General features: G+C 61.2%; 40 protein-coding genes and 1 pseudogene (1 of these 41 running past the window's edge). 16 read left to right on the top strand and 25 right to left on the bottom strand.

Annotated elements, in window-relative coordinates; genetic code table 11:
* From KVQ74_RS12330 to KVQ74_RS12315, 4 genes are all read right to left on the bottom strand, one after another.
* Window positions 1-1,012: the 5' portion of an ABC transporter ATP-binding protein gene (locus KVQ74_RS12330; RefSeq protein ID WP_217831358.1), read on the bottom strand. It extends 821 nt beyond the left edge of the window; 1,012 of the gene's 1,833 nt are visible here — the first part of the coding sequence; the start codon lies at window positions 1,010-1,012; its stop codon lies off the left edge, out of view.
* Window positions 1,013-1,099: 87 nt separating this feature from the next.
* Complete coding sequence (locus tag KVQ74_RS12325) at window positions 1,100-1,663, bottom strand: peptidylprolyl isomerase (protein WP_217831357.1); 564 nt, start codon at window positions 1,661-1,663, stop codon at window positions 1,100-1,102.
* 3 nt (window positions 1,664-1,666) lie between these two features.
* Window positions 1,667-2,470, bottom strand: coding sequence for an alpha/beta fold hydrolase (locus KVQ74_RS12320; RefSeq protein ID WP_217831356.1), 804 nt, complete (start codon window positions 2,468-2,470; stop codon window positions 1,667-1,669).
* Window positions 2,471-2,484: 14 nt separating this feature from the next.
* A complete protein-coding gene (locus KVQ74_RS12315; protein ID WP_217831355.1) occupies window positions 2,485-3,408 on the bottom strand; it encodes a LysR family transcriptional regulator in 924 nt (307 codons plus the stop codon).
* Between the two features lie 49 nt (window positions 3,409-3,457).
* Here KVQ74_RS12315 and KVQ74_RS12310 point away from each other — a divergent pair, with 49 nt between their 5' ends.
* From KVQ74_RS12310 to KVQ74_RS12300, 3 genes are all read left to right on the top strand, one after another.
* Window positions 3,458-3,772 carry a 3-phosphoglycerate kinase gene (locus KVQ74_RS12310; RefSeq protein WP_217831354.1) on the top strand — a complete coding sequence of 105 codons (315 nt, stop codon included), beginning with the start codon at window positions 3,458-3,460 and terminating at the stop codon, window positions 3,770-3,772.
* Window positions 3,773-3,932: 160 nt separating this feature from the next.
* A complete protein-coding gene (locus KVQ74_RS12305; RefSeq protein WP_217831353.1) occupies window positions 3,933-4,532 on the top strand; it encodes an FMN-dependent NADH-azoreductase in 600 nt (199 codons plus the stop codon).
* A gap of 236 nt (window positions 4,533-4,768) precedes the next feature.
* Window positions 4,769-5,635 (top strand): DMT family transporter, encoded by an 867-nt coding sequence (locus KVQ74_RS12300; protein WP_217831352.1) that lies wholly within the window; start codon window positions 4,769-4,771, stop codon window positions 5,633-5,635.
* Between the two features lie 62 nt (window positions 5,636-5,697).
* Here the strand turns inward: KVQ74_RS12300 and KVQ74_RS12295 are convergent, their stop codons facing one another.
* A complete protein-coding gene (locus KVQ74_RS12295) occupies window positions 5,698-6,993 on the bottom strand; it encodes a mechanosensitive ion channel family protein (protein ID WP_217831351.1) in 1,296 nt (431 codons plus the stop codon).
* 191 nt (window positions 6,994-7,184) lie between these two features.
* On the opposite strand from KVQ74_RS12295, the gene KVQ74_RS12290 reads away from it, so the two are divergent.
* On the top strand, window positions 7,185-8,537 hold the full coding sequence (locus KVQ74_RS12290; RefSeq protein WP_217831350.1) for a DEAD/DEAH box helicase: 1,353 nt from the start codon (window positions 7,185-7,187) through the stop codon (window positions 8,535-8,537).
* A 61-nt stretch (window positions 8,538-8,598) separates the two neighbouring features.
* On the opposite strand, the gene KVQ74_RS12285 is transcribed toward KVQ74_RS12290, so the two are convergent.
* The 4 genes from KVQ74_RS12285 to KVQ74_RS12270 all read right to left on the bottom strand — a co-directional run bounded on the left by KVQ74_RS12285 (window position 8,599) and on the right by KVQ74_RS12270 (window position 11,139).
* Entirely contained in the window at window positions 8,599-9,198 is a 600-nt protein-coding gene (locus tag KVQ74_RS12285) for a hypothetical protein (RefSeq protein WP_217831349.1), read from the bottom strand.
* Window positions 9,199-9,210: 12 nt separating this feature from the next.
* Window positions 9,211-9,801 carry a papain-like cysteine protease family protein gene (locus tag KVQ74_RS12280; RefSeq protein ID WP_217831348.1) on the bottom strand — a complete coding sequence of 197 codons (591 nt, stop codon included), beginning with the start codon at window positions 9,799-9,801 and terminating at the stop codon, window positions 9,211-9,213.
* Window positions 9,802-10,016: 215 nt separating this feature from the next.
* A complete protein-coding gene (locus tag KVQ74_RS12275; protein WP_217831347.1) occupies window positions 10,017-10,292 on the bottom strand; it encodes a hypothetical protein in 276 nt (91 codons plus the stop codon).
* A 112-nt stretch (window positions 10,293-10,404) separates the two neighbouring features.
* Complete coding sequence (locus tag KVQ74_RS12270) at window positions 10,405-11,139, bottom strand: DUF899 domain-containing protein (protein WP_217831346.1); 735 nt, start codon at window positions 11,137-11,139, stop codon at window positions 10,405-10,407.
* Between the two features lie 174 nt (window positions 11,140-11,313).
* On the opposite strand from KVQ74_RS12270, the gene KVQ74_RS12265 reads away from it, so the two are divergent.
* Window positions 11,314-11,706 carry a transcriptional regulator gene (locus KVQ74_RS12265; protein ID WP_217831345.1) on the top strand — a complete coding sequence of 131 codons (393 nt, stop codon included), beginning with the start codon at window positions 11,314-11,316 and terminating at the stop codon, window positions 11,704-11,706.
* A gap of 47 nt (window positions 11,707-11,753) precedes the next feature.
* On the opposite strand, the gene KVQ74_RS12260 is transcribed toward KVQ74_RS12265, so the two are convergent.
* From KVQ74_RS12260 to KVQ74_RS12250, 3 genes are all read right to left on the bottom strand, one after another.
* A complete protein-coding gene (locus KVQ74_RS12260) occupies window positions 11,754-12,620 on the bottom strand; it encodes a DUF6279 family lipoprotein (RefSeq protein WP_217831344.1) in 867 nt (288 codons plus the stop codon).
* A 77-nt stretch (window positions 12,621-12,697) separates the two neighbouring features.
* On the bottom strand, window positions 12,698-13,414 hold the full coding sequence (locus KVQ74_RS12255) for a TorF family putative porin (protein ID WP_217831343.1): 717 nt from the start codon (window positions 13,412-13,414) through the stop codon (window positions 12,698-12,700).
* Window positions 13,415-13,619: 205 nt separating this feature from the next.
* Complete coding sequence (locus tag KVQ74_RS12250; RefSeq protein ID WP_217831342.1) at window positions 13,620-13,799, bottom strand: hypothetical protein; 180 nt, start codon at window positions 13,797-13,799, stop codon at window positions 13,620-13,622.
* A 358-nt stretch (window positions 13,800-14,157) separates the two neighbouring features.
* Here KVQ74_RS12250 and KVQ74_RS12245 point away from each other — a divergent pair, with 358 nt between their 5' ends.
* The 3 genes from KVQ74_RS12245 (at window position 14,158) to KVQ74_RS12235 (ending at window position 16,584) form a co-directional block, all read left to right on the top strand.
* Window positions 14,158-14,994: a CvfB family protein gene (locus KVQ74_RS12245; RefSeq protein ID WP_217831341.1), complete on the top strand. Its 837-nt coding sequence runs from the start codon at window positions 14,158-14,160 to the stop codon at window positions 14,992-14,994.
* 44 nt (window positions 14,995-15,038) lie between these two features.
* Window positions 15,039-15,443: a DUF2177 family protein gene (locus KVQ74_RS12240; RefSeq protein ID WP_217831340.1), complete on the top strand. Its 405-nt coding sequence runs from the start codon at window positions 15,039-15,041 to the stop codon at window positions 15,441-15,443.
* Window positions 15,444-15,651: 208 nt separating this feature from the next.
* Window positions 15,652-16,584: a DMT family transporter gene (locus KVQ74_RS12235; protein WP_217831339.1), complete on the top strand. Its 933-nt coding sequence runs from the start codon at window positions 15,652-15,654 to the stop codon at window positions 16,582-16,584.
* Here the strand turns inward: KVQ74_RS12235 and KVQ74_RS12230 are convergent.
* Window positions 16,529-17,710 (bottom strand): MFS transporter, encoded by a 1,182-nt coding sequence (locus tag KVQ74_RS12230; RefSeq protein WP_217831338.1) that lies wholly within the window; start codon window positions 17,708-17,710, stop codon window positions 16,529-16,531. The genes KVQ74_RS12235 and KVQ74_RS12230 overlap by 56 nt on opposite strands.
* A gap of 104 nt (window positions 17,711-17,814) precedes the next feature.
* Here KVQ74_RS12230 and ptrR point away from each other — a divergent pair, with 104 nt between their 5' ends.
* Together ptrR and KVQ74_RS29405 are read left to right on the top strand one after the other, a co-directional pair.
* Complete coding sequence (gene ptrR, locus KVQ74_RS12225) at window positions 17,815-18,708, top strand: putrescine utilization regulator PtrR (RefSeq protein WP_217831337.1); 894 nt, start codon at window positions 17,815-17,817, stop codon at window positions 18,706-18,708.
* 142 nt (window positions 18,709-18,850) lie between these two features.
* Window positions 18,851-18,979, top strand: coding sequence for a PA1414 family protein (locus KVQ74_RS29405; RefSeq protein ID WP_007914492.1), 129 nt, complete (start codon window positions 18,851-18,853; stop codon window positions 18,977-18,979).
* Window positions 18,980-19,087: 108 nt separating this feature from the next.
* On the opposite strand, the gene KVQ74_RS12220 is transcribed toward KVQ74_RS29405, so the two are convergent.
* The 6 genes from KVQ74_RS12220 to speB all read right to left on the bottom strand — a co-directional run bounded on the left by KVQ74_RS12220 (window position 19,088) and on the right by speB (window position 24,608).
* Window positions 19,088-19,336, bottom strand: coding sequence for an acyl carrier protein (locus tag KVQ74_RS12220; RefSeq protein WP_217831336.1), 249 nt, complete (start codon window positions 19,334-19,336; stop codon window positions 19,088-19,090).
* A 44-nt stretch (window positions 19,337-19,380) separates the two neighbouring features.
* The gene (locus KVQ74_RS12215) at window positions 19,381-20,106 is read right to left on the bottom strand and encodes an MBL fold metallo-hydrolase (RefSeq protein WP_217831335.1); all 726 of its coding nucleotides are present in this window, start codon (window positions 20,104-20,106) and stop codon (window positions 19,381-19,383) included.
* 83 nt (window positions 20,107-20,189) lie between these two features.
* Window positions 20,190-21,569: a sodium:solute symporter gene (locus KVQ74_RS12210; protein WP_217831334.1), complete on the bottom strand. Its 1,380-nt coding sequence runs from the start codon at window positions 21,567-21,569 to the stop codon at window positions 20,190-20,192.
* 94 nt (window positions 21,570-21,663) lie between these two features.
* Entirely contained in the window at window positions 21,664-23,169 is a 1,506-nt protein-coding gene (locus KVQ74_RS12205) for a purine-cytosine permease family protein (protein WP_217831333.1), read from the bottom strand.
* Window positions 23,170-23,224: 55 nt separating this feature from the next.
* Window positions 23,225-23,647 (bottom strand): YybH family protein, encoded by a 423-nt coding sequence (locus KVQ74_RS12200; protein ID WP_217831332.1) that lies wholly within the window; start codon window positions 23,645-23,647, stop codon window positions 23,225-23,227.
* A gap of 10 nt (window positions 23,648-23,657) precedes the next feature.
* Entirely contained in the window at window positions 23,658-24,608 is a 951-nt protein-coding gene (gene speB, locus KVQ74_RS12195; protein WP_217831331.1) for an agmatinase, read from the bottom strand.
* A gap of 427 nt (window positions 24,609-25,035) precedes the next feature.
* On the opposite strand from speB, the gene KVQ74_RS12190 reads away from it, so the two are divergent.
* Complete coding sequence (locus tag KVQ74_RS12190; RefSeq protein ID WP_217831330.1) at window positions 25,036-25,932, top strand: LysR family transcriptional regulator; 897 nt, start codon at window positions 25,036-25,038, stop codon at window positions 25,930-25,932.
* Between the two features lie 13 nt (window positions 25,933-25,945).
* Window positions 25,946-26,542 (top strand): tRNA-uridine aminocarboxypropyltransferase, encoded by a 597-nt coding sequence (locus tag KVQ74_RS12185; RefSeq protein WP_217831329.1) that lies wholly within the window; start codon window positions 25,946-25,948, stop codon window positions 26,540-26,542.
* 42 nt (window positions 26,543-26,584) lie between these two features.
* On the opposite strand, the gene KVQ74_RS12180 is transcribed toward KVQ74_RS12185, so the two are convergent.
* The 3 genes from KVQ74_RS12180 to KVQ74_RS12170 form a co-directional block, all read right to left on the bottom strand.
* The gene (locus KVQ74_RS12180; RefSeq protein ID WP_217831328.1) at window positions 26,585-27,946 is read right to left on the bottom strand and encodes an HlyD family type I secretion periplasmic adaptor subunit; all 1,362 of its coding nucleotides are present in this window, start codon (window positions 27,944-27,946) and stop codon (window positions 26,585-26,587) included.
* A gap of 9 nt (window positions 27,947-27,955) precedes the next feature.
* Window positions 27,956-30,115 (bottom strand): type I secretion system permease/ATPase, encoded by a 2,160-nt coding sequence (locus KVQ74_RS12175; protein ID WP_217831327.1) that lies wholly within the window; start codon window positions 30,113-30,115, stop codon window positions 27,956-27,958.
* A gap of 89 nt (window positions 30,116-30,204) precedes the next feature.
* Complete coding sequence (locus KVQ74_RS12170) at window positions 30,205-31,563, bottom strand: TolC family outer membrane protein (protein ID WP_217831326.1); 1,359 nt, start codon at window positions 31,561-31,563, stop codon at window positions 30,205-30,207.
* 534 nt (window positions 31,564-32,097) lie between these two features.
* Between KVQ74_RS12170 and KVQ74_RS12165 the strand changes: the two genes are divergently transcribed.
* Window positions 32,098-42,159, top strand: coding sequence for a retention module-containing protein (locus tag KVQ74_RS12165; protein WP_217831325.1), 10,062 nt, complete (start codon window positions 32,098-32,100; stop codon window positions 42,157-42,159).
* A 222-nt stretch (window positions 42,160-42,381) separates the two neighbouring features.
* Here KVQ74_RS12165 and KVQ74_RS12160 read toward each other — a convergent pair whose 3' ends face one another.
* On the bottom strand, window positions 42,382-42,765 hold the full coding sequence (locus KVQ74_RS12160) for a DUF6124 family protein (RefSeq protein ID WP_217831324.1): 384 nt from the start codon (window positions 42,763-42,765) through the stop codon (window positions 42,382-42,384).
* Window positions 42,766-43,304: 539 nt separating this feature from the next.
* On the opposite strand from KVQ74_RS12160, the gene KVQ74_RS12150 reads away from it, so the two are divergent.
* The 3 genes from KVQ74_RS12150 to KVQ74_RS12140 all read left to right on the top strand — a co-directional run bounded on the left by KVQ74_RS12150 (window position 43,305) and on the right by KVQ74_RS12140 (window position 49,847).
* Window positions 43,305-45,248, top strand: coding sequence for a hypothetical protein (locus tag KVQ74_RS12150; RefSeq protein ID WP_217831322.1), 1,944 nt, complete (start codon window positions 43,305-43,307; stop codon window positions 45,246-45,248).
* A 123-nt stretch (window positions 45,249-45,371) separates the two neighbouring features.
* Complete coding sequence (locus tag KVQ74_RS12145; protein ID WP_217831321.1) at window positions 45,372-47,315, top strand: hypothetical protein; 1,944 nt, start codon at window positions 45,372-45,374, stop codon at window positions 47,313-47,315.
* Window positions 47,316-47,606: 291 nt separating this feature from the next.
* A complete protein-coding gene (locus KVQ74_RS12140) occupies window positions 47,607-49,847 on the top strand; it encodes an autotransporter outer membrane beta-barrel domain-containing protein (protein WP_225929978.1) in 2,241 nt (746 codons plus the stop codon).
* Window positions 49,848-49,926: 79 nt separating this feature from the next.
* Here KVQ74_RS12140 and KVQ74_RS12135 read toward each other — a convergent pair whose 3' ends face one another.
* Both KVQ74_RS12135 and KVQ74_RS12130 read right to left on the bottom strand, forming a co-directional pair.
* Window positions 49,927-54,981, bottom strand: a complete 5,055-nt coding sequence (locus KVQ74_RS12135) for an Ig-like domain-containing protein (RefSeq protein WP_217831319.1) — start codon at window positions 54,979-54,981, stop codon at window positions 49,927-49,929.
* A 198-nt stretch (window positions 54,982-55,179) separates the two neighbouring features.
* Window positions 55,180-57,671, bottom strand: a pseudogene (locus tag KVQ74_RS12130) (hypothetical protein); the annotation flags it as partial.

Raw genomic sequence — 57,671 nt, 5'->3', positions numbered from 1 at the left:
GCAGGCCGTCCTGCACCATGCCGATGTTTTCGAAGATGCCGGTGACCACCCACATGATCCAGCCGGACATGTTGACGATGCGGATCACCAGGCCGGTCGCCAGGGCAATCGCGCCGACGCTGATCAGCGATTGCGTCCACAGCCACAGGGCCAGCCCGGTGGTGCCGACGATCAACAGGCCGTTCATGGTGGTGATCACCACGTCCATGCTGGTGACCACGCGGCCGGCCAGTTGGGCTTTTTCGGTCTGTTCCTGGATCGCCTCGCGGGCGTAGTGCTGCTCGAAGTTGGTGTGGGCGAACAGCTTCAGCGTGGCAATGTTGGTGTAGCCGTCGACGATCCGTCCCATCAGTTTCGAGCGCGCGTCGGAGGCTTCCACCGAACGACTCTTGACCCGTGGCACGAAGTAGTAGAGCGCGCCGATGTAGGCGGCGATCCACGTCAGCAGCGGGATCATCAGGCGCCAGTCGGCCTCGGCGAACAGCACCAGCGAACTGATCGCATAGATCAGCACATGCCACAACGCATCCACGGCCTGCACGGCGGAATCGCGCAGCGAGTTGCCAGTCTGCATGATGCGCTGGGCGATGCGTCCGGCGAAGTCGTTCTGGAAGAAGTTCAGGCTCTGCTTGAGCACGTAGCTGTGGTTCTGCCAGCGAATCAGGCTGGTCATGCTCGGGCTCAGGGTCTGGTGGACGAGCATGTCGTGCAGCGCCAGGAACAACGGCCGCAGCAACAGCGCAACCACCGCCATCCAGGCCAGCTCGACGCCGTGCTCCTTGAAGAAATCAACGTTCGGCGTGCCCTGGGCCAGGTCGATGATGCGGCTCAGGTAACTGAACAGCGCGACTTCGATCAGCGCCCCGAACAGGCCGACGATCAGCAGGGCGAGAAAGCTCGGCCAGACCTGCTTCAGGTAATAGGTATAGAAGGGCAGGACGCGATCGGGCGGGGCTGCCGTCGGCGCGTCGCGGAATATGTCGATCAGTTGTTCAAAACGACGATAGAGCATCAGATAACCGCCCGGTCAGGGGCTCTCCCTTTATCAGTGTGAGCGGCGTGGCGTCAGGCCAACGCCGCTCGATACGCCCTGTACAGCTTAGTCGATGCGCTTGGCCGACTTGATGATCACAGGGTCGACGGGCACGTTTTGCATGCCTTGTTTGGTGGTGGTCTGCGAGTTGACGATGATGTCGACCACGTCCATGCCCTTGGTCACCTTGGCGAACACCGCGTAACCGGCGTCACGGCCCGGATCGAGGAAGGCGTTGTCGGCCACGTTGATGAAGAACTGGCTGGTGGCCGAGTTCGGGTCGGAAGTGCGCGCCATCGACAGGGTGCCACGAACGTTATGCAGGCCGTTGCTGGCTTCGTTCTTGATCGGTGCCTTGGTGTCTTTCTGCTGCATCTGCTGGGTGAAACCGCCGCCCTGGGCCATGAAGCCCGGAATCACGCGGTGGAAAATCGTGTTGTTGTAGAAGCCGCTGTCGACGTACTCAAGGAAGTTCTTGGTACTGATCGGTGCCTTGACCGGGTCCAGTTCGATCTCGATGGTGCCGTTAGTGGTCACCAGCTCTACGTGTGGCGCCTTTTCCGGGGTCGCAGCCATCAGGTTGGCGGCGAACAGCACGGAGCCGGCGGCGAGGGCGATTTTTTTCAGCATGGGTCAGTGATCCTGAGGATGAATATCGGCTGCGGCGAGAAACTCCAGCAGCGTTTGATTGAAGCGTTCGGGTTGATCGAGCGGGGTGGCGTGGCGCGAATCGGCGATCACCACCAGCCGCGCATTCGACATCAGTCTTACATAGGTTTCTTTCAGCGCAACCGGCGTGTAGTCACGGTCGGCGCTGATGACGAGCGTTGGACAGGTGACCCTGGAAAGTCGTTCCTGAACTCCCCAGCCAACGATGGCATCGAAGCTGGCGAGATAAGCACGTTTGTCGTTTTTTGCCCAGCGTTCAGCCATCTTCCTGCGCAGATCGGCCTGTTCCGGTTTAGGGAACAATTTACTGCCCAGCGCCTTGCCGATGGTTTCGAGGCTGAGCAGACGCATCAGGCTCCAGCGTTTGAACCATTGCCAGTAATCGTCGCGGCTGCGCACTTTGACTTCTGGCGCGCTGTTGACGATGGTCAGCGTCCTGAGCAGATTCGGCTGATCGACGGCGAGCTGAAAGCCGATCATGCCGCCCATGGACAAACCCACGTAATGCACCGGCCCGAGGTTCAGGTGATCGAGCAGGGCCTGCAGGTCGGCGCTGAATCCGGCGATGCTGTAGCGCTCGCGGGGCTTGTCCGAGCGCCCGTGACCGCGAATGTCCGGGACAATCACCCGGTACTGCGCGGCCAGCGCCGGGATCTGCATTTCCCAGTCCAGGGTGCTCGAGCCGAGCCCGTGAACCAGCAGCAACGGCGTGCCGTGGCCATATTCCTCGTAGTGCAGGTTGCAACCTTCATGCTCGAAATACGCCATCGGTGAACTCCGTGTCAGGCTTGCTCGGGGGCGGCGAATGGCGCGTCCAGCGGCAGGGTGTCGAAGGTACGCAACAGTTCGATCAGGATCTGGGTCGCCGGGCCCAAAGGTTTGTCCTTGTTCGAATACAGATAGAAACTCGGGTTGCGGCTGCCGCCCTGATCCAACGGTAGCAGCTTGAGCGTGCCTTCCTTCAGTTCCCGCTCGATCAAGTGCCGTGGCAGCCAGGCGAAGCCCAGGCCGTTGCTGACGAACGTCGCGGCAGTGGCGAGGCTGCCGACGGTCCAGCGCTGTTCGGCGCCGAGCCAGCCGACATCCCGTGGCTGCTGGCGGCCGGAGTCGCGGATCACCACCTGCATCTGGGATTCCAGGTCCTGGAAACTCAGTTCGCGATTCAAGCGATGCAGCGAATGTTCAGGGTGAGCGACCGCGACGAACTCGACTTCACTCATTTCCGTGCCGAGATAGCCGGGAATGCTGAAGCCGGTGATCGCCAGATCGGCCACGCCTTCGAGCAGCACTTCTTCGACCCCTGACAGCACTTCCTCGCGCAGACGCACGCGGCAGCCGCGGCTTTGCGGCATGAACGCGGTCAGCGCGCGGACGAGGCGGGCGCTCGGGTAGGCCGCATCCACCACCAGGCGTACTTCGGCTTCCCAGCCCTGCTCCATGTGGTGGGCGAGGTCTTCCAGTTGGCTGGCCTGTTTCACCAGCTGCCGGGAGCGGCGCAGCAGCACACCACCGGCTTCGGTCAGCACCGCTTTGCGGCCGTCGATACGCAGCAACGGCACGCCGAGCTGGTCCTGCATGCGGGCGACGGTGTAGCTCACCGACGATTGCGAACGGTGCAGGGCCTCGGCGGCCTGGGCGAATCCGCCGTGGTCGACCACGGCCTGCAACGTTCGCCATTGATCCAGGGTCACGCGGGGCGCTTTCATCAATAGCTCCTCTTGTCCTAAGCTGGCTGTCCCCCATGGAGACTGCCGAATGAAAAAATTCTGTTGTGTGTTGCTGGCGCTGCTTCCGCTGACGGCGTTCGCCTACCCGATCGATGTGGAAAAAGACCTCAATGGCTTGAAGATCGACTACAACGCCTTCGACACCGATAACGACATCGGCTCCATTCAGGTCAACAACTACGGCGATGTCGATGCGACCTGCAAGGTGGTGTTCACCAACGGGCCGGAAGCACCGCGTACCCGCAACATCGACGTCGCGGCAGGCAAGCACAAGAACGCCACCGCCAAGTTCACCCGCACCATCATCAAGCTGCGTATCAAGCTCAGTTGCACCCCAAAATAGACTGATGCGCCCCGTGGGAGCCTGCTCTCACGGGGTATGGGTTGCATCTAAACGAATTATTCGATGTTTTGCAGCAATTATTTGCGCTTTTTCATCGATATGACTCTGTTTAACCTTCACTCCATCGACTTACAACACTCTCGGATGGAGGCTACACACCATGTCCCGCGTTCTGATCATCGAAAGCAGCGCTCGCCAGCAAGACTCGGTTTCCCGTCAACTGACCCAGACTTTCATCAGCCAGTGGAAAGCTGCACACCCGGCCGATCAGATCACCGTGCGTGACGTCGCCGTGAACCCGGTGCCGCATCTGGACATCAACCTGCTGGGTGGCTGGATGAAGCCCGCCGAACAGCGCAGCGCCAGCGAACAGGCGTCGCTGGATCGCTCCAACGAATTGACTGAAGAATTGCTGGCCGCCGACGTACTGGTGATGGCGGCGCCGATGTACAACTTCGCGATCCCCAGCACCCTCAAGGCCTGGCTCGACCATGTGCTGCGTGCCGGCGTGACCTTCAAGTACACCGAAACCGGCCCGCAAGGCCTGCTCAGCGGCAAGCGCGCTTTCGTCCTGACCGCTCGCGGTGGCGTCTATGCCGGCGGCCCGGCTGACCATCAGGAACCGTACCTGCGTCAGGTGATGGGTTTCATCGGCATCCACGACGTGACCTTCATCCATGCCGAAGGCATGAACCTGGGCGGCGACTTCCAGGAGAAGGGTCTGAACCTGGCCAACGCCCGACTGGCCCAGGTCGCCTGATCCGTTAATCGCCAGATAATCGCTGGATGGTCTAGTGACCTGGCGCAACCCCTTCAAGGCTCTACGCGCATCGAACCTCCCTTTGCACTTGTGCTCCTGAGTGCTGTAGCCCGATTGAACGCTTTAGCGAGATCGGGCTTTTTTTTGCCTGCGATTTATCTGTATCACGCGGACTCGCGCTCCCACAAAGCAGGCAAAACCCGTTATCGTCGCCGCCATTCGAATTCGAGGCGACCATGGGCTATCTACTGTTTGTCACGCTGATCCAGGCGTTTTCCTTCAACCTGATCGGCGAATACCTGGCCGGGCATGTCGACAGCTACTTCGCGGTGCTGGTGCGGGTGGTGCTGGCCGGGCTGGTGTTCATTCCGCTGACCCGCTGGCGCTCGGTGGAACCGGCGTTCATGCGTGGCATGTTGCTGATCGGCGCGTTGCAGTTCGGCGTGACCTACGTCTGCCTGTACCTGAGCTTCCGCGTGCTGACGGTGCCGGAAGTGCTGCTGTTCACCATCCTTACGCCGCTGCACGTGACCCTGATCGAAGACGCGCTGAATCGGCGTTTCAACCCCTGGGCACTGGTGGCTGCGCTGGTGGCCGTGACCGGGGCGGCAATCATCCGCTTCGACCGCATCGCCCCGGATTTCTTCATGGGCTTCCTGCTGCTGCAACTGGCCAACTTCACCTATGCCGCCGGCCAGGTGATGTACAAGCATCTGGTGGCCAGACACCCGAGCGACTTGCCGCATTACCGGCGTTTCGGTTTCTTCTTCCTCGGTGCGCTGGCGGTGGTATTGCCGGCATTCCTGCTGTTCGGCAAAGCCAACTTCATGCCTGAAGCCCCGCTGCAATGGGCCGTGCTGTTGTTCCTCGGGCTGGTTTCGACCGCGCTCGGCATGTACTGGTGGAACAAGGGCGCGTGCCTGGTCAACGGTGGCACCCTGGCGGTGATGAACAACCTGCATGTGCCGGTGGGGCTGCTGATGAACCTGTTGATCTGGAACCTGAATGAGGATCTGGGGCGGTTGGCGCTGGGCGGGAGTGTGATTCTGGCGGCGGTGTGGATCAGCCGTTTAGGGATTCGCCAGCCGCTGGCGGTTCGCTGATCCATGGGCTGCCAGAGTCCCTTGTGGGAGCGAGCAAACCCGCTCCCACAGGTTTTCTGCTGTTACATCAGGTGTTTCTCGGGTTCAGGAATATGCGCCGAACCCAACACCGCCGGCAGCAACCCGGAACGCAAATCCCCGCCACTCGGCTGCTGGTACAGGCTCAACCCAAACTCCGGCAGCACCGCCAGCAGGTAATCGAAGATATCCCCCTGGATCCGCTCGTAGTCGGCCCACACCGTGGTGCGGGTGAAGCAGTAGATTTCCAGCGGGATGCCCTGGGCGGTGGTTTGCATCTGGCGCACCATGCAGGTCATGTTCGGCTGCACCTCGGCGTGGCTCTTCAGATACGCCAGCGCATAGGCGCGGAAGGTGCCGATGTTGGTCATGCGCCGGCGGTTGGCCGACATCGCGACATTGCCCTGGGCTTCGTTCCACGCCTTGAGTTCGGCTTTCTTGCGGGTCATGTAGTCGGTCAGCAGATGGACCTGGGACAGCTTCGCTTCTTCATCGTCGCGAATGAAGCGCACGCCGCTGGCGTCGATGAACAGGCTGCGCTTGATCCGCCGCCCGCCGGATTGCTGCATGCCGCGCCAGTTTCTGAACGACTCGGACATCAGACGCCAGGTCGGGATCGAGACGATGGTCTTGTCGAAGTTCTGCACCTTGACCGTGTGCAGGGTGATGTCCACCACGTCGCCGTCGGCACCGACCTGGGGCATTTCGATCCAGTCGCCGACCCGCAGCATGTCGTTGCTGGTCAACTGCACGCTGGCGACGAACGACAGCAGGGTGTCCTTGTAGACCAACAGGATCACCGCCGACATCGCACCCAGACCCGACAGCAGCAACAGCGGCGAGCGGTCGATCAACGTGGCGACGATGATGATCGCGCCGAACACATACAGCACCATTTTCGCCAGTTGCACGTAGCCCTTGATCGAGCGGGTGCGCGCGTGTTCGGTGCGCGCGTAGATGTCGAGCATGGCGTTGAGCAGGGCGCTGACCGAGAGCATCAGGAACAGAATGGTGAATGCCAGCGCGACGTTGCCGAGAAACACCGTCGCGGTCTTGCTCAGCTCCGGCACCAGATGCAGGCCGAACTGGATCACCAGCGACGGGGTGATCTGCGCCAGGCGCTGAAACACTTTGTTATGGCGAAAGTCGTTGATCCAGTGCAGCGCCGGCTGGCGGCCGAGGATGCGGCTGACGTGAAGGATCAGGTAGCGCGCCACTCGTCCGAGTACCAGCGCGATCACCAGAAGCAGGATCAGCGCCAGGCCGGCTTGCAGTAACGGGTGCTGTTCGAGGGCACCCCAGAGGTCTTGGGCGTTGAGCCAGAGCTGTTTGATATCCATGGGAGAAACGATTCTTCTGTAAGGCGCGATGGGCGATTAGAGCATTTAAGACGCTGCGTATTACCGTTGAAGACAAATCGGGCAACAAAAAAGCCACGGATTGCCACCGTTTGAATAAAGAAACTCGGCCTGAGCGCTCGAAACCGGTAACCTATGCAGCTGATTTTTTGCATATCTTCGAGGTAGCACCCGTGTTTTCCCAATTCGCCCTGCACGAACGCCTGCTCAAAGCCGTGGCCGAGCTGAAATTTGTCGAGCCAACGCCTGTGCAAGCAGCGGCCATTCCGCTGGCGCTCCAGGGGCGTGACCTGCGGGTGACGGCGCAAACCGGTAGCGGCAAGACCGCCGCGTTTGTTCTGCCGATCCTCAACCGGCTGATCGGCCCGGCCAAGATCCGCGTCAGCATCAAGACCCTGATCCTGCTGCCGACTCGCGAGCTGGCTCAGCAGACCCTGAAGGAAGTCGAGCGCTTTTCGCAGTTCACCTTCATCAAGTCCGGCCTGATCACCGGCGGTGAAGACTTCAAGGTCCAGGCCGCGATGCTGCGCAAGGTGCCGGACATCCTGATCGGCACCCCCGGGCGGATGATCGAGCAACTCAACGCCGGCAACCTCGACCTCAAGGAAGTCGAAGTGCTGGTGCTCGACGAAGCCGACCGCATGCTCGACATGGGTTTTGCCGAAGACGTGCAACGTCTGGTCGATGAGTGCCCGAACCGTCAGCAGACCATGCTGTTCTCCGCCACCACCGGCGGTGCCGGCCTGCGCGAGATGGTCGCCAAAGTGCTGAACAACCCTGAGCACTTGCAGCTCAACGCGGTCAGCCAACTGAACGAAACCACCCGTCAGCAGATCATCACCGCCGACCACAACCAGCACAAAGAACAGATTGTGAACTGGCTGCTGGCCAACGAGACCTACCAGAAGGCCATCATCTTCACCAATACCCGGGTCATGGCCGACCGCATTTACGGTCGCCTGGTGGCTCAGGAATACAAGGCGTTCGTGCTGCACGGCGAGAAAGACCAGAAGGATCGTAAACTGGCGATCGACCGTCTGAAGCAGGGCGGGGTGAAGATCCTCGTGGCGACCGATGTCGCGGCCCGTGGCCTGGACGTCGACGGTCTGGATCTGGTGATCAACTTCGACATGCCACGCAGCGGCGACGAATACGTTCACCGCATCGGCCGTACCGGTCGTGCCGGCGCCGAAGGCCTGGCGATCTCGTTGATCTGCCACGGCGACTGGAACCTGATGTCGAGCATCGAGCGCTACCTCAAGCAGAGCTTCGAGCGCCGCACAATCAAGGAAGTCAAAGGCACCTACGGTGGACCGAAAAAGGTCAAGGCTTCGGGTAAAGCCGTTGGCGTGAAGAAGAAAAAGACCGACGGCAAGGGCGACAAGAAAGGCGACAAGAAAAAAGTCGCCGCCAAGACGCCGAACAAGCGCAAGAGCACCAACCGCCCGAAGGCTGACTCCCTGGTGAGCAGTGACGGCATGGCGCCGCTCAAGCGCCGCAAGCCGGCAGAGCCTGCGGCTGAATAAGCTGTTTCAGGCGCCCATGAAAAACCCGGACAGTGTCCGGGTTTTTTTATCGCCGGGATTTTCAGCTCCCCAACAGCCCGGTGGTGTCCGCCGCGAAGCGTTGCCGGGTCTGATCCGCCGCTGGTTTTAGCTGCGCGAGCAGGGCGGCCTCACTGTACAGCTGGGTGGTCGCCAGCTCGTTGGGTGTCGGCTCGATCGGGATCAGCACATCTTCACTGTCGGCGTGGAGCCAGATCGCGACGACGTGCAGCGCCGGCACAAACAGCACCCGCAACTCGACGGTTTTGCCTTGCAGTTGTGGCGACTGCTCCGCCAGTTTCAGCGCATCCACTGTCGCGGCGGCCATGTTGCCGTGGTTCAGCGACGAGAACTCGACCTGGCCATGCACATCGGCCAGTTGCGCATCGGCGATAGTCACCCCATCGGCAAACACCAGATAGTGCCAGTCGCCGACCTTGGCGGCCTGCAGCCCCTTGCCCTGGCTCACGTCTTCCAGGCTGAGCGAGTAACCGCGATAGGCCTCGCTGAGGCTGATCTTGCCGGGTGCGGCGCTGGCGAACTGGCGGTTGATGCCAAAACCCCGGGTTTGCAGCGCGGCTTGCAGGGCCGGACGCAAGGTCTGTACGCCGTTGGAAGGCGCCTTTGGATAAGTCAGTTGCATGATGTCGCCCTCCTAGTTTTTCTGGGTGAAGTAAGTGGTAGTCCAGGTGCCGCCGCCGTTGTAGGAACCGGGGAACGAGTTCAGCGCGCGGGTCGAGTAGCCGTAAATCGAATCCGCGACCAGCACGTAATTGCCGTTGGTGCCGTAGATCGCCAGGAAATGCGCACCGCCACCGTACCAGGCACAACGCAGACAGACCGGACGGCCCATGTTGATCTGGTTCTGGATGGCCGACATCGACAGCGAACCCTGACCCATGCCGTTGTAGCTGCGGGTGATTCGCAACGCCTGATCCAGATAACCGTAGACGTTGCACGGCCCCGGCTGGTTGCAGCAGTTGCGATCCAGCGCCGAACTGGCGACACCGCACTGGGTCCAGGACCCGGTGCCGAAATAATTGCCGACCGAAGCGGAAACCGCCGCCCAGCACCAGTTGCTCTGGGTTTGTCGCTGCATGCTGAAGTTGAGGCTTGCTGTGGCCTGGACGGGGGCCGCCGCCACGGCGTGGTTTTCGACTTCAACCAGTTGCGGGTCGAGCAGATGACCGGTCAGGCACCTTGGCAGGGTATTGCCGGTGAACGGGGTTGTATCAGTGGTTAACATTTTCAATCCTCCATGAGTGAAACAAGCGTCCAGCTTGTGGGTTACTTCCTATTGCAGAGCCGTCGATCTGTAGGATGTTTCCGTTATCGGGCTCAATCTAACCCTAGTCATGGATATGCGTTTGTGCAAATAAATAAATGCATTTATGCATTTTCAAAGGCAAAAAAACGCGACCTTCGAGAGCGCACGAGGGTCGCGATTTCCTGATTCCGGTGTTAACCCTCGGCTTTCTTTTCGGCCGTGCCCAACTCTTTCAGCCGTTGGTCAATCAACTGGCATTTGTCCGGCAGATCGGCGCTCGCGGTGCCCAGGTCCATCTTCTGCAACTCATCGTTGATTTCCTTGGCCTTGGCCGGATTCTGTTCCGTGAGTTTCGCGACTTCCTTGGCCAGTTGCTCACGTTTGGCGGTGGCTTCTTCCGGCGTGCAGGCCCATACGGGCAGGGCGCAGGCGAGGGTGGCGGCGAGGGTCAGCTTGAGCAAGGTTTTCATGGGATGGGCCTCAGTTCCGGTTAAGGCGGGTTAACCGGTTGAGGGTTCGAGCAGGTGAAAAGTTCAGCGCGTCATTGTGAGGGCGGGCGAGCCTGCCCCCACGGACGCTCGATCACTCGCCATGGCAGCAACTGGATTTCGTCTGCCCCTCATACCGATCATGATGCCGCACCCACTCCATGATCTCGTCCTCATTACGACCCTTGGGCGTGAGGTCGAGGTAGTTGTAGGCGCCGACCAGCATGTCCAATCCACGGGCATAGGTTGAATAGGTATGGAAAATTTCGCCCGCCTCATTGCGATAAAACACGCTCAGCCCCGGCATTTCTTCCTCGGCGCTGTCGGTCTTTTCATAGTTGTAGGTAGCCTTGCCGGCCTCGGCGTCTTCAGCCCGGGCGCAGACGCCAAAGTCGTAGTTGAAATCGGAACCGTCTGACGACACCCAGTCGAATTTCCAGCCCATCCGCCGTTTGAACGCCTGGAATTCGGTGAATGGTGCGTGGGAAACCGCCACTACCGCGATGTCGTGATGAGCCAGGTGCAGGTTGGCGCCGTCGATGTGGTCGGCGAGAAAGGAGCAGCCCTGGCAGCCTTCCTCCCAGTCCTTGGCGAACATGAAGTGGTAAACGACCAGTTGGCTGTGTTGGCCGAACAGGTCGGCCAGTTTCAGTTCGCCGTGCGGCCCGTGGAAGCGATAGTCCTTGTCGACTTTCACCCACGGCAGGGCGCGACGTTTGGCGCTGAGGCGATCACGTTCGCGGGTGAAGGCTTTTTCGTCGGCCAGGTGTTGTTGGCGGGCGGCGAGCCATTCTTCGCGCGATACCACCGGATGATTCTGAATCTTCATGATGATTTCTCCTGCGGGGTTGAAACCGTCTTCCCAGACTAGTCGTTCAACCGCCGGGGAAATCGACAGACCGCCGGTCGGTTGCAGCGCGCAATGCGGCTGAACGGCTGGGAACCGGCCGGGTCACAACCTATGAACGCGCCATTAACCCTGCGCACCGGAGGTTGAATCAGGATGACGACTTACAACTGGGATTTGATTGAACGCCTGCTGCACGAAGCGCAGAACAGCGCCGGCCACAGCTTCACGCCCCGGCCCTACGCCGAACAGCACGCCGCGGAAAAAGCGGCGGCGGGCGAGTCCGTTGGCAATCTGGATCATCTGAAAACGCTGGCTTGCGAGTACGAAAAATTACTGCTGCTGCGCGGCTACATCGAGCCAAGGCCGGAAGATGAAGGCGGCACCGGCGAGAACTTCATTCTGACCCCGCGTGGTGCGAGCCTGCTGAGCCTGATCGACAGCAGCATTCCCGGCAATGACCATCCCCGGCAGGTGCTGGACGAGCAGGAAGACGCGCTGGATGAATTGACTTTCGATGAGGTGGCATCCAAGGCGCAGATTGCCTGATGCCCGGATTAACGCTTGTGGGAGCGGGCTCGCTCCCACAATGAAGATCACTTCTGCGCAGCCTTCAGACACTTCAAATCATTGAAGTCCTTGCGCACCCCGTCGATCTTCTTCAATAACCGTTGGCGCTGTTCCGGTGTGCTTTGTGCGACCAGATCAACGAACAGCGAACGCGCCTGGGCTTCGGTGTTGGCGTAGGCCTTGCGGTAATCCGCTGTCCATAAACTCTCGCGATCAACCAGAAGCGTCTCGATCCGTTGTGGGAATTCGGCACTTTTGCGTTGCGCCACTGCTGCGCTGAACTGCTTCTGCCAATGCGCGCGGTTGGCGATCCATTGGGTGTTCTGATCTCCCAGGGCTGTCGACCAGGCCATCACCCGTTGCTCTTGCGAAACGCTCAACGGCCCCAGCCAGTCGTTCAGGCGTTTATCCATGCGTGCGCCACGCTCGGCCACTTGTTCGGACAACGGCGGTTTCAGGTATTCCTGCTGGCGTTTGCGCAGATCCTTGGCAAAGGCGTCGTTCATTTCTGCGACTTGCTTGTCATCCAGCCCTTGCAGTAACTCGATGGCCGACGGGGTGATTTCCCGGGCGGTTTCGGCAATGGCCTGTTTGGCTTCGACGGTGCGCGCCTGAAGGGCTGCGTCAGTCACCTGATTGTTCTGGACCATGGTTTGCAGGCGATCCAGCCAGTCGAGATAGCCCGGCAACTGCGTGGTGCAGTGCCAGCTCAGGTGTTCCTTGAGACGTTCGTTGAACCAGCCTTTCTGCTCGCCGTTCATGTCCAGGTAGTCGCTGAGCGTCCAGGGAATGATCACGTCGAGGTTGCGATAGGCCAGGCCGACGCGACTGCAGGCGCCGAGGGCGAGGGTGAACATCAGCAGGGTGGCAATCTGTTTGAACCAGCGAGACATGGGCGAATCCTTGCGAAAGCCTGGCTTCGGGATCTGATTCTCATGTGAACGCAGGATGAACCCGGCAGTTCAGCCAATCAATAGAACGCGCGTTCGGCCTTGAGGGTGACGAGGCCGTCGCACTGGCTGTTGTGCCCGGAATAGGCCGAGCAGTCGCTGCCGCTCAGGTTCGAGTTGCTGTAGATCAGATCGAGGTCGATGCCCATGAACGGCCGGGACAATTTCACTGACCAATCGTTGAAGCTGCTGACGTAACCGCCGTCCACCGCAGCCGGCGTATTCAACTGGTGGGTGGTGTATTTCATGCTGATCCCGATGCCGAACGGCTGGTTGCCGCCGAGGTCGGCGAACAGCGTGCTGTTCTGTTTGTCCGGGTCATTGCTCAGGGCGATACCGAAACGGCTGCCGAGCAGGGTCAGGCCACCGAACAGTTCCTGGCTGTCGGGGGTGTCCACGCGGGGATAGCTGTACTGGATCATCCCGACTTCGTAGCCGAGGGTTTGGTCGAAAGGCTGTTTAAAGCCGACGTAGGAATCGATTTCGAGGTTCTTGCCTGGGGTGATGCCCATGCTTGGCGCCCATTGGCCGACATACAGTCCGCTGTCGTGACTCAGGTCGAGGCCGCCATGAAACGAGCCGACCGCCGAAGGTTTGACTAACCCCTGGGCCATGCTGCGGCTGGGTGTGGTGCCGAGCTTGAGGTCGAAGTCGCCGAGTTCGCGCTGGAAAATCTGCGCGTGTGCCGTCGGGTAGACCAGCAGGCCAACGAGCAATAAACGGGAGGGTTTGAACATGCGTCACTCCATGAGCAGCGAGGGCTGGCGGGCGGGCCGGCTGAAACGCTTGATCCAGACGCGTGCAAGGATACCGGCGAATGATCGGCATCGGAGGCCGTTCGTCGATTTTCAACGGATTGATTAAACACGGATGGGACGGGGAGGGTGCCGATCCAGACGCTTCGAAGCTCAAAGCGTCTTTGGACGGGAGTGTTGCGAGGTGTTACTTCTTGCCCAGGCTGATCTGCCGGGATGGCGCGAAAGTCTGGCCACTGACGCCCTTGGCAATCTGCTGGATCTCGCCGCCGGACTTGAGGAACGCGGCGATCTGATCGTTGATCGATTCGCTGGTTTCAACGGCTGGAGCTGGCTTTGCTTTCTGGGTGGATGCTTTTACACGCATGGCGGCCAATAACCTTTGGAAAAGTAATTCGGCCAGGCATTGTACAGGAATGACTCGGTAATTGCTTGGCGGATGTCCGCCGCAATAACCCGGTGCTTTGCTGGATGATGTTCGATCAATTATTCGAAATGTCCCGCTAAGCTGCTGTTTTAAATAAGAACATCGGCCTGATTTGCGCTTGATTGCGCTGCGTGCAAAGCGGCGGCGGGCGCGGTGATGGTCTGACGAATGGTGAGCGCGCTGCGCCGGGCCAGGAAAAATCAGGGCGTTGCGCCGATTTTCCCGAACGGGGCTTCGGCCGGCGAACCTCGTGGGCAAAAACGGGTAGAATGCCGCCCACGCAATGAGGGTATTGGAAATGGCTTTAGTCGGGCGTTACAACAGTTTGCAAGTGGTTAAACACACTAACTTCGGTTTATATCTGGATGGCGGTGCCGACGGCGAAATTCTTTTGCCCAACCGTTATATCCCTAAAGATATTCCCAGCGAAGATGAAGACTGGCTCAACGTTTTTGTTTATCTGGACAGCGATGACAAACTTATCGCGACGACCGAAAAGCCGAAAGTTCAGGTCGGTGAGTTTGCCAGTCTGAAAGTTGTTGAAGTCAACAGCATCGGTATCTTCCTCGACTGGGGGCTGCCGAAAGACCTGTTACTGCCGTTTTCCGAAGAAAAACGCCAGTTGAAGGCCGGCGATTATTGCGTGGTGCATGTTTACCTCGACAAACACACCCGCCGCATCACCGCCACTTCGCGCCTGGATCGCTACCTCGACAAGACCCCGGCCAGCTACAGCCAGGGGCAGGAAGTCGATCTGTTGGTGGCCGAAGCCACCGACATGGGTTTCAAGGCGATCATCAACAACAAGCACTGGGGTTTGATCCACAAGAACGAGATCTTCAAGTTCATGCGTTCGGGCATGCGCGAGAAAGGTTTCATCAAGGAAGTTCGCGGCGACGGCAAGATCAGCCTGAGCCTGCAACCGGTCGGCCAGGAAGCGGCGAGCAGTCTGAACTCGAAGATTCTCGCCAAGTTGCGCGAAAGCAACGGCACGCTGGCCGTCAGCGACAAGAGCGATCCTGCGTTGATCAGCAGCCTGTTCGGTGTCAGCAAGGGCAACTTCAAGAAGGCCATCGGCGCGCTGTACAAGAACGGCCAGATTGTCATTCACGCTGATCGCATTGAACTGACCTGAGTCCGCCGTTGCCCATCGTGCATGGGCACACTGAGGTCGGGCCAATGAAAAAAGCGTTGATTGCCTATGTCGCCACGCTGGTGACATTTTTGATCCTCGATGGTCTCTGGCTCGGCGTATTGATGGCGCCTACCTATCGCGAGCTGCTCGGTTCGCTGATGCTCGAAAAACCGCTGCTGGTTCCGGCAGCGGTTTTTTATTGCCTGTACGTCTTCGGTTGCGCGGTGTTTGTGGTGATGCCGGCACCGACCTGGCAGCACGCTGCGCGGATGGGGGCGCTTTTGGGGTTGGTGGCGTACGGCACCTATGACCTGACCAATTGGGCGACATTGCACGGCTGGTCATTTCAGGTGTCGCTGATGGATTGGGCGTGGGGAACCCTGGCCACGGTGGTGGCGTGTACGGTGGGTTTTCTTGCGGCCAGTCGGGTTGCCAAGGGTGATCGGTAGTTCGGGCGCCCTGTGCTCATGATGGATGGCGTAACCGTCCATCATTCCTCCTTGGCGCAGGAGAACTATTCGAGGTCTTTTTCCAGACGGTTTTTTCTGTCCGACTGGTTGATAATTCACGGCGTGACTATTCGCCCCGGACAACGATCCGGGGCTTTGCTTTTATCTTTTGGAAAACTGCCATGTTGTTTGTGTTCGAGGTGTTGCGGTGAGCGCTGACCGGCGCAATGCCGACGGGTTTGCCTTGCAGGTGATGATCGGCCTGTGCCTGATCTGGGGCGTGCAGCAGGTGATGATCAAGTGGGCGGCAACCGACATTGCGCCGGTGATGCAGGCGGCGGGGCGGTCGGGGATTTCCGCGTTGCTTGTAGGATTGCTCATCTGCTGGAAGGGCGGCTGGGATCAGGTCGGCGCCACCTGGCGCGGTGGCCTGCTGGCCGGTGCGCTGTTCGGTCTGGAGTTCTTCTTCATCTCGGAAGGCTTGCAACTGACCACGGCGGCGCATATGTCGGTGTTCCTCTACACCGCGCCGATTTTCACTGCGCTGGGGGTGCATTTTCTGTTGCCGAGCGAGCGCCTGCGGCCGGTGCAATGGCTGGGGATCATCCTCGCGTTCATCGGGATCGCCATCGCCTTCGCCGGTGGCGTTTCCTGGGACAACCTCGACCGCCGCATGCTGCTGGGCGACGCCCTCGGCGTCCTCGCGGGCGCCAGTTGGGGCGCGACCACCGTGGTGGTGCGAGCCTCGCGGCTGTCGGAGGCACCGGTGACCCTGACCCTGTTCTATCAACTGATCGTCGGCTTCCTCGGCCTGTTGCTGATTGCGCTGCTCAGCGGCCAGGTCACCCATGTCAGCCTGACCAGCGTGGCGGTGGCCAGCGTGCTGTTCCAGGGGCTGGTGGTGTCGTTCTTCAGCTACCTGACGTGGTTCTGGCTGCTGCGCCGTTACCTGGCCGCCAACCTCGCGGTGTTTTCGTTCATGACGCCGATGTTCGGCGTCACGTTCGGCGTGGTGCTGCTCGGTGAAGACCTGAGCATGAACTTCATCATCGGTGCTGTGCTGGTGTTGCTCGGCATCACCTTTGTCAGCGCGGAACAGTGGGTGCGTCGACGCTTGCGCAAAGCGCTCGGCCAGCCGTAAGCGGTTTCCACGCCAGGCCACCGGCAATCAGCAGGCCGCTGCCAGCGATCACCAGCGCCGGTTGCAAGCCACCGCTGAAGTGACTGCTCAGCGCTGCCAGCAGTGGGCCGCTGAGCTGGCCGACCGCGAAGCACGCGGTCAGCAGCCCGGCGTTGCGCTGGGTGGCGTGGGGCGCCAACTCCCGCGAGCGCTGCATCACCAGTTGCATGCAGGCCAGGAACGGCGTGCCGCACAGCATCACGCCCAATGCCAGACCGAGGCCGCTGCCGAGCAAGCAGGCAAACACGCCCGCCGCTTGCAGCCACAACGTCGCCATCAGCCAGTGACGGGTGGTATCCGGATCGTGCCGGCGCAGACTCACCAGCAGCACACCGATCGCGGCACCCAGGCCAAAGCACGGCCAGAACAGATCGGCCTGCCATTGCCCGTGAAACTGTGCGTTGGCCATCTGCGACAGGAACGTGGCGGGGATGATGTAGCCCACGCCGTACAGTGCATACACCACCGCCAGACGCGGAATCCCGCGATTCGACGGGCTCACGGCCGCAGCGGCAAGCGGTGCAGTGGCCACCGGTTGCGGCAGGATCCGCACGATCCCCAGCAACATCACCAGCGCCACGGCGGCGTAGATCAGCCATAGGGTCGCAGACGTCTGCTGCAACAGATGTGAGACCAGCGCCAGCAACCCCGTGAGAAAAATCCCCAGTCCCGGCCCGGCAAACACCAAGGCACCCAAACGTGGACGACCCGCCGCCGCAGCCAGCGGCTGGCTCAGCGCGGTAATCATCACCAGCACCCAGGCGCTCGCCACCCCGGTGCCGAAACGCAGCAACAAGTGCGACCAGAACCCGCTGGCCCAGAACGACCCCAGCGTCAGCAGCACGCACAGCCATAAACCGCCATGCAGGCGTCGTTGCACTTGCTCGGGTCGACGGGAAAACATCGCGTCCACCGCGCCGAGCAGGTAGCCCAGGTAGTTGGCCGCTGCAATCAGACCGGCGGCGGTCAGGTCGATCTGCCCCTCACTGAGCAGGTGCGGCAGTTGTGGGGTGAGGGCGAAACGCCCGATGCCCATGGCCATCATCAGGGCAATGAAGCTGGCGGATAAGCGAATCAGCGGGGACATGGTCTGCATTCCGTTCGGGGAGCGATGACCGTCAGGCTAAGACAGATTGACTTTCCTTAAAATTGAATAATAGTGAGTAACTTGTTCTGTTATGGAGAATGGTGGTGGAATTCAGCCAACTGCGGATCTTCCAGGCCGTGGCCGAGGAGGGCTCGATCACCCGCGCCGCCGAACGCCTGCATCGGGTGCCGTCGAACCTGTCGACCCGGCTTAAACAGCTTGAGGAGCAATTGGGCGTCGAACTGTTCGTCCGTGAACGTCAGCGTTTGCAGTTGTCGCCTGCGGGAAAAGTCCTGCTGGACTACACCGGCAAGCTGTTCGCCCTGCGCGATCAGGCCAGCGCGGCGGTGATGGGCGGGCAACCGGCCGGGGATTTCGTGCTCGGCACGTTGTACAGCACCGCTGCGATCCATTTGCCGGCATTGCTGGCGCGTTATCACAAGCGTTATCCGGCGGTGAACCTGCAAGTGCAGTCCGGGCCGAGCGGCGAGTTGCTCGAAGGTTTGCTCACCGGACGGCTCGATGCAGCGCTGGTCGACGGCCCGCCGCAACTGGCCGGTATCGACGGTGTACCGTTGTGCAACGAACGGCTGGTGCTGATCAGCGAAGCCGATCATCCGCCGATTCTCAGTGCCAGGGATGTCGAGGGACGAGCGGTGTTCACCTTCCGTCATGGTTGCGCGTACCGTGCGCGCCTCGAGTCGTGGTTTGCCCACTATCAGGCGGCGATGGGCCGGGCGATGGAAATCGAGTCGTATCAGGGCATGCTCGCCTGTGTGATTGCCGGCAGCGGCGTGGCGCTGATGTCCGAATCGATGCTCGCCAGCCTGCCGGGGCGCGAAAGCGTGGCGGTACACCCGTTGGCCGAGCCGTTCGCGAGTGCGACAACATGGCTCATGTGGCGCCGGGGCATGGTCGGCGCCAACCTCAATGCGTGGATCGAGCAGCAACAGGCGCTCTATCCCGTGGCTGGCGAAGAGGTGCGGGAAACAGCTTGAACGATCGGTCAGGGATTTGGATCAATTCAGTAACAGATCATTGCGGATTTCGCCGAGCAATGCGTAGGACTTCGGACTATTATCAGTGCGAAGCGACCTCAGAATTCCGGCCGCTCAGCACCACCCTGAAGGGGGCATGACGATGAAAGAGAAAATTCAAAACTGGCTGCACGATCTGGGTGTTGCCCTCGGCTTGATCGAACCGCCTCTGCAACCAGTACCGATTCGCACGGATGACGAACAACGTCGCCGTCAGCAGCGTCGGCGCTGATGCCCCGGGCTCATGGCCCGGACGATTTGAAGACCAAGAGATCGCAGCCTTCGGTGGCTCCTGCATGAAATGATGCGGGAGCCGCCGAAGGCTGCGATCTTTTGCTTTTCAATGGCGGCCGATTTCCAGCAGAAAGCGGCTCAAGTCATTGGCGGTCCGGGCGCTCTTGAGCATGCGATCCTCTTCGGCGGTGAAGGCCGTCAGTCCGAATTCATCTTCCAGATGAAAGATCAGATCTTCGATATCCGCTTTCTCCAGTCCCAATTGCGCCAGGCTGGTGCTGTCATCGAACTCACGGCCGTCCAGCAGACGCTGGATGAACCGGTGTACGGCGGCACGCACGGCAGCTCTTCTCATGGCGGATCTTCGGGAGGGTGGGCCTGATTGGAGTACAGCAGGCCTCAACGATGTCGGCGCAACCACTCGTCAATCATCGTCCGTAAATGCTCACCGGAAAAACTGCCGAAATGCCCGCCATGCACGGTGCGGACCGGCAGCGCCTGCAAGCGTCGAAGGCTGGCGGCGTAGTCATCCAGGTTGGAGTGGTAGGCGTCTTCGATCAACGGCCCGTCGTAGATGATGTCGCCGCTGAACAGGGTTTCGCTGGCCGCCTCGTACAGGCTGATCCCGCCCGGCGAGTGTCCGGGCGTGTGCAGCACTTGCAGCGTGCGATTGCCCAGGTCCAGCACATCGCCATCCTCGATGAAACCGCTGGCCGGCGCGGCCTTGACCCGATATTCGGCGTAGCACAGCGGGCAGTCCGGGTGGGCTTCGAACATGTCGTCGCCGACGAAGGCGCGGCTCAGGTCGTTCTCGCCATCGGGCGCGGCGAGGATGTCGGCCTCGGCCGGATGCACCAGGCGTTCGGCGAATTCGTGATGGCCGGCGATATGGTCGAAATGGCAATGACTGGCCACCGCCACCAACGGCCGCTCGGTCAGCCACGGCAGTTGCTCGCGCAGGCTGACCAGCCCGGAGCCGCTGTCGAGCAGCAAGTCCTTGTCGCGACCCTGAACGTGCCACAGGTTGCAGCGGTAGAACGGGCGGATGTACGGCTCGTGAATCAGGCGGATGCCGTCGCTCAGGGTCTGCACCTCGAACCACTGGTCGCGGGAAACGATCTTCATGAATCATTTTCTCCAGACGAAAAAAACGGGTGTGGCAACCGACGCCACACCCGTCGAAGAAAGCATCAAGTCGTTACGTTAGCTTAGATCGCGCTCGCCACCGAAGCCGGGCGGCGGGAGAACAGGCTGACCACCACGAAACTCACCAGGCCCACGGCCAGGCTGTAGTAGATCGGGGTGTTGGCGTCCAGGCCGTCCTTGACCATGAACAGCAGCGCCGTGGCGAAGCCCAGGCCCATGCTGGCGATGGCGCCGGCGGTGGTCGCGCGTTTCCAGAAAATCGCACCGATCAGCGGGATCAGCATGCCGCCCACCAACAGGTTGTACGCCAGGGTCAGGGCGCTGATCACGTCGTTCACCACCAGGGCGATACCCAGCACGACGAAACCGGTCAGCAGGGTGAACAGGCGGTTGATGCCCAGGCTCGATGGTTTGCCGCCACGCAGTTTCGGCAGCAGGTCTTCGGTCAGGGTAGTGGCCGCCGCGAGCAGGCCGGCACTGGCGGTGGACATCATGGCCGCCAGCGCAGCGGCGATCACCAGGCCGCGAATGCCGTCCGGCAGCGACAGTTTGACGATGGCGGCGAAGGCGTTGTTGACGTTGTCCAGATCCGGGATCAGGACGTGGGCCGCCATGCCGATCAGGGCGCAGGCCAGGCCGTAGAGGATGCAGTAGATACCGGCGAAGCTGCCGGCGTACTGGGCGACTTTTTCGTTCTTGACGGTGAACACCCGTTGCCAGATGTCCTGACCGATCAGGATGCCGAAGAAGTAGATCATGAAGTAGGTGATGATCGTGTCCCAGCCGATGGTGGTGAAGTTGAACGCCGCCGCCGGCAGCTTCAGCACCAGTTCGTCCCAGCCGCCGACGCGGTACAGGCAGATCGGCAACAGGATGAACATCAGGCCGACGGTCTTGATGATGAACTGGACGATGTCGGTCAGGGTCAGCGACCACATGCCGCCGATGGCCGAATACACCACCACCACGCCACCGCCAAGCAATACCGAGATCCAGAACGGCAGGCCGAACAACACTTGCAGCACGGTGCCGATGGCCAGGATCGAGGTCACGCCGATCATCAGCGCGTAGGCCAGCATGATCGCCGCGCTCGCCGAGCGAGCCATCGGGTTGTAGCGTTTTTCCAGCACCTGGGTGACGGTGTAGATCTTCAGTTTCAGCAGCGGTTTGGCGAGGAACAGGTTCAGCGCGACGATGCCGCAACCCAGCGCGGCGCACAGCCAGAAACCGGAGATGCCATGCACGTAGCCCAGGCGGACGGTGCCGACGGTGGACGCGCCACCCAGGACGGTCGCGGCCATGGTGCCCATGTACAGGCTCGGGCCGAGGTTGCGACCGGCGACCAGAAAGTCCTCGTTGGTCTTGGCCTTGCGCATGCCGAAATAGCCGAGCAAGAGCATGCCGGCGGCGTAGATGAGGACGACGAATAAATCCAAAGCCATGATGGCGTGTCTCCGATTGTCTTTTTTATGGTGAGGCCGAATTCGAATCTCCCTGTGGGAGCGGGCAGTCCCGCTCCCACAGGGTGGAGCTGCGTCAGGCGGCCTGACGCAGTTCAGGTTTTGCTGCGGCTTCGCGGCGCGAGTCTTTCGGGCCGTAGACCGCCGCCGGTTCCGGGAACAGGCTGAGCAGCATCACGTACACCAGCGAGGCCAGGCCGAGGGTCACCAGCAGGCTGATGTCGATCCCGCCGGCCAGTTCGCCCAGCGGCCCGACAAACTGCCCCGGCAGGTTGACGAAGCACAGGCCGACCGCCGCGCTCGGGATCCATGCGCCCAGACCGCGCCAGTTCCAGCCGTGGTTGAACCAGTAGCGTCCGCCCTGTTCGCCACGGGTGAACACTTGCAGGTCATCGGGGCAGTAGAAGCCGCGACGTACCACCAGGCCGATAATCATGATCACCATCCATGGGGTGGTGCAGGTGATGATGAGCACGGCGAAGGTCGACACGCTCTGCACCAGGTTCGCCGCAAAGCGTCCGATGAAGATGAAGGCAATCGACAGCACGCCGATCAGCAGCGTCGCCTTGACCCGCGACAGCACCCGTGGGAACACGCTGGACATGTCCAGGCCGGTGCCATACAGCGAGGTGGTGCCGGTGGACATGCCGCCGATCACCGCAATCAGGCACACCGGCAGGAAGAACCAGCTCGGCGATACCGCCAGCAGGCCGCCGACGTAGTTGTTGGCGGCGATGTAGTCCGGCGCCTGGATCGCGACGATGGTGGCGGTGGTCAGGCCGAACAGGAACGGGATGAACGTGGCGATCTGCGACAGCACCACCGCCGCCATGATGCGCTGCTTGGAGGTGTCACGCGGGATGTAGCGCGACCAGTCGCCGAGGAACGCCCCGAAGGAAATCGGGTTGCTCATGGCCACCAGCGCCGCACCGATGAACGCCGCCCAGAAGCCCGGCTGACCGAGGCTGACGGTGCCGGCGTAATGCACGTCGAAGGGGCCGGCGAAGGCGAAGATGCCCAGCAGGAACAGCAGGCTGGCGCTCCACACCGCGATCTTGTTCACCCACAGCAGGAAGCGGAAGCCGTAGATGCACACGGTCAGCACCAGCACCGCGAACAGACCGTAGGCCAGGCCCAGGGTCAGATCGGTTTCCGGCAGCCCTACCAGACGTTTCGCACCACCGATCAGCGCATCTCCCGAACTCCACACCGAGAGCGAGAAGAAGGCGATGGCGGTCAGCAGCGACAGGAACGAACCGACGATTCGCCCGTGGACGCCGAAGTGCGCACCGGACGACACGGCATTGTTGGTGCCGTTGAGCGGGCCGAACAGGCCCATCGGCGCGAGGATCAGCGAACCCAGCAGCACGCCCAGCACGATCGCCGCAGCGCCCGCCTGAAACGACAGGCCGAACAGCACCGGGAAACTGCCGAGCACGGCGGTGGCAAAGGTATTGGAACCACCGAAGATCATCCGGAACAAGTCCGTCGGGCCTGCGGTGCGTTCGTGATCCGGGATCTGTTCGACCCCGTGGGTTTCAATCTGCGTAAGGCTTTGGTCGTTGTTGTTGTTGTTATTCATGATCTGCTCCGATCATAAAGGCGCGCTCATCGTGCGTGAGCGTCACCTGTTTTGGCTAAGGGGGTGGCAGCCCTTCCGGCATTGCGGACAAATGTTCGTGGCAGGCCAGCCAATGGCCTTGTTGTTCTAGGCTCGACGCTTGTTTCTTGAAAACAATCGTCTCGCGCTCCTGGCTGAAGTGTTGCTCCCCTTGCATGCGCAGCTCGGTGGCCACGTCATGGATGAAGATCGCCACGTCACCCTGCAGGCTGACGAAAGCGTTGCTCGAGGTGCAGGACAGCACCTCGAAGCCATCCTCGGCGCGCCAGCTGTCCCACAACGCCTGATAGGCATCGCGCGACAGCAACGGCTGTTCGAGGGTGTAGAACACGAAGCTCGCATCGGCGCTGAACGCGCCGAAGTAGGCTTCGCGATCATTGCGGGCGAAGGCTGACACCAGATCGGCGGCGGCTTTCAGAACCTGATCACGTTCGTTCATGACCCGACCCTCAGCGGTGGACCACGCCTGGCAGTACGCAGAGCATTTCGTACAGCAGGTTGGCGGCCAGCAGCGAGGTGTTACCGCTGGTGTCATAAGCGGGCGAGACTTCTACCAGATCGCAGCCGATCAGGTCGAGGCCCTGGCAGCCACGCACGATTTCAATCGCCTGAATGGTCGTCAGACCACCGATTTCCGGGGTGCCGGTGCCTGGCGCCCAGGCCGGGTCAATGCCGTCGATGTCGAAGCTCAGGTACACCGGGCCGCCGCCGACTTTCTCGCGGACTTCGGCCATCAGCGGTTCCAGCGACTTGTGCCAGCACTCTTCGGCCTGCACCACGCGGAAGCCCTGATCGCGGCTCCAGTTGAAGTCGTCAGCGGTGTAACCCTGGGCGCGCAGACCAATCTGCACCACGCGGTCGCAGTCCAGAAGACCTTCTTCGACGGCGCGACGGAAGGTCGTGCCGTGGGCGATTTTCTCGCCGAACATGTGATCGTTCACATCAGCGTGGGCGTCGATGTGCACCAGACCGACCTTGCCGTGCTTCTTGTGGATGGCACGCAGGATCGGCAGGGTGATGGTGTGGTCGCCACCCAGGGTCATCGGGATCACGTTGTGCTCGAGGATGTTGTCGTAGGCTTCTTCGATGATGCGCACGGCGTCGAGCAGGTTGAAGGTGTTGATCGCCACGTCACCGATGTCGGCGACCGACAGCGAGTCGAACGGCGCAGCACCGGTGGCCATGTTGTACGGGCGGATCATCACCGATTCGGTGCGGATGTCGCGCGGCCCGAAGCGGGTGCCGGGGCGCAGCGAAGTGCCGATGTCCAGCGGCACGCCAACAAAGGCAGCATCCAGGCCGGCAGCGGTCGGTACGTGGGGGAGTCGGAGCATGGTGGCGATGCCGCCGAAGCGCGGCATTTCGTTGCCGCCCAGTGGTTGGTGAAGAATCTTGTCCACGGGTAAGGCCTCATCGTCTTTGTTTTATTTATGTCGGCGCGCCGTTCACGGGAGGTCGGGCACCGCTGTGGGGCCGATTCTGCGAAATGTAGTGAGGCGGAAGAATCGCTACGGACAAAAACTTAGTTCAGATTTTTCTAAACTAATGGCGAGGCGCGGGATAGACTTCGCGCTTCTCAGGATGTTCGTTCGGCGGGAGATTGCTGCCCTCACCCCGGCCCTCTCCCGGAGGGAGGGGGCGCTGATCTCCATGGCTTTCAAATTCGGCGCTCGACACTGGATTGCCTCGAAACCAGCCTGAGTTCGACTCGATGTCTCAGGTCGACGTAGATCCTGAGAACGTCTCGGTCGGCTCCCTCTCCCCCCGGGAGAGGGCTGGGGTGAGGGGGCTTATCAAGCGACACATCTCTACAGCCGGGAGTCACCCATGGCCAACGCTTTACCCGACCTGAAACTTTTGCGCATCTTCGTCAGCGTCGTGCGCCATCAGGGTTTCGCCAACGCGCAACAGGAACTCAACCTGTCGACCTCGGCGATCAGCACCTACATGAGCCAGCTCGAAGCCGCGCTCGGTCTGGTGCTGTGCCATCGCGGGCGGGGCGGGTTCAGCCTGACCAGCAAGGGCGAGCTGTTCCATCAGGAAACCCTGCGCCTGCTGGCCGAACTCGAAGGTTTCGAGCAGTACGCCGCCGCCCTCAAGGGGGAACTGCGCGGCACGCTCAACCTGGGGGTGATCGACTCCACCGTCAGCGACAAGGCCCTGCCGTTCGCCGAAGCCATCGGCGCCTACAGCCAGGAACACCCGGCGGTGCATTTGCACCTGTCGGTGATGAGCCCTTACGAACTGCAACTCGGCGTGCAGGACAACCGCCTGGACCTGGCCATCGGCGCGTTTTCCACGCGCATGAGCGGGCTGGTCTACATGCCGCTGTATCGCGAACAGCACTGGTTGTATTGCAGCAACCGTCATCCGCTGTTCAACGAGCGGCGGATCCCCGAGCAGGTCATCACCCAGCAGCGCATGGTCGGGCGGGGTTACTGGAGCCAGGCGGAGCTGGCCCGGCACGGTTTCAAGCACAGCGCCGCGACCGTGGAAAGCATGGAGGCGCAACTGATTCTGGTGCTGTCCGGCGCCTACATCGGCTACCTGCCCGAACACTACGCCCAGGCCTGGGCCGACAAGGGCGACTTGCGCGTGCTGCTGCCGGCGACCTTCGGTTATCAGGCACCGTTTTCGATGATCATGCGCCGTGGCCGCAGCCGCGAGCCGTTGATCCAGACCTTCCGCGATTTGCTCAAGGCCCAGCTCAACCAGGCTGGATAAAGGAACCGCACGCATGTCCAGACCCCAATGCCCTCGCTGCCAGCGCCCGCAAAGCCATTGCCTGTGCGAGCTGATTCCGAGCCTCGACAGCCGCACCCGGGTGTTGCTGTTGCAGCACCCGAGCGAGGTCAATCACGCGCTCAACACCGCGCGTCTGGCGGCGCTCGGTTTGAACAATGCCGAACTGATTGTCGGGGAGGTGTTCGAGGATCTGCCGGCGCTGTTGAATCGCCCCGGCTATCAGGCGCGGCTGTTGTTTCCCGCCGACGACGCGCAGCCGCTGCAGGCTTACACCGCCAGCGAGGAACCGCTGCTGCTGGTTGTCCCCGACGGCACCTGGCGCAAGGCGCGCAAGATGCTGCACCTCAACCCGCTGCTCGCGGCCTTGCCACGGGTGACGCTGGCACAGGGCGGGGTTTCCCGTTATCGGCTGCGCAAGGCGCCGGGGCCGGGGGCGTTGTCGACCATCGAGGCGATTGTGCAGGCGTTGCAGACGCTGGAGGCGCCGGCATCGTTCGAGCCGCTGCTCAAGCCCTTCGAGGCGTTGATCGAGGGGCAGATCGCGGCGATGGGGGAGGAGACTTTTCAGAAGAATCATGGCGACCGATGAGCGTTGCCCGGCCGGCCGCTTCGCGGACAAGCCCGAAGCAGCCTAGCGCTCGCGCATCGCCTCGGTCCGCGCCTTCAGCACCGGTTTGAGCAAGTAATCCAGCACACTTTTCTCGCCCGTGATGATGTCCACGGTCGCCACCATCCCCGGAATGATCAGCAGCGGTTTCACATCGCCGCCCAAGTGGTTTTTATCGGTGCGCACCTGGATCAGGTAGAAACTGTTGCCCTTGTCGTCGGTGATGGTGTCGGCGCCAATCAGTTCGAGTTTGGCGCTGAGGCCGCCGTAGATCGTGTAGTCGTAGGCGCTGAACTTGACCATCGCCCGCTGCCCCGGATGGAGGAACGCCACGTCCTGCGGACGCACCTTGGCTTCGATCAGCAGGTTGTCTTCCAGCGGTACGATTTCCACCATGTCGCTGCCCGGCTGCACCACGCCGCCGATGGTGTTGACCTTCAATTGCTTGATCACCCCATGCACCGGCGAGGTCACGGTGGTGCGGCTGACCCGGTCGTCGATGGCAATGCTCGAGGCGGTGATTTTCGACAGGTCGGTGCGTTTCTCATTCAGCTCCTTGGCCGCCTCGGAGCGGAAGGTCTGTTCCGATTCATCGATCTTGCTCTTGATCTCGTTGATCGCCGATTCGGCCCGGGGAATCGCCAGGGTCGTGGCGTTCAGCGAACCACGGATTTCCACCGCGCTGCGCTTGAGCCGCAGGATCTCCACCGGCGACACTGCACCGGTCTTGATCAGCGGTTCGGACATGTTCATTTCCTGTTGCAGCAGCGCCAGGCTGGAACTGTATTGGCCCTGCTTGGAGCGAAACTCCGCCAGCTCCTGCGTCTTCTGCCGCAGTTGTTCGCTGAGGGTGCGCTGCTCGCTGGCGAGCCGCCGCTGGCGCTGGTCGTACAGCGCCCGTTCGTCTTCGGCCACTTGCGGCGCCTTGCCGGTGACTTCGTCCGAGAGCTTCATCGGCCGGCCTTCGGATTCCGCCGACAGGCGTTCGACCTGGGCCATCAACGCATAACGATCGGCCTCGCTCTCGCCCTTGTTCGACAGAAACCGCGTGTCATCCAGGCGCAGCAGGGTGTCGCCCTTGTTCACCATTTGCCCTTCACGCACGAAAATCTCGGTGACGATCCCGCCCTCGAGGTTCTGGATCACCTGGACCTTGCTCGACGGAATCGCCTTGCCTTCGCCCATGGTCACTTCCTGGAGCACGGCGAACTTGGCCCAGACCAGCGCGCTGATCAGCAGCGCCGCCGCCAGCCACACGGTAATCCGCGACCAGCGCGGCGAGTCCTGTAGCGAGGCGCCGGCGGTTTCCGGCATGAATTCGGCTTCGGCGCTTTTGCCGAAACTGTCGAAGTAGCTGCGGGGTTTGCTCTCGGATGCAGCAGACATGGGCAACTCCTAGACCGCCGCCGAGCCGACCCGGCCCTTGCGCAGTGCATCGATGACCGCTTCTTTCGGACCGTCGGCGACGATCCGGCCGTTGTCCAGCACCAGCAACCGATCCACCAGGCTCAGCATCGAGGTGCGGTGGGTGACCAGCAGCAGTGTCTTGCCCTGCACCCAGCCGTGCAGCTTCTGGCGCAGGGCGTCTTCGCTGCTGTTGTCCATGGCGCTGGTGGGCTCGTCGAGCAGCATGATCGGTGGATCGAGCAGCAGCGCCCGCGCCAGCAACACCGCTTGGCGCTGGCCTCCGGAGAGCAGTTGCCCACGCTCGCCCACCGGCCGGTCGAAGCCTTGCGGGTGCTGGCGGGCCAGTTCGGTGACGCCAGTCAATTCGGCCACTTCGAGCATCCGCGCGTCGCTGACGTAGCGTGCGCCGAGGGTCAGGTTGTCGCGCAGGCTGCCGGCCAGCAGCGGCAGGTCGTGGGCGACGTAGCCGATCTGCTGGCGCAGGTCGGCGACATCCAGTTGCCGCAGGTCGAGATTATCGAGCAGCAGCTGGCCTTCCTCCGGTTCGTAGAAGCCCATCACCAGCCGCGCCAGGGTGCTTTTGCCTGAGCCGCTGCGACCGATGATGCCGATCCGTTCGCCGGGTTTGACGCTGAAACTGACGTTGCTCAGGGCCGGGGCGTTCTGGCCGTTGTAGTGGAAGGTCACGGCGCTGGCGTCCAGCGCGCCTTGCAACTGGGTGCGTTCGAGCGGGCGCTGTTTGCCGTCACGCTCCTGGGGCAGGGCCATCAGCGCGTCGGTGCTTTTCATGGTCAGTTGCGCTTGCTGGTAACGGGTAATCAGCCCGGCGATCTGCCCCAGCGGCGCGAGCACGCGGCTGCCGAGCATGTAGCTGGCGACCAGCGCGCCGACGCTGAGATTGCCGGCTATGATGCTGTAGACCCCGGCGACAATCGTCGCCATCCCCGAAAACTGCTGAATGAACAGCGTGCCGTTGGTCGCCAGCGCCGAGAGATTGCGCGCGTGGCTGTCGAGGCGGGTGAGGGCGCCGTGGGTGCTTTCCCATTTGTGCTGGCGCTCGCTTTCGGCGCTGCACGCCTTGAGGGTTTCCAGGCCGCCGAGGGTTTCGATCAGCAGCGCCTGACGCTCGGCGCCGAGGCTCAGGCTTTTCTGCACGGTGTCGCGCAGGCGTACCTGAATGATCATCGCGAAGACGATGGTGATGGGAAACGCCAGCAGCGGAATCACCACCAGCCAGCCGCCGAGCAGGCCGATCACCGCCAGCATCAATACCACGAACGGCAGGTCGATCAGGCTGGTCAGGGTCACCGCCGTGAGGAATTCGCGCAGGCCCTGGAAGTCATGGATGCTCTGGGCGAACCCGCCGATGGTCGCCGGCCGCGCCTTCATGGCCATGCCGGTGATGCGCTCGAACAAGGTTGCGGAGAGGATCACGTCGGTCTTCTTGCCGGCGGTGTCCAGCAAGTGCGCGCGCACCACCCGCAGCACCAGTTCGAAACCGGTGCCGATCAACAGCCCGATCGCCAGTACCCACAGGGTCGAGGTGGCCTGGTTGGGCACCACGCGGTCGTAGGTCTGCATGACGAACAGCGGCACCATCAGGCCCAGCAGGTTGATCAGGAAGCTGGCGAGGATCGCGTCGCTGTACAACCATTTCGACAACTTCAGGGTGTCGCGGAACCACGCCTTGACCCGAGGCACCAGCGGCGAGCGCAGGTCTTCCAGTTCGTGGCGCGGCCGGGCGAACAGGGCCTGACCGCTGTAGTGTTCGCTGAGTTCTTCGCGGCTGACCCATTGTTCGCCGCCATCGGCTTCGCTGGGCAGGATCAGCGCCTTGCCATCGTCGGTGAAGCGACGCAGCACGGCCGTGCGGCCGTCATTGAGCAGCAGCAAAATCGGCAGATTGAGCGATGAGATGTCTTTCAGGTCGCGGCGCAACAGCCGTGCCTGCAACCCGGCCCGGGCCGCTGCGCGGGGCAGCAGGTCGAGGCTCAGGCGTTGTTTGTTCAGCGGCAGGCCGGCACTCAGGCTGGCGCGGCTGACGATGGCGCCGTGGAGTTTGCAGAGGATCAACAGACCGTCGAGTAATGGGTCATCGAAGCTCAACCGTTGATCGATCCCGGTATTGCCGGGCTCCATGCTGGTCATATTGATCGCTCCCGCTACACGATGGCACTGGCTGCACATAAACCTGTGCAGGCGCGGCCGCCATCTGCGGCGGCGCCTGCGGGGCTACTTCATTTCAACTCAGGCAAACGGGCTTCGCTCTTGACCTCGGAGGCGGCAATCGCATCGGCCGGCAGCACCACCCGCTGCTTGCTCAGCAGTTGCCCCATATTCGACAGCACGCGGTACATCGAGAACTCCTCGGTGTAGCGCACTTCGACGTAGCGGCGGTTGGCGTTGTACAGCTCGTTTTCACTGTCGAGCAGGTCGAGCAGGGTGCGTTGGCCGAGACCGAACTGATCCTGATAGGCCGCGCGCACGCGCTTGGTGGTCTCGGCGTATTCACGGGCGGTCGGGGTCTGCTTCTTGGCGTTTTCCATGGCGTTCCAGGCCAGGCGGATGTTCTCGTTGAGCTGACGCAACGCGTTGTTGCGGATGTCCATCGCCTGATTGATCTGGTGCGCGTCGGACGCCAGGCGCGCCTTGTCGCTGCCGCCACGGAACAGGTTGTAGTTCATCACCACGCCGACCCGCCATTCGTTGTCATGGCCTTCGTCGCCCTGCACATTGTTGTTGGCGCCGACCGCCGCTTCGGCATCGAAGCGTGGGTAGAACGGCGACTTGGCGACTTCGTACTGGCTCTCGGCCGACTGCACGTCGGCCTGGGCGGATTTCAGGTACGGGTTGTTGTCGACCATGCTCTGCTGGGCTTCGCGCAGATCCGGGGGAAGCTCACCGCGCGTCGAGGCCGGGGCTTCCAGCTCGTCGGGCATGCGTCCGACCACGCTGTAGAAGTTGGCCTCGGCATCGGCCAGGTCGACTTCGGCGGTGTCGAGGTTGTTCTGCGCCAGTGCCTTACGGGCTACCGACTGGTCGGAGTCGGCGGTGCTGCCCACGCCGCGTTCGGTACGCAGGCCGATCTGGTCGTTGACCCGCAAGTGCGCCTGCAGGTTGTTGGTGGCCAGGGTCACCAGTTCGCGGCGCTTGAGCACTTCGAGGTAGACCTCGATGGTGCGCAGCGCCAGATCCTGAGCGGTGCCTTGCGCGTAATACGCGCGCGAATTGGAGACGCCCTTGGTGCGTTCGACCTCGTTGGCGGTGTTGAAACCGTCGAACAGCATCTGCCGCAGACGCAGCTCGGACTGGGTGTAGTTGAGGATCGAGGTGTGGTGATTGCCCACGGCCCGGGTGGTGGTGTTGTCGCTGTAGCCGCGCCCGTAGGCGGCGTTCAGATCGACCGACGGATAGAAGCCGCCCTTGGCGACTTTCACCTGCTCATCGGCCGACAGTTTGGCGTCCACGCGCGAGGCCAGTTCCGGGTGGGTCGCGATCGTGTTCTGAATGGCTTCGGTGAGATTCATGGCCTGGGCTTGGGAAGTGCAAGCCATGGCCAGCAAAACCGCACTGCAGAGGGGGGTTAAAACGCGCATGGGTGCATCTCCCTGAGTCCTGATGGTGTATCGCTGTCGCCAATTTATTGACGATATTTTTAGTAGAAAGCGTTTCATGCCTGTAACAACAGAGCTAAGAACATCCTGAAGCGTAGCTAAGAAAAAATTTTCATATGGGTTATGCCAAAAAAAACTTATGCGCTTCGCCAAATCCAGCACATTGTTCCACTCGAAAGCCTTTGTTTTATGCGCGCCAGGGAGTGCAGAAAGGCTTGAGGAAAGTTCCACTCACTTTGCGACATACGGGCGAAGTACTGCTAAAGGGGAGGGACGCGTAACGGCTCAGGAGCGACATTTTTTTGTCACTCGGGTGATTCACCACCGTTACGTAGCGCTAGTGGGCATGCGGCATCGATCAGGGATCACAAGTGCTTGTCGGCACTCGGGTTTCCGGCGTGGCGCCACCTGCGAAACGAACTGTCGAGGTGCGAGAGCGTCGCCCCGACAACCCGCTTGAGCCATGGGCTGCTTCGCAAACCAGCGCCGACGGTGGTCGGCAGCGGAGGAATGCACATGGCAACGCTCATCGGGATCGTCACTAAAGTCATTGGTCAGGTTTTTTCCCAGGGGGCTGATGGCAATCGGCGTGCCCTGGTCGAAGGCGATCGCTTGTTTGCCGGCGATCAGTTGATCACCGGCGCGGAAGGCGCCGTCGCCGTTCATCTGCAAAATGGCCAGGAGCTGACCCTCGGCCGTGGCAGCAGCCTGACCATGACCGGCCAGTTGCTGGCCAATCACGCGCCGCATGTCGACTCCCCGGAAGCGCTGACCCCGACCGACGCCCAACTGACCGACGTCGAGCAAATCCAGAAAGCCATTGCCGCCGGCGATGACCCGAGCAAATCCGCCGAAGCCACCGCCGCCGGGCCGGATGCACCCTCCGATCCGAATGGCGGCAAGGGCGGCGGCCACAGTTTTGTCTTGCTGGAAGAAGTCGGCGGGCGCGTCGATCCGGTCATCGGTTTCCCCACCGCCGGGTTCGGCGGCATTCCCGAGTTTCCCGAAGAACGGCACAACGCGGTGGTCGACAACGGTGACAACACGCCGATTGCACCACCGGTCAACAACCCGGTCACGATCACCGGCCTGGACGTACAGGGCGGTGAACTGACGGTCAACGAAGCCAACCTGCCGGACGGCTCCGCCGCCAACAGCGCTGCGCTGACCCAGACTGGCACCTTTACCGTCAATGCCCCGGACGGCCTCACCAGCCTGAGCATCGGCGGCATCAACGTCATCGTCGGCGGCGTGCCCATCGGCTTCCCGCAGTCGATCACCACGCAATTGGGCAACACCCTGACCATCACCGGTTATAACCCGGCCACCGGCGTACTCAATTACAGCTACACCCTCAACGGCAGCGAAACCCACGCGGCGGGTGATGGCGCCAATAACCTCAGCGAACACTTCACCGTGATCGCCAACGACAGCAACGGCGACACCGCCACCGGCACGCTGGACGTCAACATCACCGACGACGTGCCCAAAGCCATCGATGACAGCAACCCGAACACCGCGTCGCAAACCCTGCTGACCCTGACCGGCAGCGTGCTGCCGAACGACATCCAGGGCGCCGACCGCATCCCCGTCGGCCCCAATAGCGGCCCGGTGGTCGGCGGTACGTTTACCGGCACCTACGGGACGCTGGTGCTCAACCCCAACGGCACTTACACCTACACGCTCAATACCAGCGACGCCGACTTCAAGGCACTGCACGGTGGTGGCAGCGGCACCGAGACGTTCACCTACACCTTGCGGGATGCCGACGGTGATACCAGCACCGCGAATCTGGTGCTGCAAATCCACAACAACGATGACCCGGTGGTTATCAGCGGGTTGAATGCCGAAGGCGGGGAGCTGACGGTTTTCGAGAAGAATCTGGGCGACGGTAGTGCGCCGGATGCGGCTGCGCTGACTCAAAGCGGTACGTTCACCATCACTGCATTGGACGGCGTCACCACGCTGACCATCGGCGGTATCGCCGTGGTCACCAACGGCGTCGCGGCAGGCTTCCCGCAATCGGTCACCACACCGCTCGGCAGTACGCTGACGATTACCGGGTTCAACGCCGCTACCGGTGTCGTGAGTTACAGCTACACCCTGGTCGATAACGAAGCGCATCCGACTGCCAATGGCGCGAATACTTTGAGCGAGCAGTTCGGGGTCACCGTGGTCGATGACAACGGCACCACCGCCAACGGCACCCTCGATGTGAACATCGTCGATGACCTGCCAAAAGGTGTGGACGACAGCAATGCTGGCACCGCGTCGGAAACCAATCTGACCTTGACCGGCAATGTCCTGACCAACGATGTGCAGGGGGCCGACCGCGTACCAACCGGCGAAAATGCCGGGCCGATTACCGCCGGTACTTTCACCGGGACCTACGGCACTCTGGTGCTGAATGCCAACGGCACCTACACCTACACGCTGAATACCAGTGATGCGGGCTTCAAAGCCCTGCACGGCGGCGGCAATGGCACTGAAACCTTCACCTACACCATCACTGACTCGGACGGCGATACCAGCACCGCCAACCTCGTGCTGCAAATCCATAACAACGACGATCCAGTGGTCATCAGCGGCCTCGACGTCAACGGTGGTGAACTCACCGTCTACGAGAAAAACCTGAGTGACGGCAGCAGCCCTGACGCCCCGGCGCTGACCCAGAGCGGCACCTTTACCATCACCGCGCTGGACGGCGTCACCACGCTGACCATTGGTGGCATCGCCGTAGTCACCAATGGCGTCGCGGCAGGTTTCCCGCAATCGGTCACCACACCGCTCGGCAGTACGCTGACCATTACTGGGTTCAATGCTGCCACCGGCGTCGTGAGCTACAGCTACACCCTGGTCGATAACGAAGCCCACCCAACCGCCAACGGCGCCAACACCCTGAGCGAGCAGTTTGGGGTCACTGTGGTGGACGACAACGGCACCACCGCCAACGGCACCCTCGATGTGAACATCGTCGACGACCTGCCAAAAGGTGTGGACGACAGCAACGCTGGCACCGCGTCGGAAACCAATCTGACCTTGACCGGCAATGTCCTGACCAACGATGTCCAGGGTGCCGACCGCGTACCAACCGGTGAAAATGCCGGGCCGATCACTGCCGGCACGTTCACCGGGACTTACGGCACGCTGGTACTGAACGCCAACGGCACCTACACCTACACCCTCAACACCAACGACGCCGATTTCAAAGCCCTGCACGGCGGCGGCAATGGCACGGAAACCTTCACCTACACCATCACTGACTCGGACGGGGACACCAGCACTGCGAATCTGGTGCTGCAAATCCATAACAACGACGATCCAGTGGTCATCAGCGGCCTCGACGTGAATGGCGGTGAACTCACTGTCTACGAGAAAAACCTGAGCGACGGCAGCAGCCCCGACGCACCGGCGCTGACCCAGAGCGGCACCTTCACCATCACCGCGCTGGACGGCGTCACCACGCTGACCATTGGCGGTATCGCCGTAGTCACCAACGGCGTGGCCGCAGGCTTCCCACAATCGGTCACCACACCGCTCGGCAGCACCCTGACCATTACCGGGTTCAATGCTGCAACAGGCGTCGTGAGCTACGAGCAGTTCGGGGTCACCGTGGTCGATGACAACGGCACCACCGCCAACGGCACCCTCGATGTGAACATCGTCGACGACCTGCCAAAAGGCGTGGATGACAGCAACGCCAGCACCGCGTCGGAAACCAATCTGACCTTGACCGGCAACGTGCTGACCAACGACGTGCAGGGCGCTGACCGCGTACCCACCGGCCCGATCACCGCCGGTACTTTCACCGGGACTTACGGCACGCTGGTACTGAACGCCAACGGCACTTATACCTATACCCTCAACACCAACGACGCCGATTTCAAAGCCCTGCACGGCGGCGGCAATGGCACAGAAACCTTCACCTACACCATCACTGATTCGGACGGCGATACCAGCACCGCCAACCTCGTGCTGCAAATCCATAACAACGACGATCCAGTGGTCATCAGCGGCCTCGACGTCAACGGCGGCGAACTCACCGTCTACGAGAAAAACCTCAGCGACGGCAGCAGCCCTGACGCCCCAGCGCTGACCCAAAGCGGCACGTTCACCATCACCGCGCTGGACGGTGTAACGACCCTGACCATCGGCGGCATCGCCGTAGTCACCAACGGCGTGGCCGCAGGCTTCCCGCAATCGGTCACCACGCCGCTCGGCAGTACGCTGACGATTACCGGGTTCAACGCTGCAACTGGTGTCGTGAGTTACAGCTACACCCTGGTCGATAACGAAGCACATCCGACTGCCAATGGCGCGAATACTTTGAGCGAGCAGTTTGGGGTCACCGTGGTCGATGACAACGGCACCACCGCCAATGGCACGCTCGATGTCAACATCGTCGACGACCTGCCAAAAGGCGTGGATGACAGCAACGCCAGCACCGCGTCGGAAACCAATCTGACCTTGACCGGCAACGTGCTGACCAACGATGTGCAAGGTGCTGACCGCGTACCCACCGGCCCGATCACCGCCGGTACTTTCACCGGGACTTACGGCACTCTGGTGCTGAACGCCAATGGCACTTACACCTACACGCTGAACACCAACGACGCCGATTTCAAAGCCCTGCACGGCGGCGGCAATGGTACTGAAACCTTCACCTACACCATCACTGACTCGGACGGCGATACCAGCACCGCCAACCTCGTCCTGCAAATCCATAACAACGACGATCCAGTGGTCATCAGCGGCCTCGACGTCAACGGCGGTGAACTCACCGTCTACGAGAAAAACCTGAGCGACGGCAGCAGCCCTGACGCCCCGGCGCTGACCCAAAGCGGCACGTTCACCATCACCGCGCTGGACGGCGTCACCACGCTGACCATCGGCGGCATCGCCGTAGTCACTAACGGCGTGGCCGCAGGCTTCCCACAATCGGTCACCACACCGCTCGGCAGCACCCTGACCATTACCGGGTTCAATGCTGCAACAGGCGTCGTGAGCTACAGCTACACCCTGGTCGATAACGAAGCCCACCCAACCGCCAACGGCGCCAACACCCTGAGCGAGCAGTTCGGGGTCACCGTGGTCGACGACAACGGCACCACGGCCAATGGCACCCTCGACGTGAACATCGTCGACGACCTGCCAAAAGGCGTCGACGACAGCAACGCCAGCACCGCGTCGGAATCCAATCTGACCCTGACCGGCAACGTCCTGACCAACGATGTCCAGGGCGCCGACCGCGTTCCAACCGGCCCAAGCGCCGGCCCGATCACCGCTGGCACTTTCACCGGGACCTACGGCACTTTGGTGCTGAACGCCAATGGCACTTACACCTACACGCTGAACACCAACGATGCGGACTTCAAAGCCCTGCACGGCGGCGGCAATGGCACGGAAACCTTCATCTACACCATCACTGACTCGGACGGCGATACCAGCACCGCCAACCTCGTCCTGCAAATCCACAACAACGACGACCCGGTCTACCTCAATGGCCTCGACGTCAATGGCGGCGAACTCACCGTCTACGAGAAAAACCTCAGCGACGGCAGCAGCCCCGACGCTCCGGCGCTGACCCAGAGCGGCACCTTCACCGTGACCGCGCTGGACGGTCTGCAAACCCTGACCGTCGGCGGCATTGCGGTGATCACCAACGGCGTGGCCGCAGGTTTCCCACAATCGGTCACCACGCCGCTGGGCAGCACGCTGACCATCACCGGCTACAACCCGGCGACCGGCGTGGTCAGCTACAGCTACACCCTGGTGGATAACGAAACCCATCCGAACGCCAACGGCGCCAACAGCATCACCGAGAACTTCAACGTCGTCGCCACGGACACCGATGGCAGCACCGCCAGCGGCCAGATCAACGTCAACATCGTTGATGACCTGCCCACCGCGCACCCTGACGCGACGTCGGTGGTGGAGGGCGGCACCGTTAGCGGCAATGTGCTGGACAACGACATCGGCGGCGCCGACGGCCCGGCCGCTGGCGGTGCGGTGGTCGGCGTGCGCGCCGGTTCCGACACCTCGACCTCGGCCATTGGCGGCCTCAATACCAACATCAATGGCACCTACGGCTACCTGACCCTGGACGCCACCGGCAACGCGGTCTATCACAGCAATCCCAACGTGGTGAACGGGCCGGGCGCGGTGGACGTGTTCACCTACACCGTGCGCGATTCCGATGGCGATGAAAGCACCACCACCATCACCATCGACGTCTCCAACAGTTGTCTGGTCGCCAGCAGCGACAACGACGTCACGGTCTACGAAAAAGCCCTCGACCTGAACAAGGATGGCCAGGACCTTGCCGCCGGCACGGTCACCGGCAGCGACCCGACCAGCACTGGCGAAACCGCGTCCGGCACGCTGGTGGGTGCGGTCACCGGCGCGGTCGGCGCGATCACTTATGCGCTGGTCGGCAGCGCCACCGGCAACTACGGGCAGATCCAGCTCAACGCCAACGGCACCTACACCTACACCCTGACATCGCCGGCCAGCACCACACCGCATGCCAACGACGGGGCCAATACCCTGACGGAGACCTTCACCTACCAGGCCACCGACTCGCTGGGCAACGTGGTCAACAGCACCATCGTGGTCAACATTGTCGATGACGTGCCGAAGGCTGTGAATGACAGCAACGTCAACACCGCTTCGGAAACCCAATTGACCCTCAGCGGCAACGTGCTGACCAACGACGTGCAAGGCGCCGACGTGGTCGCGACCGGCCCGAACAGCGGCCCGATCACCCCCGGCACTTTCGTCGGGACTTACGGCACCCTGGTGCTGAACGCCAACGGCACGTACACCTACACGCTGAATACCAACGATGCCGATTTCAAAGCCCTGCACGGCGGTGGCAATGGCACCGAAACCTTCACCTACACCCTCACCGATGCCGATGGCGACACCAGCACCGCCAATCTGGTGCTGAACGTTCACAACAACGACGATCCGGTGGTGCTCAACGGCCTCGATGTTGCTGGCGGTGAGTTGACCGTCTATGAGAAAAACCTCAGCGACGGCACCAGCCCCAATGTGCCGGCGCTGACCCAGAGCGGCACCTTCACCGTGACCGCTCTCGATGGCCTGCAAACCCTCACCGTCGGCGGTATCGCGATCGTCACCAACGGCGTGGCCGCAGGCTTCCCGCAATCGGTGGTCTCACCGCTGGGCAGCACCTTCACCGTCACCGGCTACAATCCGGCGACCGGTGTCGTCAGCTACAGCTACACCCTGGTGGATAACGAAAATCACCCGACCGGCAACGGCGCCAACAGCCTCACCGAGAACTTCAACGTGGTGGCGACCGACACCGATGGCAGCACCGCCAGCGGCCAGATCAACGTCAACATCATCGACGACCTGCCGACCGCCAAGGCGGACACCGGCTCGGTGGTGGAGGGCGGCACGGTCAACATCAGCGTGCTGGGCAATGACATCAGCGGTGCCGACGGCGCGGCCACGGTGGTCGGCGTGCGCGCCGGCAGCAATACCGCGACGTCGGCCAGTGGCGGCCTCAACAGCAACATCAACGGCACCTACGGTTACCTGACCCTGGACGCGGCAGGCAACGCCGTCTACCACAGCAACCCGAACTCGGTGAGCCCGCCGGGCGCCACCGATACCTTCACCTACACCATCCGCGACACCGACGGCGATGAAAGCACCACGACCATCACCATCAACGTCGCCGATAGCAAACTGGTGGCTTCGGTCGATCAGGACGTGACGGTTTACGAAAAAGCCCTCGATCTGACCAAGGATGGCCAGGACCTGGCCGCCGGTACGGTCACCGGCAGCGATCCGGGCAACACCGGGGAAACCGCGACCGGTACCCTGGTCGGTTCGGTCACCGGCGGCAGCGGGGCGATCACTTACACCCTGGTGGGCAGCGCCACCGGCACTTACGGGCAGATCCAGCTCAACGCCGACGGCACCTACACCTACACCCTGACTTCGGCGCCGAAAACCCTGCCGAACGCCAACGACGGGGCGAACACCCTGAGCGAAAGCTTCACCTACAAAGCCACCGATGCGCTGGGCAACAGCACCACCAGCACTATCGTGGTCAACATCGTCGATGACGTGCCCAAGGCTGTGGCGTCGGATCGTTCGGTGGCGGCGGTGGAGATCGATTCCAACGTCCTCATCGTCCTCGACATCTCCGGCAGCATGGCCGACGCCTCCGGCGTGCCGGGCCTGTCGCGGCTGGACCTGGCGAAACAGGCCATCAGCGCCTTGCTCGACAAGTACGACGATCTGGGCGACGTGAAGGTGCAACTGGTGACCTTCAGCAGCAACGCCACCGACCGCACCACGGTGTGGGTCGATGTGGCGACCGCCAAGACCCTGCTCGCCGGCCTCAGCGCCGGGGGCGGCACCAACTACGACGCCGCCGTGGCAACCATGCAGACTGCGTTCAACACCTCGGGCAAACTCACCGGGGCGCAGAACGTCGGCTACTTCTTCTCCGACGGCAAACCCAACGAGGGCGACATCGGTAGCGCCGACGAAGCCGCGCTGAAAAACTTCCTCGATGCCAACAACATCAAGAACTACGCGATCGGCCTCGGCAACGGCGTGAGCAATGCCAACCTCGATCCGCTGGCCTACGACGGCATCAGCCACACCGACACCAACGCGGTGGTGGTCACCGACCTCAACCAGCTCAACTCGGTGCTGTCCGGCACGGTGATGGGCGCGCCGGTCACCGGTTCGTTGCTGGGCGAGGGCGGCACGTTCGGCGCCGATGGCGGGTTTATCAAGTCCATCGTGGTTGACGGCACTACCTACACCTACGATCCGAAGGCCAACGGTGGGCAGGGCGGGCTGACGTTCAGCGGCGGCACCAACCACGGCACCTTCAACACCGTGAACAACACCCTGAGCATCGCTACCAACAACAGCGGCACCCTGGTGATCAACCTCGATACCGGTGACTACAACTACACCTCGCAGAAAACCACGACGGTGGTCATCACCGAAAACATCGGCTTCACCGTGAGCGACAACGACGGCGACCTCGCCAGCTCCACCCTGACCGTGAAAGTGATCCCCAACGCGCCTCCGGTGGCGGTGGACGACCACATCATCACCAACGTGCTGTCGGGCAACATCGTGGTGCCGGGCGAGCTGCTGCTGGCCAACGACACCGACCCCAACGGTGACACCCTCAACGCCACGCCGACGTCCTTCAACACCGGCTGGGTCTCGAAAGCGGCGGACTTCACGGGCACCGGCGCGATCAGCTTCACCGGCACCAATGCCAACACCGCCGCCAACCAGAACCTGGCCAACGTGCGCAACTCGTTTGCTGCCAACGCCGCGACCATGACCGCTGTGCTGGTGGTCAGCGGTTACCTCGGCGCGGTCACCAACACCAATGCCAACGATGAGGACCGCATCACCGTCAACCTGCGCCAGGGCGAGACTCTCAACCTGGATCACAATCTGGCGGCCGGGCACATCACCATGGAGTACTCGATCAACGGCGGCGCGTACACCGCGCTGGCGGACGGGCAAACCCTCACGGCGTCGGCCGACGGGGTCTACCAGATCCACATCACCAACATCACCAACACCACGGGCAGCAACACCAACGCGGCGGAAAACTACCAGTTGACCATGACCCTCAACTACGCCGGCGCTCACGACATCACCCCGGACTACCACGGCACCTACACCGCCAACGACAACCATGGCGGCAGCGACAGCGCCAACGTGACCATCAGCTATCAGGACGGCCACACCCTCACCGGCACCTCGGGGGATGACTTGCTGGTGGCCGGTACGGGCGACAACATCCTCAACGGTGGCGACGGCAATGACGTGCTCACCGCCGGCTCAGGCAACAACGAGCTGCACGGCGGCGCCGGCAACGATCTGCTCTTCAGCGGGCCGGGCAATGACCTGCTCGATGGCGGCACCGGCATCGACACCGCCAGCTACGCCCACGCCACCGCCGGGGTCACGGTGAACCTGAGCCTGCCCGGTGCGCAAAACACCATCGGCGCCGGGACGGACACCTTGACCGGCATCGAAAACCTCGTCGGCTCGAACTTCAACGACACCCTGACCGGCGACAACAATAACAACGTGATCAATGGAGGCCTGGGCAACGACATCCTCAATGGCGGTGGCGGGGACGACTTGCTGATCGGCGGTATGGGCAACAACACCCTGACCGGCGGGCCGGGGGCCGACACCTTCCAGTGGCTCAAGGGCAACAGCGGCCACGACGTCATCACCGACTTCACCCCCGGCACCGACAAGCTTGACCTGTCGCAACTGCTGCAAGGTGAAAACGGCACGGCGGCGTCGCTGGACGACTACCTGCACTTCACCGTCACCGGCAGCGGCGCGTCACTGGTCACCAGCATCGACGTCAGCGCCATGGCCGGTGGCTCGACCAACCAGACCATCGACCTGGCCGGCGTCAACCTCGCCAGTCACTACGGCGTCACCCCGGGGGCGGGTGGTGTGATTGCCGGTGGGGCCGACACGGCGACCATCATCAATGGCATGTTGAATGACCATTCGCTGAAGGTGGACACGGTCTGAGTCAGGGCTGAAACGACAAAACCCGCCGCTCCCGGTTACCGGGGGCGGCGGGTTTTTCATGGCTGGCGGCTGGATTTTTGGTGGCTGACAAGTTGCCTTCGCGAGCCAGCCCGCTCCCACATTGGACCGCGTTGCCTCCAGGGGGGGGGCAGGCATTTCCAGTGTGGGAGTGGGCTTGCCCACGAAGGCGTACTTTCAGTCACCGACGAATCAGGCTACCTGCTACAGCCGCTTGTCCGCCTCGATCTCCAGATTATCCAGCGCCCGATTCACCGCCAGTTCGCCGATCATCACCAGTTGGGCAATGCCCAGCAGGGTGGTGCGATGGGGCGCGGGCAGCAGGTTGGCGAAGTCGTGGGCGATGTGCTTGGCCGAGGCCAGGGTTTCGCTCGCGTTGGCCAGCAGTTCTTCACTGTCGACGTCCGGGGCGATGGCGTACATCGGGCCGGATTTGCGTTTGGGGCCGGGATTGCCGGGCGGGCAGAGGTAATGATCGAGGGCACGCTCGGCGGCGTCGTGGAGTTTTCGCGAATCGGCGGATTCGTAGGGGGAGGTCGATTCGGTTTCCAGATTTTCTTCGGGTGGGTTGGGTGTTGGTTTGATCATGGCAATCTCCGTGATGGATTGAGGCCGCCACGACTCATCGCTAAACAAGTAAAGGTGGCGGCTGTACGCAGGTTAGCGATCCGGGTCACAGAAACCCCGGGTAGACCCGAAGGTCTCCCACGCACAGCCACCATGACGCAAATGCAGACAGACAAATCTGCAATCGAGAAGGGTGTTGCTTCGGCGTAAGGACGGATCGCTAAACCCGACCGCTGATTCGTCAGCGACCCGGAAACGATAAAACCCGACCTCAAGGCGCACAAGCCGGCGGATTCTGGCGCAGCCGTAGGCAACGACGCAAGGATGTGTAGCCTTCGAGAGTGTCTGCGGATGTTGTTTCAACATGGCCGTTTAATCGCTGTCCGGCTCTGTAAGTCCATCGACCGAAAACCGCCTGATTCCCGACGAGCGGTAGCAATACCTGTAATTTCTGACAGTAGGCAGGTTCGCCATCCGCGCGCTAAATGGAACCAACCGTTCAGGCCGTCCAGTGAGACGGCCTCGACACCCGGTATCTGCATTTTCAGGGACTATGCGAGATGTCAGCGTCCAAACCGCCAGTCGATCAGACAGCAGCAGTAGCCCCGTCGGCCGATCTTGAAGCGCCCAAGGTTCCGGCGGTGCTGGACCCTGACGACCCGGAAGGCCTGTTGCCCATCCGGGCGCTGGGCCAGGATCTGGAAGTGACGTACATGGGCTGGGAGTTCACCCTTCCTCCAGGCCGTACAGATCGGGTCGAGTTGGGCTTCACGCCATTTGGCTCGACGTTCGTTTCGGTCGATCAGCGCGATTATCCGTCCGGGGTTACGGTGCCACTGCCGCAATCGCTCTACGTCCCGCGCACGCTCCTGAACCAGGGCCTTTATCAGGTTTCGATCCGGGTTTCGCCCAGCCTGCAAAACCCCACGGAGTCCCCCAGAACGCTGATTACCATCGACACCACGATGCCCAATTTTGGCCAGCAGCCCAAAGCGGTGATCTTTCCCGCCGAACTCAATGGCGTGATCACCGAGGCTTACCTGAGCCAGCATGGCCAAGTCGTTGTCGATGTGCCGTTTTATACCGACGCGGTGGCCCGTGACCGGGCGGTGTATTTCTGGACGGACAAGAACCCGCCACCCAGCGGCGAAACCGAGATCCGCGAGCAGGAGTTCAGTCAACAGGACATCATCGATCAACGCCTGCAGATCACCGTGTACGCCGACGAGATCCGCGCCTGGTCATCGGGTGCGCGCTACATGTATTACCGGCTCAGGGACCGCGCCGGCAATACCGGGCCAGTCTCGGAACTGGCAACCATCCGGGTCGATCTGACGCCGGCACCGGGCGCGTTTCTGCCACCCAGGGTGGATCTGGATCGGGGGCTGCTCGATCGCCAACAGGCGCGTGACGGTTTGATCGTCGAGATCGATCCCTACGATTTTCCGGACGCCGCGCAAAGTGTCGCGGTCAATTGGGACGGCACGGAGCTGGCGGAGATCGCGGTCGATCCGGCTAATTTTCCGCAAAAGGTCACGGTGCCATGGACGGCCATGCATGCGAACGGCGACGGGCCTCTGCGCGCCACCGTGGACTATCGGATTCGTCTCGCGGATGGGAGCTACTCGCCCAGGGCACCGTCGATTTCTGTCGCGGTCGATCTGACCCTTGCCGGTCAGGATCACCCGCTGGCACCGGCGTTGTTGAACGCGACCCTGGCCACGGTGGAGGTGCGCGGTCAGGTTTCCGATCAGGCAAACCGCTTGCTCGGTGTCGATTACGGGCTGCCGGCCAGGGTTCTGCTGACACTGTTCGACGTTCCCGACGCCTATGAACGGATCGATCTGTTCTGGGGGGCATTCACCACACCGGTCGCCGAGTACCACGTTCAGCCGACCGATGTCGCCGGTCAGCCTCTGGTGCTGGAAGTGCCGTGGCAGTACATCGAACCGGATCTGCAAAACCCCCGGCTGCCGGTCTGGTACACCACCACCAACGGGGTGAACGAGCAGTTGTCGCGGGTGACGGATGTCGAGGTGTCCATGGTGGTCTTCAACGACCTCAAGGAACCGACATTTCCCCATGCCGGCAGGGAAGGCGTGCTGCATTGCTGTTCCGTGCCAAGGTTATGGGAAGGGGTCACGGTCCATGTCCGGCCCGATCCACGGTTCGCGGTCAGGGACAGCATCACCCTGCACTGGCAGGGCTGTTACGGGCAAAACGGTTCCAACCCTATCCCCGGTGTCTACAAGGCGTTTTTCAAAGAGCTTGAAGCGGTGGATGTGGTCGAGGGCTTCGACATCGTCGTCGACGACTTTGAAGCGCTGATTGCGCCCATGGTCAATAACGGCTCGGCGCTGGTGCGCTACGAACTGGCGAAACAGAACGGCAGCGTCGGACGTTCACGACCGGACTTCGTGATCATTAACCGAACCATGCCCAGCGGAGAAGTTTGTTCGCCAACCAATGAAGTTGATTGTCCGGATCCTGTTTGGGGCGAATGAGTTGTAAGTTGTAGGTTTAAAGAGATTGGCGATATTCAGGGTCGCAATGGTATTGCGGTTTTGGGTAGTTGCTTGGGTCGTGGAAAGTAATTTCAAGTAACTAATTAGTTTCGGAGAAGAAAAATGTCTGAATTCAAAAGAGTGATCGATAATGATCCAGGACGCGCCGCCGCAAAGGCCGCCCGACTTGCAAAGTTCCAAAGGGTGTCCACTTCCCCGCAACTCCAGAATCTTTTACCCGACGTTGTCGGGGATGAGCCCAACATGTTGCCAAAGGCTTTTCAGGGCGTGGATAACAACGTCCTGATTGAAGAGGTTCTGGAGTTGTCTCCGCCTGTACCCGCAGGGCGGGAGATTTATCTGCAACTTTTATGGGACGGTGTGCCTGCCGGGGATGAGATCAGTGCAATCACACCTGTGGACACTACCCAGACACTGGTATTGAAAGGCGCTGATACGAGCGGGGAGGGGCGTCATTCTCTGAGTTACAGGCTCATCTATGCCGGCAACCCTACGAATTACGATCAGCCCGTTTCCATTTTTATCGACAAGGAAGCCCCCAACAAGAATGTGGCAGGTGCCGAGATAGAGCTGCCAACGGAATACGCGGATGGGCGTATCACCAAAGAGCGACTGGATGCCGATCCCGATATCGTGTTGACCATTCCCCGGCACAGTGATCGAAGAGTGGATGATGTCATTGAGGTCTATTACGGGAAAAGTGTGCCGGGCAGACTGATCGGAACCTACACGGCGCTGGACAATTCAAACTCACCCATGACGGTGACCTTGACCAAGGCTCAGGTCGAGGCCGGCGGCGAAGGCGAGCAGATTCTGTATTACAAGATGATCGATCGGACAGGTAACGAGGGGCCGGTTTCGCACGAGTTGGGTGTCGTTGTCGAACTGACTGCCGCCCCCGCCAACCTGAAAGATCTGAAAGTGGATGAAGCGCCTGATCCTGACCGGCTGATTGATATCAAGGACGCCATTCCGGACGTGCTGGCGCAGGTCGACGCCTATGACAATATCAACCCTTCGGATCGAATCCAGTTGACCTGGGATGGCATCGTCCAGCCGGAAAAACGAGCATCCGATGGCGCGCCGTGGCTTTTTGATATCCCGTTTGCCGATGTGAAACGCAATGGCCTGGGACCCCGAGCGGTTACCGTGAGTTACCTGGTGAGGCGCGGTAATCAGGAGTACCCGGGACCGACATTTGCCCCTGTCAATGTCGACCTCCGGCGCGCTGGCCCGGGACCGGATGATCCCGATGATCCGGAAACCGGCAACCCGAAACTGGCACCGGTGACCACTCAGGCCAAGAACACCACTGATCCCAACAAGTTCGAGTTGGTGGACGTCAATGAGGACGGTACGGCAGCCACCACGGTTTCGGATGACCGTGCTACGGGGGATGTCTACCAGTTGTACTGGAACAAAGTGCTGGTGCCGGGCGGCATATACACGGTTACCGGTAACGAAGCGGACGGGGATCCGATTGAATTCACAATTCCCTGGGCCTTGATTCGCGACCAGGGCAATAACGCTGCGCTTCCGGTCCACTACGAAATCACCAACCCTGGCCTGCCGCCAGGGAACTCCAATAACTCCCTGCGTCAGCCGGTCGATGTTCACGTTATTGCGGTCACCCTACCGGAAGTGAAAGTCAACTTTGTGCAGACTATCGGGGGCACCGAGTACTTGAATTGCTCGTCCCTGAGAAATATTTCCAACGTTGGTTGGGCAGCCGTGGTCGGTGTCAAAGGCGGGGCGCCTCTGGAAGATGCCATGACCCTGAAATTCAAGTGGACCGGTAATGCTTTTGACGATACAGGCCCTGTACCAGTGCCGGATTATGAGTTCACCAAAACATTGAGCGGTGGCGAACATCTCAATGGCACGACGGTTTATTTGCCACACGACGCAGCATTGAAACCTATCCGGGATGGTAACGGAACAATCAGTTATGAAGTGACTGTCGGCGGACGTGATGAAACTTCAAATGCACATACGGTCGAGGTAGTTGTCCGCGATGGGCAAGGCAATGATTGTCCGCTGCCATGATGAGTGAATAAGCCGAAATGAAAAAAGGAAGATGTTTATCTTCCTTTTTTCTATCGATTCCGATTGTGTATTCAGCCCTTTGGAAATGTAGGACCTTCGTTGAGGTGGTGTCTGGCTGACATTTAATGAGGACTTTTCTCGTCGGCGTTAGGACTTGTCCTACATAGATAAGTGAAGTGGAGCAATAGACTGCGCGCCTCGCCTTGAGGGGCAATTAATTTACGGTCTTATGGAGTTACTGTCATGAAGCGTTGTTTGCCTGTCGTATCTATGGCGTATCCCGCACGAATGATGAACCTTGTGCTTTTTTTTCCCATCTTTCTTTTGAGCCCGCTGGCTCAGGCGTTGACCACGGTGAATCCGGGGCAGACCCTGAACATCGATGCTTCCACTTCTCCTGATAATTACCTGGTCAATGGCGGAGTTCTGAATACCAATGCCGCGCAGACGTTCGAAGTGTTCGTTCAATCGGGCGCTACGCTCAATGCTGTCGGCGGTACGTTTGCCGGCCGCAACGGTAACAGCGGCATCAACGCAATCAACGGCGATATCACCGTGGACGGCGCAACAGTGACCGGCAGTGGCGCGGCGCTTTCGGTGGTCCGTCAGGGACCGACGACCACCGGTTCCACGGCTGTTGTCGGCAACAGTACGATCACTGGCGGTACGTCCGGTGCGTTGATCACCGGGTTGAGTTCGCTGGTGCTCAACGGTGGCACTGTCACTGGCACTCAGGCCAGCAGCACCGGTATCCAGTTTTTTGGCGGCGATGTGCGTGCCAATGGCACCACCATCAGCGGCGGTGAAAACGGTGCGCGGATTGCGGCTGATGGAGCGGGCCTCGGCGACACTCGCCTGAGCCTGAATGGCGCGACCCTGCAAGGCCGGGCCGGGTCGGCCATTCTGATCGAGGACGCCGTGGAGGCGAGCATCGAGGTACTCAACAACTCGACTCTGCTCGCCGGCAACAACCTCCTGCTCGACGTGCAAGGGGCCTCCACCGCTGCCATGACCGTCAACAACAGCACCCTGCAAGGCAACATCAACATCGCCGGCAACAGCACCGGCAATCTCACCTTCGATCAGGGCCGGATGACCGGTGATGTGCTGGTCGAAGACGGGTCGACCGCCAACGTGACCCTGAACAACGGTTCGCAGTTCACCGGTCGTCTCGACAAGGTCAATGGTGTCACCGTCAACAGCGGTTCGCTCTGGACCCTCACCGCCAGTGACAGCGTGGGCACCCTGGCCATGAACGGCGGGACGGTGCGCTTCGGGGCGCAGAACGCGCCGGACACTTTCTACCAGTTGAACGTCGGTACGCTGGCGGGTTCGCACGACGGTTCCAGCACGCTGGAGATGAAGGGCAATTTCGCCACGGGCCAGCATGACTTTCTCAATGTCACGGGTGTGGCTTCCGGGCAATTCGGTTTGCTGGTGGCGGCATCGGGGCTGGATGCGGTGAATCCGCAGGAGCTGACGCTGGTCCACACCGCCGCCGGGGATGCGCAGTTTGCCTTGCGCGGCGGCCGCGTCGATCTCGGTGCCTGGTCCTACGACCTGGCCCAGCGCGCCGACGGAACGGGCGGTACTGACTGGTATCTCGATCCGACCACTAAAACCATCAGTCCGGGTGCCAGCGCGGTACTTGCCCTCGCTGGCACACCGATCACCGTGATCATGGGCGAAGACGCTTCGTGGCGCAGTCGCATGGGCGAGTTGCGTTTCAACGGTGGGCTGGCGGGAGCGTGGATCCGTACCTTTGGCAACCAGTACAACGTCGCCGCCGGTTCCGGTACGGCGTATCAGCAGAATCAGCGAGGGTTTTCCCTCGGGGCCGATACCCGCGTGGGTGAGAGCAACGTGCTGGTGGGGCTGATGGGTGGTTTCAGCGAGTCCGACCTGAACCTCGATCACGGCACTTCCGGTACGGTCAAGAGCTACTCCTTCGGGCCGTACGTGACCTGGGTGGAACCGGACAGCGGCTACTACGCCGACGGCGTGCTGAAGTTCAACCGCTTTCGCAATGAAGCCAAGGTCAGCCTGAGCGACGGCACCCGCACCAAGGGCGACTACGACAACTGGGGCGTCAGTGCGTCGGCGGAGTTCGGCCGGCACGTCAAACTGGACAATGACTATTACGTCGAGCCGTTTGCCAAGGTGCTGCTCGCGCAGATCCAGGGCAAGCGCTTCAGCCTCGACAACGATATGCAGGCCGATGGCGATCGTGCCCGTTCGCTGCTGGGCAAGGTCGGGGCCACGCTCGGACGCAACTTCGAGCTGGGAGATGGCGCTATCGCCCAGCCGTATCTGCGAGCCGCCCTGGCCCACGAGTTCGCCAACAACAACGAGGTGAAGGTCAACAACAACACCTTCAACAACGACCTGTCGGGCAGTCGCATGGAGTTGGGCGCCGGTGTGGCGGTGGCCATGTCCGAGAAGTGGCAGGTGCATGTCGACCTCGACTACAGCAACGGCGAGCACATCGAGCAGCCGTGGGGCGGCAACGTCGGTCTGCGCTACGCCTTCTGATCATTGCCGAACCGGAAATTGAAAAGCGCCTCGCGGATGCGAGGCGCTTTTTTTTTGCCTGGAGGTCAGGGTTGTTGCTTCATTTGACTCCGATTCCACTGGCGCTGACCAACTCTCCCAACAGCCGCTCTTGCCCTGTAACCAGGTTTCTCACGTAGTACCGGCCGAACGATGCGTGATTGTATGACCAATAATCGTCATTACCCATGGGCCAGTTGTTGGGATAAAAACTCTGTATCTCTCGTAACTGCTCCAGTGAGGGTACATGGGCGCCAATGTTGGCGGCGTCGCGCATGATGATCCCCAAGACACTTCGACCGAGCGGGTAGCAGTGGATGACGCCTCTCACCGTCACGGTATAGCTCTTGCTCTGACCGGCACTGTCCCTGACGGTAATGGTCGCACTGCCGTTCCCCCGGACGGTGACCAGCCCCGCCGCATTCACCACCGCTATCTTGTCGTCGCTGCTGGTGTAGGTGTAGCCCGGCACCCCTGCGCTGGCCTGGCGCTGGATCGAGGTTCCCGGACCAAACACCGGAAGGGCGTGGGGATGGACGGGCAGCAGATAGATTTTGCCGTTCAGGTCTACGGGGCTGGTGTCGAAGTTCAACGGCGGCGTCGGTGCGTTGACGGTAAAACTTCGGGTATTGGAGTTCTGCCCGGTCGTGAGGGCTTTCGCCAGGACATTGTGAGCGCCAACGGCCACTCCCAGGGTGGTTGTCCAGGCGCCGGTGTTCGAAGCGGTGACGGTATGTTTCGCCGCGTTGTTGTCGTAGATCTGCACCTGATGCGAAGGCGTTACCCGGCCTTGCAGCGTTACCGTGGTGTCGATGGTCGTGCTGCCGTTCTGCAGTTCTCCGCGCGAGTCCCTGACCGAATCGAGGAAAGGCCCGATGTGCGCCGCCACGGTAAACCCGTGTTCGGCGGTTTCCGGCTGCGTTCCGTACAGCGCCCTGGCCTTGATGCGGTGTGTGCCAAGACTCAGGTTGGCGAGGGCCTTGTTCCAGGTGCCATTGTTATCGACGGCTGTGGCGGGCGCCTGCGCGATACCGTTGTCGTAAACCTGCACGGACTGATTGCGGCTGGCGCTGCCGGTGACCGTCACGCTGGTGTAGTAGGTGGTGCCGCCGTTCGCGATGTTGCCGGCAGCGTCAGCGACGCGCGTGATGGCTGGCGGCTGGGCGACGGCGACGGTGAACGTCCGGGTGTTCGACACCGGCTGCGAGCCGTACAACGCCTTGACCTGGAGGTTGTGCGTCGTGGCACTCAGGCCGACCAGGGTTTTGGTCCAGATGCCGTCGCTGCCGACGTTCAGGACGGGAGTTTGTGGAACATTGTTGTCGTAGAGCTGCACGGTCAGATTGGCAATGGCCGTGCCCCGGACGACGACACTGGTGTCGAACGTGGTCCCGTTGGGCACGACGTCACCTTGCGAGTCCGTGACGTTGGTGATCTCGGGTGCGGTGGCGACCGCCACGGTAAAGGTGCGGATCCCTGATTCCGGTTGTGCCCCGTACTGCGCCACGGCTTTGAGGTTATGCACGCCGAGGCTCAAGCCACTGACGACCTTGCGCCAGATGCCCTTGTCGTCGACTTGGGTGGGCGGAGACAGCGGCGTCGTTCCGTCATAGAGCAGCACGATCTGATTGGCATCGGCGCTGCCGGTGAGGGTGACGCTGGTATCGAAGGTCGAGCTGTTTTGCTGCACCTCGCCAACGGAGTCGGTGACGCTGGTGATGTTGGGGGCCGTGGCGACCGCCACGGTAAAGGCCTGCGGCGCCGATTCCGGGTTTGACGCGTACAGCGCCTGGGCCTTGATGTTGTACGTCGCGACGCTCAGATTGCTGAGGGTATGGCGCCAGACACCCAGGTTGTCGACCGTGACATCAGGCGCCAACGGGATGCTGCCGTTATGCAGGCGCACGGTCTGATTGGGGCTGGCGGTGCCGGTGATGGTGACGGACTTTTCGTAGGTCGTGCCATTGGGTGGAATGACACCTTTGATGTCCCTGATTTCGGTGATGTCCGGCGTGATCGCCTGCGCCACGGTGAAGTGGCGCAGCGCGGATTCAGGCTGCTGACCATACAGCGCCCGCACCTTGATCGCGTGCGCGCCAAGGCCCAGGTTGCTGAGGGTCTGGCGCCATTCGCCCTGGCCGTCGACCGGCGTGGGCGCAGGCAGCGGCGTGGCGCCGTCGAACAGTTGCACGTTCTGCCCTGGGCTGGCCTTGCCGCTGACGGTGACGCTGCGGTCGAACGTGATGCCGTTGTCCGCGACATTGCCCCAGGTGTCGGTGACATTGTCGATGGTCGGCGGGATCGCTTGCTTCACCGAGAAGGCGCGTATCTGACTGTCGACCGGATCCGCCGGATAAAGCGCCCGGGCGGTGAGGTGATAATCCTTGAAGGCGAGGTTGCCGAGGACTTTGCTCCAGCCCCAATCGGTGCCGACATCGGCCTTGCCCAGCGATGTCGAGCCGTCGAACAGCTCGATTTCTTCTCCCCGGGTCGCTGTGCCGCTGACGGTCACTTGCTGTTCGAAGGTGTCGCCTCCTTCCGCCACCTCGCCGAACGCATCGCGCACGCCGGTGATTTCCGGCGTCACCCAGTCGTAACGGGTGGCGACTTCCAGTTGTAGGCGCGGCAGTTCGAGGGCGGTGTCTTGCTGACTCGAGCCATCGAACGCGATGGCGCCGATCACCGTGGCCGGGCTGCGATGGCCAAGTTTCATCAGCTCGCTTCTGAGCAGGATTTCATCGAGGCCGCTGGCGACCTGCGCCGTCGTGATTTCCACGCCATCGAGCAGTTTGATGAGGTGGGTCGAGCCCGTTTCCGTCCGGCCTTCCAGGCGCAGCCACAGGCGCTGCTTGAGTGCAATGTACGGCCAGCGGGCAACCCGCGCGTTGGCATTGCCGGTAAACGTCATCAGGTCCAGCACGCTGTCTTTGGCTTGGGGCACTTCAGGCCGGGGCAGTTGGTTTTCGGGATCGTTGAAAGTCGAGACGAAGACATTCCGCGCGTCCGAAGGGGTGCTGAAATTGTAGCGCTCGACCTCATAGCTGACCGTGAGCCAGCGGCCGATGTTGGGGCCGACCAGCGCTGGATCGACATGAAAGGTGACGGTGCCACTGGCATCGGCGGGCAGTTCCATGTCCTCCGAGGTCCCGTTCGGTGTGCCGAGCCATTTGAGGGTGAGGGTGTCCAGCGCTTCTTTCATGCTCGGGTAGCTGACCTCGACGTCGACGCCGCTCAAGGCATCCATCGGGTCCAGCACATCATCGGGCGCCTGGATGACTGCAGGTGGAGGCAGGTCGCCGATCGGCTCCCCGATCAGCAGATTGAGGGTGGCCGAATAGTCATAGCGTTGGGTGGCCGCACGCCACAGCGAATAACGGACGTTGACTTGCCGGCCGATATTGGGGATGACGTGATCTTCCGAGACCCTGAAGCGCACCGCTTGACCGACAATCGGGAGAGTGATGGGGATCTCGTCGCTGGTGCTGCCGAGCGGACCTTGCCAGTAATACCGCAGGATGTCGCCCTTGGCGGTGCCGGGATAGCGGACAAGGACATGGACGAAATCGAACATCCTGTCCGGATCCAGCACATCGTCCGGCGCTTCTTCGACTTTCGGGCTGGGCAGTGTCGCGCTGATCGCTTGCACCTTGGCCAGCAGACGTTCCGACTCGCTGACGGCATACACCGCCCGATCATCGTTGGACACGCTGTAGGACACGTCCAGCCGTCCACCGTTGAGGACGACGATGTGCTCATTCTTCACATAAAAACCGATCTGCCCGGCGTCCGCTTCGTTACCGGTGACGGTGTGGGATTCTTCATGCAGATAGGGCGTGCCACTGACAGTTGTGCCCCGCCAGTGACAGACCACGAAGTCGCCACTCTGGATGCCCGGATAGCGCACCACCACGCTGGCCACATCGTGATGGGGTTCGAGGGTGTCGCCCATCAGTTCGAGGATGACCGGTTCGGGCAACTGCGAGGGATCGCCAATGACCTGGACGAACCGCCGTTTGGAGGAGAGTGTGGCGTCCTGGGTCGTCAGCACATAGGCGACATCCGCCGTGCCCATGGCAATCGCCCTTACCTCTTCGTAAGGCACCTCAAACTCCATGATGTGCGGAACGCTTTCCACCTGTTTCGACTCTTTGCGAGTCAGCGGTGGGCCGCTGAACGGAATACCGATCCAGGTCATGGTCACGGTATCGCCCAGTTTGAAATTCGTGGAGTCGATGATGATCTGCACGATGACGTTTTCTTTCTTCAGATCCTCAATCACCAGGATGCCGTTGACCGCTTGCTTGACCAGCGGCGCCTCCAGCCGCCAGCCCCCGGCGTCGACGGCAATCGAGGTGCGTTTCGAATGTCGGGAGGCCCAGTTCCACACGTCGTCATGGGGCATGTATTTGATTTCCAGCGAATCACTGTCGCCGCCGGCCAGGATGTCGTCATGCGTCACAATGATCACGATCGGCACTTTGCCGTCGGCTTCGTCTTGAGTGACGACGTGGCCATTCAGAATCCAACTGCCCCAATACACCAGAATGACATCGCCCGCCTCGATGTCCGGGTAGACCGGGATCGTGAGGGGCACGCCTTTTTCCGCCCAGTCCTTGTCGATCACGCCTTGATCGATGATCTCCTGTGGCAATTGCGGCTTGTGCAGTTCGGAATGCCCGTCGGGGTCATTCGGCGCTTTGTCGCGCCCCCCGGGCGCGTTGGTTTTGACCTTCAGCAACAGCGGCACCGCCGGGTCGTCCGGGGTGGTTTCACCCTTGCGCGTCAACTGGTAGTAGCAGGTCGGGAACCCTGGGTCGAACAGAGTTTTCGGCAGATAGAAAAACAGGTTTTTGTCGACTTCCCCTGGCTCGACGGTGCGGGTTAACACCTCGACGTCATTCCAGTAAATGGCATGTGTGTCGCCTTCCTGCATCTCCAGGTAAGCAATGATCACGCTCAGGATTCCGGCGCTGTTTTCGTCGACCACCGACTTGTTGATCCCGCCATCGGCAACGGTGATCGGCGTGACCATGCCGGCAATCTGTAACGGTCGCAGGGCCAGCAGACTGTTTTCGTTGTTGAGCCAGGGAAGCAGAAACGGACGGTGGGAAGGCATGACAAAACTCCTGAGCGAGCGCGTGGCCATCGGCGAGCGAAGTTTTTATTGGGCCTCAGGTTGGGGATGCGGGCTACTGTCAGATCTGACAGGTGTGGGTGGGTTTTCGACGAGTGGTCTGGGCAGTGAGGAGGCCAGCTACTGAAAAACGGCCCGTGGGCCGTTGTTCTGTTGAGCGAGTTTATCTTGTCCCTCCTTCTATCCCCATTGGAACTGAGTAATGAAGCATGCGCCGATGGATGTCTGGTCGTGAATGTCAAAATAGGAAATTTCTGAATCGGCAGGAGCTGAAAAGTTGTATTGCGCCGGTTGGTGTTTGTTTGTAATAACTTCGGAATATATGTCTTTGTTGTTAAGGTCGAAAAAAGTAATTCGAAATACTTGGCTTCCCTCACCCGGTAAGTACCAGATGGAGAGTGATTGTGCGTAGCCATTTATGAGCTTGATTCGTGCGGTTGAGTGGTAGTTATACAATTTGTTATCGATCGTGGTTCTGTTCGCCATCACGCCAAGATTGGCTTCGACTTGAGTCGTTAAAGTAAATTCCAGTCCACTGACACTCGTGTAAATATCCCCGATTCTTCTCAGTTCGAAGGAAGTACTGGCCGGGAAAGACTCAATGCCGGTTGTAAGGTTGATAACGGTTAATGAACGAACACTTGATTCTGGCGAATTTCCGTACTTCGCTTTGACCGTATAACTATGAGTTCCTCGTGTCGGGTTGGAAAGAGTATGCGTCCATTCTCCAGTGGAGCCGACGTTGATCAACGGAACTATTACCACGCCTTTGTCGCGTAGCTCCACTGTCATGTTAGCAGTCGCTTTGCCCGTGAATGCCAATGTGGTTGCTTTGGTTAAAGCGTTATTCAGAATTTCTGTACCCCAGTTGTCTTTGATCGAAGTGATTGTCGGATCGATGAGAGCCACAACCGTCAGAGTTCTGGGATCGGATTCCACGCCTGGATCATACAAAGCCTTAGCCTTGAAGCTGTGCAGACCTTGGCTCAGAGGGGATACGTTCAATGTCCAGACTCCAGACGTCGCATTGGCAGTAGCTTCACCCTTGGATGTAGTGCCATCAAAGACTTCGACTTTTTGGCTCTGGGCAGCAGAGCCGGTCAGCAGCACGGCGGTTTCAATGATAGTTCCACCGTTGGGAATCTCGACGTTGCTCGGCAAGCCTTTCACCGAGGTGATAGTGGGGGCGGTGGCTGCCACCACGGACAGATTTCGCACGTCGGAGTAGGTATCGCTGCTGTGATACAGCGACTTCGCATACAACCGGCGCGCGCCTGCGGCGACGGTGATGGTGTGCTCCCAATCGCCTGTCGTTGCATGCGCGGTTGCAATGCCCTTGGAAACCGCACCTGAACCATTGCCGTCGAAGATCTCGACGCGCTGACCGTTGCTCGCCTTGCCCGACAGTTTCAATGTCGTGCTGGTGGTAACCCCGCCTTCCGGAACCGGTGTACCGGCCGCGTCCAGTACGTTGACCAGCGTCGGTGCGATCAGGGCCGTCACCGTAAGCGTCCTGGCCTCCGACTCCAGATTTGACCCATACAAGGCCCTGGCTCTGAACGTGTGCGCGGCGACGCTCAGCGCCGTCATGCGCAGTTCCCAGAGGCCGGATGCATTGGCTGTGGCCTGTCCTTTGGACGTCGTGCCGTCGAAAACCTCGAGCTTTTGATCCTTGGCAGCCGTGCCGGTCAGTTTGACAACGGGGTCGGCGGTGATGCCGCCAGGCGCGATCTCGGTGCCTCTGGAGTCTTCCGCACGGGTGATGGCGGGTTTCAGGTCTTCCACGGCTTTGATGGTGTAGGTGCGCACCGGGAAGGTGACGGCATCCGCTTCCTGTTGAGTGCCGCTCAGGCCGGCCTTGAACTCCACGGTGAACGACGAGCCATGTTTCAGGCCCTTGATCTCGTTCACCACCGCTGCCGGAACGTTGTACTCGTAATCACTGGTGACCCAGCCTGGATTGGTGACGGAACCCGGCGGCTGGAAGATGAATTTGTCGTATGCGGCGCCGCTGGACTGGGTGCCCCTGAACCGCAGCCACACATATTGTTTGAGGGCGATCAGTGGCCAGTTGGGGGAGTGGGTTCTCACGGTGGTGGTGATTGCACTCACGTCCAGCTCCGGGCCGTCACCGTTGTTGGCGGCCTGAAGAATCTTCGAGGCGTACGTCGGCCCCAGGGTCAGTGGCGCCACGACCAAAGGCCGGGAGGGTGAGGGAATGGGCGCAGCGTTGCCCTGTTTCACCGTGTAGCTGACGGTCACCCCTTTGCCCAGGTTGAACGCCAGCGGGCTGTTGGCCAGCGCGATTTCCTGTTCGCCCAGGACCGCCACGGTTTTGGGCGCCGCGGTATGCGAGCCGCCCGCCGGCGTGCCCGTAGCCCCGGTGAAGGTGACGGTGATGACGTCGTTCACGGCCATGCCGGTGTAATTCACCAGTGCCGTCAATGTGTCTTTGGCGGCGACCGGATCCAGCATGGCGTCATCCGGCGCCTCCTTGATACGCGGAGCTTGCAGATCCGCCTTCACGCCAACGTTGAATTCCTCAATCTGCGAATAACTGACCCGCCCGTCCTTGCGCTCGATGTGGTACGAGGCCTTCACCGTACCGCCCTCGTTGCCCTTGATCAGTTCGGGCTTGATGGTGAATGCCACCGCTTTGCCGGCGGTGAGTG

The organism is Pseudomonas botevensis (assembly GCF_019145475.1).
Classification (GTDB): domain Bacteria; phylum Pseudomonadota; class Gammaproteobacteria; order Pseudomonadales; family Pseudomonadaceae; genus Aquipseudomonas; species Aquipseudomonas botevensis.
Note: the sequence above shows the minus strand (reverse complement) of the source record. Positions and strands in the feature narration are given on the sequence as shown.

Excerpts from the sequence above, each read along its gene's own strand:
- KVQ74_RS12325 (WP_217831357.1), bottom strand. The coding sequence starts at position 1,663 with ATGCTGAAAAAAATCGCCCTCGCCGCCGGCTCCGTGCTGTTCGCCGCC.
- KVQ74_RS12320 (WP_217831356.1), bottom strand. The coding sequence starts at position 2,470 with ATGGCGTATTTCGAGCATGAAGGTTGCAACCTGCACTACGAGGAATAT.
- KVQ74_RS12315 (WP_217831355.1), bottom strand. The coding sequence starts at position 3,408 with ATGAAAGCGCCCCGCGTGACCCTGGATCAATGGCGAACGTTGCAGGCC.
- KVQ74_RS12310 (WP_217831354.1), top strand. The coding sequence starts at position 3,458 with ATGAAAAAATTCTGTTGTGTGTTGCTGGCGCTGCTTCCGCTGACGGCG.
- KVQ74_RS12305 (WP_217831353.1), top strand. The coding sequence starts at position 3,933 with ATGTCCCGCGTTCTGATCATCGAAAGCAGCGCTCGCCAGCAAGACTCG.
- KVQ74_RS12300 (WP_217831352.1), top strand. The coding sequence starts at position 4,769 with ATGGGCTATCTACTGTTTGTCACGCTGATCCAGGCGTTTTCCTTCAAC.
- KVQ74_RS12295 (WP_217831351.1), bottom strand. The coding sequence starts at position 6,993 with ATGGATATCAAACAGCTCTGGCTCAACGCCCAAGACCTCTGGGGTGCC.
- KVQ74_RS12285 (WP_217831349.1), bottom strand. The coding sequence starts at position 9,198 with ATGCAACTGACTTATCCAAAGGCGCCTTCCAACGGCGTACAGACCTTG.
- KVQ74_RS12280 (WP_217831348.1), bottom strand. The coding sequence starts at position 9,801 with ATGTTAACCACTGATACAACCCCGTTCACCGGCAATACCCTGCCAAGG.
- KVQ74_RS12275 (WP_217831347.1), bottom strand. The coding sequence starts at position 10,292 with ATGAAAACCTTGCTCAAGCTGACCCTCGCCGCCACCCTCGCCTGCGCC.
- KVQ74_RS12270 (WP_217831346.1), bottom strand. The coding sequence starts at position 11,139 with ATGAAGATTCAGAATCATCCGGTGGTATCGCGCGAAGAATGGCTCGCC.
- KVQ74_RS12265 (WP_217831345.1), top strand. The coding sequence starts at position 11,314 with ATGACGACTTACAACTGGGATTTGATTGAACGCCTGCTGCACGAAGCG.
- KVQ74_RS12260 (WP_217831344.1), bottom strand. The coding sequence starts at position 12,620 with ATGTCTCGCTGGTTCAAACAGATTGCCACCCTGCTGATGTTCACCCTC.
- KVQ74_RS12255 (WP_217831343.1), bottom strand. The coding sequence starts at position 13,414 with ATGTTCAAACCCTCCCGTTTATTGCTCGTTGGCCTGCTGGTCTACCCG.
- KVQ74_RS12250 (WP_217831342.1), bottom strand. The coding sequence starts at position 13,799 with ATGCGTGTAAAAGCATCCACCCAGAAAGCAAAGCCAGCTCCAGCCGTT.
- KVQ74_RS12245 (WP_217831341.1), top strand. The coding sequence starts at position 14,158 with ATGGCTTTAGTCGGGCGTTACAACAGTTTGCAAGTGGTTAAACACACT.
- KVQ74_RS12240 (WP_217831340.1), top strand. The coding sequence starts at position 15,039 with ATGAAAAAAGCGTTGATTGCCTATGTCGCCACGCTGGTGACATTTTTG.
- KVQ74_RS12230 (WP_217831338.1), bottom strand. The coding sequence starts at position 17,710 with ATGTCCCCGCTGATTCGCTTATCCGCCAGCTTCATTGCCCTGATGATG.
- KVQ74_RS29405 (WP_007914492.1), top strand. The coding sequence starts at position 18,851 with ATGAAAGAGAAAATTCAAAACTGGCTGCACGATCTGGGTGTTGCCCTC.
- KVQ74_RS12220 (WP_217831336.1), bottom strand. The coding sequence starts at position 19,336 with ATGAGAAGAGCTGCCGTGCGTGCCGCCGTACACCGGTTCATCCAGCGT.
- KVQ74_RS12215 (WP_217831335.1), bottom strand. The coding sequence starts at position 20,106 with ATGAAGATCGTTTCCCGCGACCAGTGGTTCGAGGTGCAGACCCTGAGC.
- KVQ74_RS12210 (WP_217831334.1), bottom strand. The coding sequence starts at position 21,569 with ATGGCTTTGGATTTATTCGTCGTCCTCATCTACGCCGCCGGCATGCTC.
- KVQ74_RS12205 (WP_217831333.1), bottom strand. The coding sequence starts at position 23,169 with ATGAATAACAACAACAACAACGACCAAAGCCTTACGCAGATTGAAACC.
- KVQ74_RS12200 (WP_217831332.1), bottom strand. The coding sequence starts at position 23,647 with ATGAACGAACGTGATCAGGTTCTGAAAGCCGCCGCCGATCTGGTGTCA.
- KVQ74_RS12190 (WP_217831330.1), top strand. The coding sequence starts at position 25,036 with ATGGCCAACGCTTTACCCGACCTGAAACTTTTGCGCATCTTCGTCAGC.
- KVQ74_RS12185 (WP_217831329.1), top strand. The coding sequence starts at position 25,946 with ATGTCCAGACCCCAATGCCCTCGCTGCCAGCGCCCGCAAAGCCATTGC.
- KVQ74_RS12180 (WP_217831328.1), bottom strand. The coding sequence starts at position 27,946 with ATGTCTGCTGCATCCGAGAGCAAACCCCGCAGCTACTTCGACAGTTTC.
- KVQ74_RS12175 (WP_217831327.1), bottom strand. The coding sequence starts at position 30,115 with ATGACCAGCATGGAGCCCGGCAATACCGGGATCGATCAACGGTTGAGC.
- KVQ74_RS12170 (WP_217831326.1), bottom strand. The coding sequence starts at position 31,563 with ATGCGCGTTTTAACCCCCCTCTGCAGTGCGGTTTTGCTGGCCATGGCT.
- KVQ74_RS12165 (WP_217831325.1), top strand. The coding sequence starts at position 32,098 with ATGGCAACGCTCATCGGGATCGTCACTAAAGTCATTGGTCAGGTTTTT.
- KVQ74_RS12160 (WP_217831324.1), bottom strand. The coding sequence starts at position 42,765 with ATGATCAAACCAACACCCAACCCACCCGAAGAAAATCTGGAAACCGAA.
- KVQ74_RS12150 (WP_217831322.1), top strand. The coding sequence starts at position 43,305 with ATGTCAGCGTCCAAACCGCCAGTCGATCAGACAGCAGCAGTAGCCCCG.
- KVQ74_RS12145 (WP_217831321.1), top strand. The coding sequence starts at position 45,372 with ATGTCTGAATTCAAAAGAGTGATCGATAATGATCCAGGACGCGCCGCC.
- KVQ74_RS12140 (WP_225929978.1), top strand. The coding sequence starts at position 47,607 with ATGAACCTTGTGCTTTTTTTTCCCATCTTTCTTTTGAGCCCGCTGGCT.
- KVQ74_RS12135 (WP_217831319.1), bottom strand. The coding sequence starts at position 54,981 with ATGCCTTCCCACCGTCCGTTTCTGCTTCCCTGGCTCAACAACGAAAAC.